At 66.0% G+C, this 49,494-nt stretch carries 40 protein-coding genes and 1 pseudogene; 16 read left to right on the top strand and 25 right to left on the bottom strand.

Translation table 11 applies throughout. The features are described 5' to 3' along the window. Both G3N98_RS16905 and G3N98_RS16900 read left to right on the top strand, forming a co-directional pair. A partial coding sequence (locus G3N98_RS16905) for an efflux RND transporter periplasmic adaptor subunit (protein WP_206148729.1) occupies positions 1-1,267 on the top strand: 1,267 nt, incomplete at its 5' end. A 31-nt stretch (positions 1,268-1,298) separates the two neighbouring features. Next, positions 1,299-2,867: an efflux transporter outer membrane subunit gene (locus tag G3N98_RS16900; protein WP_206148728.1), complete on the top strand. Its 1,569-nt coding sequence runs from the start codon at positions 1,299-1,301 to the stop codon at positions 2,865-2,867. Here G3N98_RS16900 and G3N98_RS16895 read toward each other — a convergent pair. Both G3N98_RS16895 and G3N98_RS16890 read right to left on the bottom strand, forming a co-directional pair. After that, positions 2,845-4,305 carry a heavy metal sensor histidine kinase gene (locus tag G3N98_RS16895; RefSeq protein WP_206148727.1) on the bottom strand — a complete coding sequence of 487 codons (1,461 nt, stop codon included), beginning with the start codon at positions 4,303-4,305 and terminating at the stop codon, positions 2,845-2,847. The genes G3N98_RS16900 and G3N98_RS16895 overlap by 23 nt on opposite strands. Further along, positions 4,302-4,979, bottom strand: coding sequence for a heavy metal response regulator transcription factor (locus G3N98_RS16890; protein WP_027786146.1), 678 nt, complete (start codon positions 4,977-4,979; stop codon positions 4,302-4,304). Before G3N98_RS16890 ends, G3N98_RS16895 begins: the two co-directional genes overlap by 4 nt. A 315-nt stretch (positions 4,980-5,294) precedes the next feature. Between G3N98_RS16890 and G3N98_RS16885 the strand changes: the two are divergent. Next, positions 5,295-5,987: pseudogene (locus G3N98_RS16885) on the top strand (OB-fold nucleic acid binding domain-containing protein); the annotation flags it as partial. Positions 5,988-6,003: 16 nt separating this feature from the next. Here G3N98_RS16885 and G3N98_RS16880 read toward each other — a convergent pair. The 4 genes from G3N98_RS16880 to G3N98_RS16865 all read right to left on the bottom strand — a co-directional run bounded on the left by G3N98_RS16880 (position 6,004) and on the right by G3N98_RS16865 (position 10,869). Continuing rightward, complete coding sequence (locus G3N98_RS16880; protein WP_206148726.1) at positions 6,004-6,591, bottom strand: hypothetical protein; 588 nt, start codon at positions 6,589-6,591, stop codon at positions 6,004-6,006. After that, entirely contained in the window at positions 6,566-7,564 is a 999-nt protein-coding gene (locus tag G3N98_RS16875; protein WP_046546685.1) for a hypothetical protein, read from the bottom strand. Before G3N98_RS16875 ends, G3N98_RS16880 begins: the two co-directional genes overlap by 26 nt. Further along, complete coding sequence (locus G3N98_RS16870) at positions 7,542-10,250, bottom strand: type VI secretion system Vgr family protein (protein ID WP_206148733.1); 2,709 nt, start codon at positions 10,248-10,250, stop codon at positions 7,542-7,544. The genes G3N98_RS16875 and G3N98_RS16870 overlap by 23 nt, the downstream gene beginning before the upstream one ends. Positions 10,251-10,452: 202 nt before the next feature. Beyond that, positions 10,453-10,869 (bottom strand): RES domain-containing protein, encoded by a 417-nt coding sequence (locus G3N98_RS16865; RefSeq protein ID WP_206148725.1) that lies wholly within the window; start codon positions 10,867-10,869, stop codon positions 10,453-10,455. A gap of 475 nt (positions 10,870-11,344) precedes the next feature. Here G3N98_RS16865 and rbsK point away from each other — a divergent pair, with 475 nt between their 5' ends. The 3 genes from rbsK to G3N98_RS16850 are packed head-to-tail and all read left to right on the top strand — an operon-like array spanning position 11,345 to position 14,741. After that, positions 11,345-12,271: a ribokinase gene (rbsK, locus tag G3N98_RS16860; protein WP_089429506.1), complete on the top strand. Its 927-nt coding sequence runs from the start codon at positions 11,345-11,347 to the stop codon at positions 12,269-12,271. Between the two features lie 41 nt (positions 12,272-12,312). Next, complete coding sequence (gene fucP / locus G3N98_RS16855) at positions 12,313-13,686, top strand: L-fucose:H+ symporter permease (RefSeq protein WP_089429505.1); 1,374 nt, start codon at positions 12,313-12,315, stop codon at positions 13,684-13,686. Between the two features lie 2 nt (positions 13,687-13,688). Further along, positions 13,689-14,741, top strand: a complete 1,053-nt coding sequence (locus G3N98_RS16850; RefSeq protein WP_206148724.1) for an aldose 1-epimerase family protein — start codon at positions 13,689-13,691, stop codon at positions 14,739-14,741. Positions 14,742-14,763: 22 nt separating this feature from the next. Here G3N98_RS16850 and deoR read toward each other — a convergent pair whose 3' ends face one another. Next, entirely contained in the window at positions 14,764-15,534 is a 771-nt protein-coding gene (gene deoR, locus G3N98_RS16845) for a DNA-binding transcriptional repressor DeoR (protein WP_206148723.1), read from the bottom strand. 146 nt (positions 15,535-15,680) lie between these two features. On the opposite strand from deoR, the gene deoC reads away from it, so the two are divergent. Further along, positions 15,681-16,361, top strand: a complete 681-nt coding sequence (deoC, locus tag G3N98_RS16840; RefSeq protein ID WP_206148722.1) for a deoxyribose-phosphate aldolase — start codon at positions 15,681-15,683, stop codon at positions 16,359-16,361. Positions 16,362-16,554: 193 nt separating this feature from the next. Then, positions 16,555-17,421: a DUF2071 domain-containing protein gene (locus tag G3N98_RS16835; protein ID WP_206148721.1), complete on the top strand. Its 867-nt coding sequence runs from the start codon at positions 16,555-16,557 to the stop codon at positions 17,419-17,421. An 8-nt stretch (positions 17,422-17,429) separates the two neighbouring features. Here G3N98_RS16835 and G3N98_RS16830 read toward each other — a convergent pair whose 3' ends face one another. Together G3N98_RS16830 and G3N98_RS16825 are read right to left on the bottom strand one after the other, a co-directional pair. Continuing rightward, positions 17,430-18,407 carry an ATP-binding protein gene (locus G3N98_RS16830; protein ID WP_206148720.1) on the bottom strand — a complete coding sequence of 326 codons (978 nt, stop codon included), beginning with the start codon at positions 18,405-18,407 and terminating at the stop codon, positions 17,430-17,432. After that, positions 18,404-19,312 (bottom strand): DMT family transporter, encoded by a 909-nt coding sequence (locus tag G3N98_RS16825; RefSeq protein ID WP_206148719.1) that lies wholly within the window; start codon positions 19,310-19,312, stop codon positions 18,404-18,406. Before G3N98_RS16825 ends, G3N98_RS16830 begins: the two co-directional genes overlap by 4 nt. A gap of 89 nt (positions 19,313-19,401) precedes the next feature. Here G3N98_RS16825 and G3N98_RS16820 point away from each other — a divergent pair, with 89 nt between their 5' ends. Beyond that, positions 19,402-20,202: a helix-turn-helix transcriptional regulator gene (locus G3N98_RS16820; protein WP_206148718.1), complete on the top strand. Its 801-nt coding sequence runs from the start codon at positions 19,402-19,404 to the stop codon at positions 20,200-20,202. Between the two features lie 75 nt (positions 20,203-20,277). Here the strand turns inward: G3N98_RS16820 and G3N98_RS16815 are convergent, their stop codons facing one another. Next, positions 20,278-20,763: an anthrone oxygenase family protein gene (locus G3N98_RS16815; protein ID WP_206148717.1), complete on the bottom strand. Its 486-nt coding sequence runs from the start codon at positions 20,761-20,763 to the stop codon at positions 20,278-20,280. Next, positions 20,760-21,590, bottom strand: coding sequence for an NmrA family transcriptional regulator (locus tag G3N98_RS16810; protein WP_206148716.1), 831 nt, complete (start codon positions 21,588-21,590; stop codon positions 20,760-20,762). Before G3N98_RS16810 ends, G3N98_RS16815 begins: the two co-directional genes overlap by 4 nt. Before the next feature lie 94 nt (positions 21,591-21,684). On the opposite strand from G3N98_RS16810, the gene G3N98_RS16805 reads away from it, so the two are divergent. Next, positions 21,685-22,356, top strand: a complete 672-nt coding sequence (locus tag G3N98_RS16805) for a TetR family transcriptional regulator (protein WP_206148715.1) — start codon at positions 21,685-21,687, stop codon at positions 22,354-22,356. 90 nt (positions 22,357-22,446) lie between these two features. Here G3N98_RS16805 and G3N98_RS16800 read toward each other — a convergent pair whose 3' ends face one another. From G3N98_RS16800 to G3N98_RS16790, 3 genes are read right to left on the bottom strand one after another with little or no spacing between them, the layout of a single operon-like run. Next, positions 22,447-23,898: a TIGR00366 family protein gene (locus tag G3N98_RS16800; protein WP_175237775.1), complete on the bottom strand. Its 1,452-nt coding sequence runs from the start codon at positions 23,896-23,898 to the stop codon at positions 22,447-22,449. A gap of 25 nt (positions 23,899-23,923) precedes the next feature. Further along, on the bottom strand, positions 23,924-24,859 hold the full coding sequence (locus tag G3N98_RS16795; protein ID WP_206148732.1) for an ornithine cyclodeaminase family protein: 936 nt from the start codon (positions 24,857-24,859) through the stop codon (positions 23,924-23,926). Between the two features lie 23 nt (positions 24,860-24,882). Further along, complete coding sequence (locus G3N98_RS16790; protein ID WP_206148714.1) at positions 24,883-28,329, bottom strand: molybdopterin-dependent oxidoreductase; 3,447 nt, start codon at positions 28,327-28,329, stop codon at positions 24,883-24,885. Between the two features lie 183 nt (positions 28,330-28,512). Here G3N98_RS16790 and G3N98_RS16785 point away from each other — a divergent pair, with 183 nt between their 5' ends. Beyond that, on the top strand, positions 28,513-29,424 hold the full coding sequence (locus G3N98_RS16785; protein ID WP_175237773.1) for a LysR family transcriptional regulator: 912 nt from the start codon (positions 28,513-28,515) through the stop codon (positions 29,422-29,424). Positions 29,425-29,561: 137 nt separating this feature from the next. Here G3N98_RS16785 and G3N98_RS16780 read toward each other — a convergent pair whose 3' ends face one another. The 5 genes from G3N98_RS16780 to G3N98_RS16760 form a co-directional block, all read right to left on the bottom strand. Beyond that, positions 29,562-31,505, bottom strand: a complete 1,944-nt coding sequence (locus G3N98_RS16780) for a collagenase (protein WP_206148713.1) — start codon at positions 31,503-31,505, stop codon at positions 29,562-29,564. Positions 31,506-31,822: 317 nt separating this feature from the next. Beyond that, positions 31,823-32,677 carry a 3-hydroxybutyryl-CoA dehydrogenase gene (locus tag G3N98_RS16775; protein WP_089429495.1) on the bottom strand — a complete coding sequence of 285 codons (855 nt, stop codon included), beginning with the start codon at positions 32,675-32,677 and terminating at the stop codon, positions 31,823-31,825. A gap of 38 nt (positions 32,678-32,715) precedes the next feature. Then, complete coding sequence (bktB, locus tag G3N98_RS16770) at positions 32,716-33,909, bottom strand: beta-ketothiolase BktB (protein WP_089429494.1); 1,194 nt, start codon at positions 33,907-33,909, stop codon at positions 32,716-32,718. A 48-nt stretch (positions 33,910-33,957) separates the two neighbouring features. After that, positions 33,958-35,631 carry an electron transfer flavoprotein-ubiquinone oxidoreductase gene (locus tag G3N98_RS16765; protein WP_206148712.1) on the bottom strand — a complete coding sequence of 558 codons (1,674 nt, stop codon included), beginning with the start codon at positions 35,629-35,631 and terminating at the stop codon, positions 33,958-33,960. 35 nt (positions 35,632-35,666) lie between these two features. Further along, entirely contained in the window at positions 35,667-37,457 is a 1,791-nt protein-coding gene (locus G3N98_RS16760; protein ID WP_175237772.1) for an acyl-CoA dehydrogenase, read from the bottom strand. A gap of 589 nt (positions 37,458-38,046) precedes the next feature. On the opposite strand from G3N98_RS16760, the gene G3N98_RS16755 reads away from it, so the two are divergent. Then, on the top strand, positions 38,047-38,523 hold the full coding sequence (locus G3N98_RS16755) for a hypothetical protein (protein ID WP_206148711.1): 477 nt from the start codon (positions 38,047-38,049) through the stop codon (positions 38,521-38,523). Next, positions 38,520-39,089, top strand: a complete 570-nt coding sequence (locus G3N98_RS16750; protein WP_206148710.1) for a hypothetical protein — start codon at positions 38,520-38,522, stop codon at positions 39,087-39,089. The genes G3N98_RS16755 and G3N98_RS16750 overlap by 4 nt, the downstream gene beginning before the upstream one ends. A 359-nt stretch (positions 39,090-39,448) precedes the next feature. On the opposite strand, the gene G3N98_RS16745 is transcribed toward G3N98_RS16750, so the two are convergent. Together G3N98_RS16745 and G3N98_RS16740 are read right to left on the bottom strand one after the other, a co-directional pair. Next, positions 39,449-40,363, bottom strand: coding sequence for a prolyl oligopeptidase family serine peptidase (locus G3N98_RS16745; protein ID WP_206148709.1), 915 nt, complete (start codon positions 40,361-40,363; stop codon positions 39,449-39,451). A 150-nt stretch (positions 40,364-40,513) separates the two neighbouring features. After that, the gene (locus G3N98_RS16740; RefSeq protein WP_241025948.1) at positions 40,514-42,760 is read right to left on the bottom strand and encodes a TonB-dependent siderophore receptor; all 2,247 of its coding nucleotides are present in this window, start codon (positions 42,758-42,760) and stop codon (positions 40,514-40,516) included. 302 nt (positions 42,761-43,062) lie between these two features. On the opposite strand from G3N98_RS16740, the gene G3N98_RS16735 reads away from it, so the two are divergent. Next, a complete protein-coding gene (locus tag G3N98_RS16735) occupies positions 43,063-43,770 on the top strand; it encodes a FadR/GntR family transcriptional regulator (RefSeq protein ID WP_089429489.1) in 708 nt (235 codons plus the stop codon). A gap of 24 nt (positions 43,771-43,794) precedes the next feature. Here G3N98_RS16735 and G3N98_RS16730 read toward each other — a convergent pair whose 3' ends face one another. The 4 genes from G3N98_RS16730 to G3N98_RS16715 form a co-directional block, all read right to left on the bottom strand. After that, positions 43,795-44,817 carry a methyltransferase gene (locus tag G3N98_RS16730; RefSeq protein ID WP_175240458.1) on the bottom strand — a complete coding sequence of 341 codons (1,023 nt, stop codon included), beginning with the start codon at positions 44,815-44,817 and terminating at the stop codon, positions 43,795-43,797. Positions 44,818-44,894: 77 nt separating this feature from the next. Next, entirely contained in the window at positions 44,895-45,995 is a 1,101-nt protein-coding gene (locus tag G3N98_RS16725; protein ID WP_206148708.1) for a 3-dehydroquinate synthase II family protein, read from the bottom strand. 49 nt (positions 45,996-46,044) lie between these two features. Continuing rightward, entirely contained in the window at positions 46,045-47,109 is a 1,065-nt protein-coding gene (locus tag G3N98_RS16720; RefSeq protein ID WP_206148707.1) for a 3-dehydroquinate synthase II family protein, read from the bottom strand. 52 nt (positions 47,110-47,161) lie between these two features. Continuing rightward, a complete protein-coding gene (locus G3N98_RS16715; protein WP_206148706.1) occupies positions 47,162-47,962 on the bottom strand; it encodes a 2-amino-3,7-dideoxy-D-threo-hept-6-ulosonate synthase in 801 nt (266 codons plus the stop codon). A 285-nt stretch (positions 47,963-48,247) separates the two neighbouring features. On the opposite strand from G3N98_RS16715, the gene G3N98_RS16710 reads away from it, so the two are divergent. Together G3N98_RS16710 and G3N98_RS16705 are read left to right on the top strand one after the other, a co-directional pair. Continuing rightward, positions 48,248-49,294, top strand: coding sequence for an LLM class flavin-dependent oxidoreductase (locus tag G3N98_RS16710; protein WP_254600128.1), 1,047 nt, complete (start codon positions 48,248-48,250; stop codon positions 49,292-49,294). Positions 49,295-49,334: 40 nt separating this feature from the next. After that, on the top strand, positions 49,335-49,494 hold a 160-nt coding region (locus G3N98_RS16705), incomplete at its 3' end, for an FAD-dependent oxidoreductase (protein ID WP_206148730.1).

The following is a 49,494-nucleotide window of genomic DNA, read 5'->3' as shown; positions in this document are numbered from 1 at the left end:
GCCGCTCGCCGCCGTCGCGCTCGCCGCCGTGCTGCTCGCGACCGGTATCGTGCCGCGCATCGATGCACGCGCCGCGCAGCGCGCGCAGGTGGCCGCGCAGCAGGCGCTGCCGGTATCGGTGATCGCGCCCGGCACGGCGCCCGCCGACCAGACGCTGACGCTGCCCGGTTCGGTAATGCCGTTCGCGGAAGCGTCGATCTATGCGCGCACCAGCGGCTATATCGCGCACTGGAGCGCGGATCTCGGCGCGCACGTGAAGGCCGGCCAGCCGCTCGCGCAGATCGCCGCGCCCGATCTCGATGCGCAGTTGCGCCAGGCGCGCGCCGACGCGGCCACCGCGCAGGCGAACTACGACTATGCGAAATCGACCGCGCAGCGCTGGCAGGACATGCTGACGTCGCAATCGGTGTCGCAGCAGGACACCGATACGAAGGTGGCCGACATGAACGCGAAGCGTGCGATGCTCGCGTCCGCGCAGGCGAACGTCGCGCATCTGAACGAGCTGGTGTCGTACGAAACTGTCAGCGCGCCGTTCGACGGCGTGATCACCGCGCGCAACGTCGACGTCGGCACGCTCGTCACCGCGGGCGGCACGCCGGGCAGTCCGGGCTTGTCCGGCGAGCTGTTCCATCTGGAGCAGACCGGCACGCTGCGCGTGTTCGTCGACGTGCCGCAGGACAGCGCAGCCGACGTCTCGACCGGCACGCCGGTCTACCTGACCACGCAGCAGTATCCGGGGCGGCACTTTGCCGCGCGCGTCGCGCGCACGGCCGGCGCGATCGATCCGGTCACGCGCACGCTGCGCGTCGAAATCGACGTCGACAACGCCGACGGCGCGCTGCTGCCCGGTGCGTATGCGCAGGCGCACCTCGTCGTCGCGAGCGCCGCGCCCGCGTTCGAGCTGCCCGTCAGCGCGCTGCTGTTCCGGCCGGACGGCGTGACGGTGGCGACCGTCGCCGCGAACGGACGCACCGCGCTCAAGCGCGTGCAGATCGGGCGCGATTTCGGCACACGCGTCGAGATCGTCTCGGGGCTCGCGGCAGGCGATCGCGTGATCGACAACCCGGGCGATGCGATCACCGCCGGCGAAGTCGTGAAGATCGTGTCGATTGCGCATGCGGCGGCACCGGTTTCAGCTTCGTCCGCGCAACGCGCGCAACCCGCGCCCGCGAGCGGTGCGAGCGGCGTGCCGCCGATGCGCGCGAGCGGCGCAGCACCGGCCGCGCCGGCCGCATCGACACCCGCCTCGGCGCCCGCACGCGGCTGACCTATCGAAGACCCCTGCCGAGATATCTGCCATGCGCCTCGCTCATCCGCTCCCGTTCGCCCGCCGCGCCGTCGCGCTCGGCCCCGCCGCGGCATTCGCCTCGTTGACCGCCTGCACGACGCTGCCGACATCTTCACCGCCTGCGGTCGCCGTACCGGCGCATTACGCGGGCGCACCGACCGCACCGGCCGCACCGGCCGCACCGGCTGCGCAAGCCGGCTGGCACGTCGCGATGCCGGCCGACGCCGACGCGCGCGGCGCATGGTGGACCGTGTTCGGCGACGCCGAGCTGAACGCGCTCGAAGCACGCGTCGACGTATCGAACCAGACGGTGAAGAAAGCGCTCGCCGATTTGCAGCAGGCCCGCGCGATGGTCGACTACCAGCATGCGGGGTTCCTGCCGACGATCACCGCGGGCGCCGCGCAAAGCCGCGCACGCGTGTCGCAGAACCGGCTCGGCTCGTCGCTGGCCGGCAAGACCACGCCCGACTATCAGGCCGGCGTGGCCGCGAGCTGGGAGCCCGACGTATTCGGGCGCGTGCGCGATGCGGTGGCGGGCGCGCAGGCGAACGCCGCCGCGAGCGCGGCCGACCTGCAGGCCGTGAAGCTGTCGGTCACGGCCGAGCTCGCGACCGACTATTTCGCGCTGCGCTCGCTCGACACGCAGAAGCAGCTGCTCGACGACACCGTGCACGCGTACGCGGACGCACTGACGCTGCTGAAGCAGCAGCTCGCGGCCGGTGCGATCGACGCGTCGGCGGTCGCGCAGGCCGACACGCAGCTCGAGGCGACGCGCACGCAGGACACCGACATCGACGCGTCGCGCGCGCAGCTCCAGCATGCGATCGCAACGCTGGTCGGCGAAAGCGCGTCGACGTTCGCGCTGCCGCCGCGCGTGCAGTCGTACGACGTGCCGGCCGTCCCGCCCGGCGTGCCGTCGCAACTGCTCGAGCGGCGGCCCGACATCGCGGCGGCCGAGCGCCGCGTCGCGGCCGCGAACGCGCGGATCGGCGAGGCGCGCGCGGCGTTCTTCCCGGACCTCGTGCTGTCGGCGAGCGCCGGGCTCGAGAGTTCGTTCTTTGCGCCGTGGCTCACCGCGCCGAGCCTGTTCTGGTCGCTCGGCCCGCAGCTCGCCGGCACGCTGTTCGACGGCGGGCGCCGCAGTGCGTCGCTGCGCGGCGCGCATGCGCAATACGACGGCGCGGTCGCCGATTACCGGCAAACCGTGCTGGTGGCGTTCCAGCAGGTCGAGGATCAGTTGTCGTCGCTCGATGCGCTCGCGTCGGAGGCACGCAGCCAGCAGCGCGCGACCGATGCGGCCGACCTGTCGCTGCGGCTGACGACGAACCGGTTCAACGCAGGTGCCGTCAGCTACCTGGATGTCGTGACCGCACAGACGATCGCGCTGACGAACCGGCGCACGGCCGACCAGATCGCCGCGCGCCGGATCGAGGCCGAAGTCGGGTTGCTGAAGGCGTTGGGCGGTGGTTGGCAGGCGGAGCCGGCGCCCGGCGCGGCGGCGCAGACGCAGACGGGCATCGCAAGCGACGCGGCCGCCGCGCCGCACGATACCGCCGTTACGACGCCGACGGCCGGCTGAACGTGAGCATGAAACGCGTGCCGGCCGCATCGCTTTCGACGCGCGCGCTCCCGCCGTGCAGCTCCATCACCGATCGCACGATCGCGAGACCGAGCCCGGCCGTGCCGCCCGGCGCACCGCCGCTGCGCGCCGGGTCGCCGCGCACGAACCGGTCGAAGATCCGCGGCAGCAGCGCGGGATCGATCGGCTCGCCCGGATTCGCGACGACGACGCGCACCGCATCCGGCGTTTCGTCGACGGCGAGCGTGATGACACCGCCGGCCGGGGTATAACGCAGCGCGTTCGCGAGCAGGTTGCCGATCGCGCGGCGAAACAGTTCGACGTCGGCAGTCAGTCGGCCCTGCCCTTCGACGCGCAGCGTCGAGCCCGCTTCGTCGGCGAGCCCCTCGAAATACCCGGCGATGCGTTCGAGTTCGTCGCGCACGTCGAACGCCCGCTGCCGCGTGACGAAGCTCGGATGCTCGGCGCGCGCGAGGAACAGCACGTTGTCGATCATCCGCGCGAGCCGGTCGTATTCCTCGAGATGCGATTCGAGCAGCGCCTGGTATTCGTCGGCCGGCCGCGGCCGTGCGAGCGCGACTTCGGTCGCGCCGCGCATGTTGTTCAGCGGCGTCCGCAGGTCGTGCGCGAGATCGGCGCTGAATTGCGACAGATGCGAGAACGCCTGCTGCAGGCGGCCGAGCATCGCATTCTGCGCATCGACGAGCGCCCGCAGCTCACGCGGTGCGCGCGACGCGTCGAGGCGCGTGTCGAGCTTGTCGACCGTGATCCGGCCGGTGTTGTCGACGATCTCGCGCAGCGGCTCGAGTGCCGTGCGGATCAGCCCGTAGCCGAGCAGCAACGCGAACAACGCGCCGAGGCCGCCGGCGAGCTTGAGCCGGTCGCGATAACCGTCGAGCAGCGCGGCCCGGTCGCGCATGTTGCGCGCGATCGCGATGTGAATCGGCGTGCGGTCGCCGAGCAACGCTTCGATCACGACGCCGCGCATCGGCGTGCCGCCCGCCGCGATCCATGTGACGAGTCGATCGGCCGTGATCCGGTCGTTCGCGGGTATCGGCGTCGCATTCGGCGCAACCAGCTGCGCGTCGGCCAGCGGCGCCGACGCGGCCGGCCGCGCGTCGTCGAGCGCGGCGAGCGTGACGTTGTGGCGCACCAGCATGTCACCCTGCCCATCGGTGACGACCATCGACAGCGCCTCGTTGCCGAGCACCTGGCTCGTGAGCCGCTCCGTATGCGCGCGCACCGCGTCGAGTGATTCGAGCTCGCCCGCGAGCCGGCGCGTATGGCGCGCGGCGAGCACGATGTCGAGGTCGTCCTGCGTATTGACCTGCCGCTCGAGGCTCGCGTACACGTACACGCCGACGAGCCCGAACGCGGCCAGCGTGGTGGCGGCAATCGCGAGGGCGAGCGTCGCGGCCAGCGAACGCGGCCACCTCATGCGTCGTCCTTCGGTTCGAGCACGTAGCCGACGCCGCGCACCGTGTGGATCAGCTTCACCGGGAACGCGTCGTCGATCTTCGCGCGCAGGCGCCGGATCGCGACTTCGACGACGTTGGTATCGCTGTCGAAGTTCATGTCCCATACGTAGGAGGCGATCTGCGTGCGGCTCAGCACCTCGCCTTGCCGGCGTGCGAGCAGCTGCAGCAGCGAGAATTCGCGCGGCGTCAGGTCGATCCGCGTGGCGCCGCGCTTCACGCGGCGGCGCACGACGTCGATTTCGAGGTCGCCCACCGCGAGATGCTCGGTTTCGCGCGGCGGCCCGCGCCGCGCGAGCGTGCGGATGCGGGCGAGCAGCTCGACGAACGCGAACGGCTTCACCAGGTAATCGTCGGCGCCGAGCTCGAGGCCGTGCACGCGGTCCTGCACGTCGTCGCGCGCGGTCAGGAACAGCACCGGCGTCGTATGCGTGTCGCGCAGCCGCTTCAGCACGCCCCAGCCGTCGAGCACCGGCAGCATCACGTCGAGCACGATCACGTCGTAGCGCTCTTCCTGCGCGAGCGTCAGCCCTTCGCCGCCGTCCTTCGCGAGATCGACGCTGAACCCCGATTCCTCGAGGCCCTTCTTCAGGTAGGCGCCCGTCTTCGGCTCGTCTTCAACTATCAGGATGCGCATGGCGGTTCCGTCGCGGTCGTGGTGACATGCGGCGATGTTACCGGGAAACGGCGACGGCGCACTGCACGGTGCAAGCGGGAACGGGGTGGATGACAAAACGGTAATCGGGCCGTCAGCGTGGCGTGCGGTGGCGAACCCCCGAATCCCCATTGGCGGCGCCGATCGGTATTCCGGAGACGGGCAGCTCGGCACACGCGGGCGCGGTGCGGACGACGGTACCGAGGACGACCCGGATGGCGATGTCCGCACATCGCACGCGTCGTGAACGCGTATGCAAACGAAGGTGAAGGCATCTTCCCGAGCCGCTGCTGCCGCGGCTTCTCGCTGCTGCGCAGCATGCGCCAGGATGTCGCCGGCCGCATCGAGCTCGCACGCGCAGCACGGCCATTCTTCGACGTCGCGGACTTAGCGCGTCGCGCGCGGCTCGATCGGCACGACCTGCAGGTGCTCGCGCGCGCGAACGCGCTTCGTTCACTCGCCGGCGGCACCCGACGCGCCGCGCTTTGGCCGGCGGCCGCCGCCGGTCCTGATCGAGGTCTGCTGCGCGGCACCGAGCGCAACGACGCGGTGCCGGCGCTGCCTCAAGCATCGGAGGGCAAGGAGATCGTAACGGACTATCGCGCGATGGGCTTCGCGCTCGGCCGGCATCCGCTGGCGCTATTGCGCGATCGCCTCGCGCTGGATCGCCTGGAGTCGGCCGAGCAGCTAGCAACGCTGCGCAGTGGCCAGCTCGCGCGCGCGTGCGGACTGGTTATGGTGCGACAGCGACCGGGCACGGCGAACGGCGTGCTGTTCATGACGCTCGAAGACGAGACGGGCCAGGTGAACGTGATCCTCTGGCCCGTCCTGCTGGTGACGTTTCGGAAGGAAGCGCTCGGCGCCGCGTTGCTGGCCGTATACGGCGTGTGGCAGGCCGAGGGGAAAGTGCGACGCCTGATCGCGAGCAAGCTCGTCGACAGGACCGAGTTGCTCGGGGCTCTGCCGACGACGGCATGGGAGTTTTGCTGAATTGTTGAATTTCAGGTTACTTCTTGCTCTGAACGAATGTACTGCCGTTGTAGCGGTACTCGCGCGTCGCAGGCCCTGCGTCGTCAATGTTGGTCCAGGTGACCTTAAATCCAAGCGGATCGTCGAGCCATTCGATCGCAAGCCACGGTGATCGATTGTTCACATCCGTGTCAAGCGACACGCTATGCAAGCAACTCTGCACAGGCATTGAGTACTTGGAGGTAGCGACGTTACCCTTGATCTGCAGGGCATATAGGGTGCTCTCTTCTCCCGCTCCACAATAACCCATCGGATTGTTGCTCGACGACTGATTCACGACGACCAGAACGAGCTCTTTTCCGTCGACAACTTTCGTGCTCGCGGACGGAAAGCCGATGCTCGATGCTGACGCGACAGCACGACGAAGAACGGTTGGCAATTGCACGGTGGCCGACCGGTGATGCGCGATATCTACTTCGACCAGTCTCTTTCCATCCTGCTGCAACTCCAGTCCATTCGAGAGCCGCACCGAGGTGGGTGCGTCCGTTTCGGCGAAGGCGTTCACCGCGATGACAATTGCCGCCGTGCAGGCACACCACTTAATTACCGAAGATATGATCGACATAACAAATTCCGGAATACTCCCAACGATGATCTTTGTCCTGACCAGCCTTCATTTTCTTGTACTGGTCGCTGTCACGCTCGTGCAGTTCAGCCTCGGTTTTCCCAACGTTCTTGGGATCCTTCATGTCCCAGCCTATGTTACCCGTCTGCGTGTCACACAACACGTCTCGTCGTTCTAATTCTCCCGTCGTTTTGTTCGCCTCGTAGTAGCTACCGCCATTCCACCGAGTGAACGTCTCGCGTTTCAACTGCTCGTCGGTGTACGGTAGCCCTTTGAAGCTCTTGATCGCATCCCTTTGCTTCGACTGAAACAGCGCAACGCCTGCCTTGATGTTCTCTTTCCAGCTCCAGACCTGCTCATAGGTCGGTGCGGGATTCGTCATTTGGGTCATCCCGTAGCCTTTGTCGCCAGCGACCACTGGCTCATTGTCCGCGTTGATGAAGTTCTTGAAGCGACTCTCTTGCTCGAGGATCAGGTCGAAACCAACCGTATTCGGAATCGGCTTGAGGTAGTTCAGCACATCGTCCTTCGAGGGGTTTTTCCCAAGAATGAACACGGTTCTCCGAAAGTCTGTACTGCCCGCCTTCACTTCGACCGACAACTTCCCCCCGATGACCTTGTCGTTCAGCTTCGCGTCCCAGGTCTTGTCGTTGCTCGTGAATGACCCCGTCTCAGAGAACGATCTGACCTTTTTCCCCCGCTTCGCCGACTCGCGCAGCGAGCTCACCTGCGCATCCCATACGATGGTCCATTTCCATTCGTAAGGTCCGGCAGCATCCGTCTGGATCTCGAACGTGATCGACGGGAACTGCGTCGTTTCGTCGATATAGAACTTGTCGCCGGTTGCCGGGCGCACCCATTCGCCTGTGTCGTTCTGAATAACGGCCTTCACCAACGATTTTTGATCGGTCCCGGTCGTCGACGCATGCTTCACGTGACGCTTGACGGTCTTACGCTTCTTCGCCGCTGTCATCTTCGACCTCCTTGTAAACCGTCAGCGAAAGCGACTCCGGCTGATCGGTATAGATGTGCTGAGTAAAACCGTCTGCATCGCTGAAACCGCTCCACTTCTTTCCCGATTCGCTTTCGATTTCGTAGCGCGTGTGTGGCATCACCGTTTCCCCGTCGTCGTCGACCAGGTGGAACTGTTCGTGATATCGCGGGGCGTCACCTGCATGGGGTAGGCCCGGCAGAACGTACCCTTGCGCGGTTGGCCCGTCGAGGCTGTGCGACGAGCCCTTGATGTCGATCTTGCCGGGCGCATGGATCTGGATGTCGCCATTGGCGATCCTGATGTATGCGCCGCCCGACGTGAGAAACAGCTCCTGATCGGCCGCGACTTCAACCTTGGCTGTCGTCGAAAGTACCTTGACCGACTTCTGGGCCGTCAGCTCGATATTGTCCGAGTGCGCCTGTACTTCGATCTTGCCGCGACCGGCGAAAAGCTTCATCCCAGCGCTCTGGACGAAGATGCTCAGCTTGTTGGCGACGCTCGCGATCAGTGACTTTCCGACCGCCAGGTGTGTGCTCTGACCACTGATGATGTTGACATGTTGCGCGGCGGACAGATGGGCGGTTTCGTTTGCCGAGAGCGCGATGCCCGAGGGGCTGCCGAACAGCATCACGGGTTCTTTGAATACGTTCGCGCTGCCGGTGCCGCCGCCAGCCGTGCGGCCACCTGACGCGGCGCCTGTCGCCGACTCCTGCGTCGCATCGGTCAATTGCTTGAGGGAATCGTAACCAGCCTGCAGGCTCTCGGCGTCGTGTGCGGTGCTCGCGTCAGATAACGATTCAAGCAGGCTCTCGGCCCGGACCAGTTGCTGTTGGGTTTCGCGCGCGTCGAGCGGTTGGCTGTCCACCGCCTTCGGGTACGTGCTTACGTATAGTCCGCGATTCGCACGAACGGCGCCGTAGCTGTCGGTCCGCAGGTCGAAACCGGCCCCCAGATAGTCGCCCCGCGCATTGCCGGTATGGTTGATAAGGTAGCCGAGATGCAGCGCGGAGTTTCCCTGGCTGCTGAACAACTGCATGCGATTTTGCCCGGTCGAGTCGTCCATCACCATCTGGTTGTACCCTGCGCCGCCGAACTCCTTGGAACGGTAGCCCGATAACAGCCCGTTCGTATGCCACTGTGGCTTCGCAGCGCCGTTGTAGACGCGGGCAATTGCGATCGGGCGGTCACAGTCCCCGCCGACGTAATCAATCAAGACTTCTTCGCCAACGCGCGGCGGGTGAACTGCACCGTATCCACTGCCAGTATCAGACTGCGCAACGCGCACCCAACACGATGCGCTCTCGTTCCCGTCATTGATTCGGTCCCAAATGAAGCGCACCTTAATTCGGTTCAACTCGTCGGTATAGACCTCTTCGTTCTGCGGCCCGACCACGATCGCTGTCTCGAGGTGCGTCGTCGGCTTCGTATGTTCGAATGGACTTCGGAACGGCACCGTCGTCCGTTGCGCTTCAATTTCGACCTGATAGGCACCTGTGGATCCAGCGGCGGCCGGCGATGCATGCGCGGCACCGTCCAGGTCGTCGATCCCCGACTCGGCAATCTGTTGGTCCAGGCTAAGGCGCATCCGCGCGGACGATTGGGTGATGGGGAGGTTGTTGCGAACGACCCAGCGCGCGGCGATTGCGACGAACTCACGCTGTTCAGTCGGGTCACTGTCGTGATCGGGGTGGGCGTCCAAGGTGAAACGTTTGCCTGCGTCAGCTGCGCGCCAACCTCCAATGCCGAAAAAACGCTTCGACCGAGATTCCCATTCCTCAATGCGCGCTTTCGAAAGGGCGTCCCCTCTCTCCTGCGCCAGAAACGTATAGGCGCCGGTGTACTGATAAACCTCCGCCTGATCAGGCAACTCACCCTGGTTCGGCATCGTCGGTAACGACGTACCCTTCGAGTTAAAAGCGCCCGACGGATTTTTGTAGTCGAACGTGCGCGTCGTCAACGACGTGCTCTGCAGCGTGCGTGTCCCGCTCCATTGCGTGAGTGCATCCGATGCGATGGTGGTTCCTGCACGGGAGAAAGTGAGCGGCCGCGCCTCGTCGAGCGCAGTCAGCCGGTCGGTGATGACGAGTCGATGCGCCTTACCATCGCTGTCGTGCTTCCAGTAGCCATAGAGCCCTTCCGACTCCAGCAGCCGGTGAACGAAGTTCCAGTCAGTCTCGTCTTGACGGCAGAACGACAGTGAAGGAAGCGACCGGGACAGGTGAAACTCGTAAAAGCCTCGCGACTGCGGATGTGCATTGAAAACATCTGTGACAATCGCGTCAACCGGCTTGTCTTGCCAGATTTTCTGATCGCGACGAAATCGCAGGAAATGCATCCACGACGCGATCGTGATCTGGTGGAACGTCAGCCCACCGTCTGCACCAAGGCGTCGCGCAGTGTGCACATAGCCATGATGTGGTGCATACGATGCGGTACCTTGCTGAATCCAGAGAGTGGCGGGCTGTGCGATGAGCTTCTTGAGCTCGACCTTCGAGTCTGCCGTGACGACGTCGACAACAAACTCGAAATCGCGGCCAAGTCGTGATTCCCCGACCATTTGGTGGGGAAGCAATACGTCGTTTCCCAACGACGTATCCAACTTCAAAAGACGGTCTTGCTGAATCAGTCCGCCTCGAATAAGTTGCATAAGATTACGCGAATCCATCTGCATACCCTTCTTATTTATTACGCATGCTTTCAATGTGTAATAACACTTTGCCATCGCGTCTGATTGTACAGAATGGAAAATCTCGCGAATCTCAAAAATGGTTAATGTTGGCAAATGGAGTTATATCGCATTCCTGCTTATATGTCGGCTCGATAGTAAATAAGATCCGCTCGATTGAAAGGCTGATATGTCGCGTGATCTATGATTGTCCGGCGTGGGGCATCACAAACAGCCGCTCGTCCCGCACGACCGGTTGCGGTTCGGCCACGACGATGTGCGAGGCGTCGGAATGCGCAGGATTCACGAGGACATTGAATTCCGCACGTGCGACCACCGACGGAACGATCAGAATCGCGGTACGGGATTCCGTGAGCCACGCATCGCCGAACTGTCGTGCGGGATGAGGTGCTGCCGAGCCCCATCCGTCGGGCAACGTCTCGGCGGCATGGCGTTCGACGTGGACGTCGTCGGGAACCGTCGCTTCGACCCATCCGTGGGTCTTCGGTACCTCGCCAATCCGCGCATGCACGAGTACTTCGAGCATCGCACCAGCGAAGGTCAAAGCCGCATAGATGCCTGGGCGACCCGGACTGTTGAAGCGGCCGCCGACCAACATCGCACCGGTGCCTCCTCCCGTCTATCGACCGAGTTTCCGGCCACTAGCGTCCGACCCGGCACAAAGAAAGCGAAGGCGAATCGCTGGCTGCGGCGCGCTCGACGACAGCGCAACTTCGCACCGACACGTACGACGCTGCGCTGATGCTCCTGCCGAGCTGAGCCGATCACCCACCAAGGCACACCCTGCATTGACGACCGTCGAGGCAGTCACGAGCGCGGCTCGCTGTGTGAGGCGAGCCCGGGGTGGGTTCCGCCAGACGCGGTCGTTTTTGCACATTCCCCTTCTCCCAAGTGCGACCTTTTCTGTCTGTCGACAGCCGGACTCGGGTTGCATCCGGCCGCGCCCCGACCAAAAGTGACCCCATTAACATCATAAGATTGCATTCTCACACTTAATGTGATTTTATTACCACTTGTCGCACGCCGCCGCCCACCACGCGCGCGGCGCATCCCATACCAAGGAAGAGACGCAGATGGAGACAATCGCCGTCATCGGCAGCAACATGGTCGATCTCGTGACCTACGTCGCACGCATGCCCGCCCGGGGCGAAACGCTCGAAGCACCGAACTTCGAGCTCGGCTGCGGCGGCAAGGGGGCGAACCAGGCCGTCGCGGCCGCCCGCCTCGGCGCGCGCGTCGTGATGGTCACGAAGGTCGGCGACGACGTCTTCGCCGACAACACGATCCGCAACTTCGAGCGCGAAGGCATCGACACCACGCACGTGCGCAAGGTCGCCGGCGTGCCGAGCGGCGTCGCGCCGATCTTCGTCGAACCCGATTCGAGCAACAGCATCCTGATCGTCAAGGGCGCGAACCGCCACCTGACGCCGGCCGACATCGACGCGGCCGCGCCGCAGCTCGCCGCATGCGCGCTGATCGTGCTGCAGCTCGAGATCGAGCTCGACACCGTCTATCACGCGATCGCATTCGGCGCGCGGCACGGCATTCCGGTACTGCTGAACCCCGCGCCCGCGGTGGCCGATCTCGATTTCGAGCGGATCCGCACCGTCGAATTCTTCGTGCCGAACGAAACCGAGCTCGCGATCGTGTCCGGCATGCCGGTCGATTCGCGCGACAGCGCGGCGCGCGCCGCCGAAGCGCTGGTCGCGCGCGGGCTCAAGCACGTGCTCGTCACGCTCGGCAGCAACGGTTCGCTGCTGGTATCGCGCGACGGCGTGCGGCATGTGCCGGGCGTGCCGGTCGACGCACGCGACACGACGGGCGCCGGCGATGCGTACATCGGCTGCTTCGCGCGCTGCTACGCCGCGTCACGCAACGCACTCGATGCGATGCGTTACGCGTCCGCGTATGCCGCGCATTCGGTCACGGGCCTCGGCACGCAGAAGTCGTACGCCGACACCGCGACGTTCGAACGCTTCCTCCGCGACGCCGGCATGTAAGCGGCGCCTTCATCGACGAGACAATTGGGAAGGAGACACCCATGAGCCGAGCCAGGATCGAACACACCCCCGACGGCTATTACCTGAACCGCACGCCGCTCTTCGCGTTCACGCTGCTGTGCTGCCTGTTCGCGCTGTGGGGCACCGCCGCGAACCTGAACGACGTGCTGATCGCGCAATTCAAGAAGTCGTTCTTCCTGTCCGATTTCGAATCGGCCTTCGTGCAGTCGGCGTTCTATCTCGGCTACTTCTTCCTCGCGATTCCGGCCGCGACCGTCGTGAAGAAATTCAGCTACAAGACGACGATCCTCGTCGGCCTGCTGCTCTACACGACCGGCTGCCTGCTGTTCTTCCCGGCCGCGTCGATGGCGAAGTACGGGATGTTCCTCGTCGCGCTGTTCGTGATCGCGGCCGGCCTGTCGTTCCTCGAAACCGCGTCGAACTCGTATTCGACGCTGATGGGCCCGCGCGCAACCAGCACGCGGCGGCTGAACATCTCGCAGACGTTCTATCCGTTCGGCGCGATGGCCGGCGTGTACATGGGCAGCTTCCTGATCTTCAAGGAAGGCGATGCGTCGCATGCGCAGCTCGCCGCGATGTCGGCCGCCGACGCGCACGTGCACCAGCTCGCGATGATCCAGGCCACGCTCGAGCCGTACAAGTGGCTGATCGTCGTGCTCGTGGCCGTGTTCATCGTGTTCGCGCTCACGCCCTACCCGGCCTGCAAGGGCAACGGCCCGAGCGTGGCCACGCACCGGATCGACGCGCGCGGCACGCTCGCGCGCCTGTTCGGCAACCGGCGCTTCGTCGCGGGCGTCGTCGCGCAGTTCCTGTATGTCGGCGCGCAGGTCGGCGTGTGGAGCTTCACGATCCGGCTCGCGATGCAGATCGGCGGCCTCACCGAGCGCGGCGCGTCGCACTACCTGCTCGCGACGTTCTTCGCCTTCTTCGTCGGCAAGCTGGTCGCCACGCTCGTGATGAAGCGTGTCGGCCCGGCCAAGGTGCTGATCGTCTACGGCATCCTGTGCATCGCGCTGCTCGCGTACACGATCAGCGTGCACGACATCACGGCCGTCTATGCGGCCGTGGGCGTAAGCGTGTTCCTTGGCCCGTGCTGGCCGACGATCTACGGCCTCACGATCGATGGGCTCGGCAAGGACACCGAATACGGCGGCTCGATCCTGGTGATGAGCATCGTCGGCGGCGCGGTCGTGCCGCTGATCCAGGGGCTGATCTCCGATCACACGGGCGGCAACATGCAGCTCGCGTTCGTCGTGCCGCTCGCGTGCTTCGTCGTGATCGTCTACTACGGCTTCTACTGCCTGCGCCACCTGCCGGCCGCGACGCCCGACGCAGCCGCCGACGGCAACGCGCCCGCGCGCTACGCCGCCACGCGCAACACGTCGGGAGCCTGAGCATGCGAGGCGAAATCGAACTGCGCCGCGACGACTTCCGCGACACGCCGCGCACGCTGTACCGCACCGACGGGCTCACCGTCACCGCGTTCGCGTATCCGTCCGGCGTCGAGGCGCTGAAGCTCGAGAACCGTCGCGGCCACCTCGTCGTGCTGCCGTATCTCGGCCAGATGATCTGGGCCGCCGCGTTCGACGGCCGCGACCTGACGATGAAGCACATGTTCCGGCAGCCGAAGCGCGCGGCGTCGATCATCGATACCTACGGTTGCTTCATGTTCCACAGCGGGCTGCTGCGCAACGGTTGCCCGGGGCCGGACGACACACATGCGCTGCACGGCGAGATGCCGTGCGCGCCGATGGATCGCGCGAGCGTCGTCGTCGGCGCGGATGCGCGCGGCGCGTTCGTCGAGGTGACCGGTGAATACGAATACGTGCAGGGATTCGGCAGCCACTACATGGCGCGCCCGTCGGTGCGGCTCGCCGAGCACGACGCGCAGATGACGATCGCGATGGACGTGACGAATCTCGGCGGCGCGCCGATGGACCTGATGTACATGGCGCACCTGAACTATGCGTACGTGCCGGGCGGTCGCTTCGTGCAGGCGCTGCCTCGAGGCGGGTTGCGATTGCGCGACAGCGTGCCCGCGCACGTCAGGCCGACCGCCGCATGGCGCGACTACACGGCCACGCTCGCGCACGAGCCGGAACGGCTTCACACGCTCGATGCGCCCGCGCTGTACGACCCGGAGATCGTGTTCTTCATGAACGGTGCGGAAACGGATGCAGACGGGCTCGCGCATTTCCTGCTCGAACATCCGGATGGCGGCGCATTCCACACCGCGTACCGCCCCGAGCAATTCCCGCTCGCGACACGCTGGATCCTGCACAACGCGGACCAGCAGGTCGCCGCGTTCGCGCTGCCGTCGACCTGCGAGCCCGAGGGGTATGAAGCCGAACGCCGCAAGGGCCATGTGGCGGCGCTCGCGCCGGGCGCGACGCGCCGCTTCGACGTCGTCACCGGCTACCTGAGCGCGGTGGAAGCCCGCCATGCGTGAAGCGATGCGCGGCCGCGCGGCGTCAGGTCACGAGCGCGATCCCGTGTTCGCGGATCGCCGTTTCGTAGCGGCGGCTCAGTTGCCCGTCCGAGATCACGTAGTTGAAGTCGGTCAGCTCGGCGAAGTACGCCGCGCGCACTTCGTCGAACTTCGTGTGGTCGACGAGCAGGAAGCGGTTCTGCGCACGCGCCATCACCTTCTTCTTCGCGTCGACTTCGTGGAAGTTGAAGCACGTGACGCCACATCGGTCGCTCACGCCGGCGGCGGAGATGAACGCCTTCGACACGCGCACCGTGTCGAGGATGCCCGTCTCGGCTACCGATTCGAACACCATGTTCTTGCGGTGGTACGCGCCGCCGCACAGGATCACGCTGCAGTGCGGCTTCTGCTGCAGCTTCGCGAACACGTTCAGCGAATTGCAGACGGCGGTGAATTCGAGGTCGTCCGGAATGAAGTCGACGATGAACGGCGTGGTCGAGCCGCAGTCGACGAAGATCGTGTCGCCGGTCGTCACGAACTGCGCGGCCAGCTTGCCGATGCGGCGCTTCTCCTCGGTCTGCCGGTCGTTCTCGGTGCTGACCACGTACTCGCCGATGTCGCTGCGCTGCGCGGCGAAGTGGCGCGTCACGTAGCCGCCGATCAGGCTCAGGCCGTGCGGGTTGTCCGCGAGATCGCGGCGGATCGTCATCTCGGACACACCGAACAGCTCGGCCACTTCCTTCAGATGAATCGCGTTCTGCCCTTGCAGCACGTTCATCAATGTCTTGATCCGTTCGCCTTTCTTCGTTTCCATGCCAGTATCCTGCGTGCCCGCTGCATCCGTCGCTCGTCGTGCCGGGCGCGCGGGCCCGGCCGGAATGTCGTATTTGTAACAAACCGATGTGAAAACATCAACTTTACGTGTGCCCTTCCGGCACACGCTCCGTGGAGTCCTGAAACATGCCGCTTTCCAACGCCCAACTCGCTCAAACCATCGATCACACGCTGCTCGCGCCCGACGCGAGCGACGCGCAGATCCGCGAACTCTGCCGCCAGGCGGCCGAGCATCGCTTTTACTCGGTCTGCGTGAATTCGGCGAACGTGCCGCTCGCCGCGCGCGAGCTGGCCGATACCGGCGTGCTCGTCTGTGCGGTGGTCGGCTTTCCGCTCGGCGCCGGGCTGTCGGCCGCCAAGGCATTCGAAGCCACCGCCGCGATCGCGGCGGGCGCCGGCGAGATCGACATGGTGATCAACATCGGCGCGCTGAAGAGCGGCCGCGCCGACGACGTGAAGGCCGACATCGAAACCGTGCACCAGGCATGCGGCGCGGTGCCGCTCAAGGTGATCCTGGAAACGGGGCTGCTGACCGACGACGAGAAGGTGCGCGTGTGCGAGATGTGCCGCGATCTCGGCGTCGCGTTCGTGAAGACGTCGACCGGGTTCGGCCACGGCGGCGCGACGCTCGCGGATGTCGCGCTGATGCGCCGCACGGTCGGCCCCGTGCTCGGCGTGAAGGCGTCGGGCGGCGTGCGCGACCGCACGGCCGCGCTCGCGATGATCGAGGCCGGCGCGACGCGGCTCGGCACGAGTTCGGGGGTGGCGATCGTGACGGATCAGGGGGGGAGTGGGTCGGGGTATTGACCGATGCTGCAGGCCGCCGACGGATTGGCGGACGCGGGCGCGATGCCAGGCTTCGCGCCTATGCGCCGGCTCGCGCGCGGCGCCTGCGTCCATCCGATGAGAACGCTTACCGTCCGCTCGCGATCGACATGCCCTGACAGTTTCGACAGGGGCACCGCAACGCCTCTTCCACCCGCCCCGCGACATCGGCACAATGCCGCTCATGCTCCAGGACAACGCCTTCGTTTCCCCGTCCGCCGGCCCCGTCGGCCGCCTCGTCAACCGGCTCGTCGCGAGTCGCCCGCTGCTGCGCACACGCCGTGCGCTGCTGTCGCGCCTGCCGTTCCTGCAGCTCGCGAGCGAGGTCGAGAACGTCGTGTACTGCTCGTGGCTCGTCGATGTCTCCGCCGTCGCGCATCTGGTGCCGCACGGTGTCACGCTCGCGAGCCGCGACGGCCGCACGCCGTTCACGATCCTCACCTATGCGCACCGCCATTTCGGCCCGCGTATCGCGGGCCCGCTGCGACGCGTATTCCCGTCGCCGTTGCAAAGCAACTGGCGGCTTTACGTCGATGCGCTGCCGGGCGGCGTGCCGGCCGATCGCACGGTGCTGTTCGTCAAGAACGTGTTCGATCATCCGCTCTATGCACTCGGCAGCCGACTCTTCAGCGATGCGCTGCCGTCGCATCTCGCCGAGCGCTTCACGCATGCAGTGCAGGATGGACGGTATCGGACGCGGCTGTCGGGCGGTAGCGGGAGCGCGCCCGATTTCCATTGCTCGGCGGCGATGTCGGATGACGCCACGCTACCCGACGCGTTCGCGCCGTTCTTCGAAAGCTGGCGCGACGCCGTCGCCTACCTGTCGCTGCAGGACGCGGCCGTCGCGCATGTCGCGGACTGCGACCGCCTCGCGCATGCGGCGATCGACCTGCCGATCGATGTCGACGCGGTTCGGCCGCTGAAACCGGTCGAACCGGTGGGCGGCGGCGAATTCCTCGCGCGCATCGGCGCGACCGGCGAACCGATGTGCTTCGTCGTGCCGGACGTCGCGTTCAGGGTGTTGTCGGAGCGGGTCTTGTAACGCCCCACTCAACCCGCTCGCAACACGCGTGCGCTTTCATCCACGTCACTCTCTTCCGCCATCCGCCCGATGTAATCCCGCACGAACTGCACGGCAATCCGCCCCGACCGCGCACCGCGTTCCAGCGCCCACTGCAGCGCCGGTTCGCGCGCCGCGCGAATCTGCTCCGTGTCGAACCCGGCTTCGCTCAGCCGGCTGTCGACCACCGTCAGATACGCGTCCTGCGTGAACCCGTAAAACGTCACCCAGATCCCGAATCGCTCGGACAACGAAATCTTCTCCTCCACCGCGTCGCCCGGATGCAGCTCGCCGTTCTCCGCGCGCGACACGTTCGCGTTGTCGCTCGCCTGCTCGGGCATCAGGTGGCGGCGATTGGACGTCGCGTACACCAGCACGTTCGACAGGTCGCTCGCGACCGAGCCGTCGAGCACCGTCTTCAGCTCCTTGTAGCCGGTCTCGCCCGCCTCGAACGACAAGTCGTCGCAGAACACGATGTATCGTTCCGGCCGCGCCCGCACCAGCTCGACGATCGCCGGCAGGTCGCTCAACTGCTCCTTGCCGACCTCGATCAGCCGCAGCCCCTGCGGCGCGAACGCATGCAGGCACGCCTTCACGATCGACGACTTCCCGGTGCCGCGCGCGCCGGTCAACAGCACGTGATTGGCCGCGAAGCCGCGCACGAACTGCCGCGTGTTCCGTTCGACGATCGCCACCTGCCGCTCGACGTTGCGCAGCGCATCGAACGCGATGAGCGCGGGTGACGCGACCGGTTCGAGCGGCGCCGCTCGCGGCCCGCCGTCGAAGCCGCGCCAGCGGAATGCAACGGCCGCGTCGAAGTCGACGGGCGCCGGCTGGCCGCTGCCTGCCAGCGCTTCGAGCGCGGCTGCGATCCGTTCGAGCTGGTGCGCGAGCGCCGGGCCCTCCACGAATGCACGCGGGTCCGGCAGCGCGTCCATCAGGTGCTGCATGTCGCGATCGCCGCTCATTGCCGCATCCCTTGCGAAGCGCTCGCCTGGAACGGAAACCGCTGCGCGATCGCCACGCCGACGAGCGCCACGCCGCCGCCGATCAAGTGATACAGCTTCAGCGATTCGCCGAGCAGCACGATCGCGCCGCCGGCCGTCATCACCGGCAGCAGGTTCATGAACATCGCGCAACGGCTCGGGCCGAGCAGACGCACGCCCTGCATCCACAGATACGGCAGCACCACCGACGCCAGCACGCCGGCATACAGGATCAGCGGCACGCTCGCACGCGTCGGCCACGCCGCCTGCGCGGGCAAGCGCAGCAGCATCGGCACCATGAAGACGAGCGCGGCAAGCGCCTGCACGTAGGTCGACTGCCACGCCGGCAGCGCACCGATGCGCCAGCGCTTGAGCAATACGCCATACAGCGCATAGGCGGCCGACGCGGCCAGCATCAGCAGGTCGCCCGTATGCACGCCGCGCGCGGCGATCGTCGTCGGGTGCCCTTCGGCAATCAGGTAGACGACGCCCGCGAGCGACAGCACCCCGCCGCCGATCATGCCGACGCTGGGCGGATCACCGAGCAGCAGCGAGCTGAGCGCCATCGTCATCAGCGGCACGAGCGCCGTGATGATCGCCATGTTGGTCGCGCCGGTCGTTTTCGCGGCCTCGTAGGACAGGCTCTGGAACAGCGCCATCGCGAGAAAGCCGAGCACCGCGAGCTGCGGCAGGTGCGCGACGAGCGCCGCGCGATTGCGCCACGCGGAGCGCAGCGTGAACACGCTCATCAGCGCGACGGCGAGCAGCAGCCGGTAGAAGGTGATCGCCGACGGGTCGATCGTCGACGCCGACAGCTTCGACACGACCACGTTGCCGGCCCACAGCGCGATCGCGCAGAAGGGAAACAGAAAAGGAGACTTGTTCATCGCATTCGACGGATTAATATCCTGGCAGGGGTTGGCGTGGATGGGAACGCCATCGTGCCCGCCCGTCCACCTGCCTGTCTCACGCCAAAATGTCACGACTTGTCGCCAATCGGACACTCGAGTCCACCCCGCCCGGTGCCCACCTGCGCTTCGAATCGACGCCGATGCCCGTCTCGGCGATGGCGGCGACGTACGCGCACGGCACGTCGATCGCGCCGCACCGGCATCGCCGCGCGCAGCTGCTCTATGCGATCGAGGGCGTGATGCACGTGCAGTCCGAAGGCGCGTCGTGGGTCGTGCCGCCGACGCGCGGCGTGTGGCTCGAAGCCGGTCTCGACCACACGGTGCAGATGAGCGGCGACGTGCAGATGCGCACCGTGTTCGTCGAGCCGGGCGCGGTCGAGCACCTGCCCGCGCGGAGCTGCGTCGTGGAAGTGCATCCGCTGCTGCGCGAGCTGATCCTCGCCGCGGTGGACGTGCCGCTCGACTATGCGCCGGGCTCGCGCCACGACCACCTGATGCACCTGCTGCTCGCCGAGGTGACGGTCGCGCCGCTGCTGCCGCTGTACCTGCCGTGGCCGCACGACCCGCGCCTGCGCACGATCTGCGACGCGCTCGTCGCCACGCCCGACGACCTGCGCACGATCGCCGAATGGGCCGACCGGCTCGGGCTGTCGGTCCGCACGCTCCATCGCGCATTCCGGCGCGAGACGGGGCTCAGCTTCCGCCGCTGGCGCGAACAGGCGCGGCTGCTGCTCGCGCTCAAGCGCCTCGCGCACGGCGAGAAGGTGCTGACCGTCGCGATGGATCACGGCTACAGCAGCCAGAGCGCGTTCTCCGCGATGTTCAAGCGGCATTTCGGCGTGTCGCCGTCGGCGTTTTATGCGTAGGGCGGGTTCTTGTGCGGCGCGCTCGACGAATGCCGGTTGCCCGCACAGGCCGCGCCCACCGCATGAAGCGCGCCGCTACCGCGCCGCAATCCCCGCGATGAAGCACACGCACGCGGCTGCCGACGCCACCATGCGCACGTGATTCCACATCGTCCAGTCGTGCACGTAGCGCGTCCACAGCGCCGCGCCCTGCGCGGTGGACGGATCGGCCGCGGCGAGCGCATCGTTGAGCGGCACGTTGACGGCCATCGTCACCGCGAACATCCCGAACACGTACAGCACACCGCCCGCGACCGTCAGCATCGCGCCCGGCTGTTCGCGATCGAACAGCGCGAGCACGACCAGTGCGAGGGCCATCAGCGTCGTGACGAGGAACAGCGGCATGAACGGCGAGCGCACGATATCGACGTTGATCGCGTTCATCGCGGCCACGCCGGCCTGCGGCGCGATCCGTCCGAGCGACGTCATCACGAACGTCGAGAACGCGAAATACACGCCGGCCATCAGCCCGCAGCCGATGGCCGAGCCCCACAGCAACGCGGCGGTCGCGAACGCGATCATGATCGTGCGCTCCACACGCCGGTGGCGGCCGTCGCGCGCGCATAGTCGGCGAAATCGCGCGCCGGCCGCCCGAGCGTCGCTTCGATACCGTGCATCACCGCGCTGTTGCGCCCGTCGAGCACCACGCCGAACAGGTCGTCGAGCAGCGCGACGACCGGCTCCGGCACGCCCGCCTCGCGCAATCCGGCGACGAACGCATCGGCCGGAATCTCGCGATAGACGACCGGCCGGCCGGCGGCTCGTGCGATTTCGCCGACCGCTTCGGCAAACGTCAGCGCGCGCGGCCCCGTGACCTCGATCACGCGGTTCGCGAAGCGCGCATCGGTGAGCGCGGCCACGGCGACGTCCGCGATGTCGTCCGCGTCGACGAACGGCTCGCGCACCGCGCCGGCCGGCAGCGCGACTTCACCGGCCAGCACGCCGTCGATCAGGTAGCCCTCGGAGAAGTTCTGGTTGAACCAGCTCGCGCGCACCACGCCCCAACCCACGCCCGACGCCTGCAGCGCGGCCTCGGCGGCCTGCGCGCGGGGCTCGCCGCGCCCGGACAGCAGCACGACCCGCTCGACACCGCGCTCCCGCGCAAGCCGCGCGAATGCGGCGATCGCATCCACCGCGCCTTCGACGGCCAGGTCGGGCTGATAGGTCACGTACGCGGCCGACACACCGTCGAGCGCGGCCGGCCACGTGTCGGGCGCCGTCCAGTCGAAGCGGACGGCCGACGTGCGCGACACGGGGCGGGTCGCGATGCCGCGCGCACGCAGCCGGGCATCGACGCGGGCGCCCGTCTTGCCCGAACCGCCGACGATGAGGATGGGAAGTGCCGACATGACCGTCTCCTTTGGCTAAAATACGAGAATTTCTCGTGTTTCGAAAACACGATAGACTCTCGCATTAGCAACGTCAAGTTTTTCTGGAGGCGGCATGGGCCGACAAAAATCGGGGCAGAACGACGGGCCCGCAACAACGGCGGACACGGCGGATGCGCCGGCGCGCGCGCGGCTGGTGCCGACGCAGCAGCGCAGCCGCGAGCGGTTCGAGCGCATCCTCGCGTGCGCGTCGGAAGTGATGATCGAGAAAGGCTGCGATGCGTTCCGGATGAGCGACATCGTCGAACGCACGGGCATCTCGTTCGGCTCGCTGTACCAGTACTTTCCGGACAAGGCGGCCGTGATCGGCACGCTTGCGGAGCGCTACAACGAAGCCGGCCACGTCTGCGTGCGACGCGACCTCGCGACGATGAAGACGCTCGACGACCTGCACGCCACGCTCGCCCGCATCACGGACAGCTACTACCGGATGTTCGTCGACGAGCCGCTGATGCGCGACATCTGGCGGGCCACGCAGGCCGACCGCGCGCTGCAGGCACTCGACCGGGCGGACGGTGAGTTTCTGGCGGGGTTGTTCGCGGATGCGCTGGGCGAAGTGGCGCCCGATATTCCGCATGCGCAGCGGAGCACATTCGCCGAGCTGATGATGATCCAGATCGCGGCGGCCGTGCGCCATGCGATCACACTGCCGCCGAAGGCGGCGCAGCAGATCCTCGCCATGTTCAAGCGTGCGCTGCCGCGCGATCTGTCGGTGCTGGGCGCGTAGTCGTGTCCAACGCAGTACGCGGCCGGCACCGACTTCACCCCGCGCCTGCCGGATGCGCGTTCCGCCGGCGGCAAGCAAGCCCGACCTTCGTCACGGCATGACGGGCGGATGGTAGCTGAGCGTGCTCGCAAGCGCCCAGAGCATGAAGATCACCAGCGGAAGATGCACCACCAGCTGCGTGAACGTGAACCCGACGATGTCGCGGGCACGCAGCCCGAGCACACCGAGGAGCGGCAGCATCCAGAACGGATTGACCAGGTTCGGCAACGCCTCGGCGGCGTTGTAGACCGTCACCGCCCAGCCCAGGTGGACGTGCAGCAGTTTTGCCGCCTCGATTACGTAGGGCGCCTCGATGATCCACTTGCCGCCGCCGGACGGCACGAAGAATCCGAGGACGGCCGAGTACACGCCCATCACCGCCGGAAACGACGCTTGCGAGGACAGCGCGACGAAGAAATGCGCGAGATGATCGGAGAGCGGCAGTCCGGCAGGCGCCGACGCCTTGGTCAGGATGTAGGCGATGCCGCCGTACAGCGGAAACTGGATCAGCACACCTGCCACCGACGGCACGGAACGCGCGACGGCATTGAGGAAGCGCCTCGGTCGCCAGTTCAGCAGCATGCCCAGCATCAGGAACAGGAAGTTGTACGTGTTCAGGTTCGAAATCGCGATCAGCGGATTTTTCGTCGTGAACGTGTGCGCCATCCAGATCGTCCCGATCGCAACGATCGCGAGGGTGATGAGCGGGCTGTACTCGAGCCAGTCTCCCGGGCGACTCGGGCGCGGGATCGCGGCGTGGGCCTCGTCGAGCGGAATCCCGAGCTCCGCCGCCGTCTTTGCACGCGTGCCGCCGGGCGCGGACAGCCACGCAATCAGCAGCGAAACGACCGTCAGCACGGCAGCCATCAGCATCGACTGCGGCAGGAAGATGGTTTCCGCGAACGGAATGACGCCGGTGATCGCGAGCAGGGTCTTCGGCAAGCTGTCCGGGTTCGCTTGCAGTTGCGATGCGGACGAGCTCAAGCCCAGCGCCCACGTCGCCCCCATGCCGAGATAAGCGGCCGCGCCCGCGGCCCGGTAGTCCATGCGCAGATCGGCGCGACGCGCCAGCGCCCGGACCAGCAGGCCGCTGAAGATCAGGCTGATCGCCCAGTTGAACAACGAGGCGACGATGCTGACGAGCGCGACGAACGCCACGGCCGCCCGTCCGGACGACGGCAGCCGCGCGAGCGCGTCGATCAGTTTCGACGCGGGCGGCGATACCGCGACGACATAACCCGAAATGGCCACGATCGCCATCTGCATCGTGAACGGGATGAGGCTCCAGAAGCCGTCGCCGAACGCCACGCCGACCTGCCTGACCGGCGCGCCGATCGCAAGCGCGCCCAACGCCACGATGACCACGGCGATCGCGGCGAAGATATAGGCGTCCGGGAACCACTTCTCCGACCAGCGCGCGACGCCGGCGGCCATTCGCTCGAACGCGCCTTCGCGGTCCGTCGCCGGCGCATCGACGCGCGGCACTTCCGTCAACTCTTTCATCCTTGTCTCCTTGTCCGTCAACACCCTAGTTTGATTTTTCATAGACCTGGATCGCAGCGGCCAGGTCTTCCATCGCGGTACCGACGGCCTTGAACACCGTTCTCTCGCTGTCGTTCTGCCGGCCGTTCGCTTCGCCCTTGCACAATGCCGACAATGTCCGGTTCAAGTCGCCGATCGCGATGACCCCGCGTGACAGCGGGCCAAGGAGATCACCGGACTTTTGTGGTGCTTCGTCCGTATCGACGTAAATCTCCGCATCCCGGAAGCAATCGTCGTCGGCCTCGCGCATGCGCGGCGTGAAACTGCCGATCAGGTCGAGATGCGATCCCGGCGCAAGCCACTTGCCGGAGACGATCGGCTCCGTCGCGAGCGTCGCACAACTCACGATGTCCGCGCGCCGAACGCTTTTCTCGAGATCGGTAACGGGCTCCGCGTTGAAGCCGAGCCCGGTCAGGCGATCGACCAGCTCGGCCACTGCCCGCGGATTCCTGTCCCACACTTCGATGTCCGAAATGGGCAACTGGCTGCGATACGCGAGCGGCACCAGGCTGCCGACGCGTCCGGCGCCCAGCAGGACGAGACGCGACGCATCCGGACGGGCCAGATAGGTCGCGGCCAGGGCCGATGCGGCCGCGGTGCGTCGCGACGTGATCTCGTCCCCGTCCAGCTGCGCAAGCGGTTGTCCCGTTCGCCCGTCATAGAGCACGTAAGTCGAGTGCAGCCCGGGCAAGCCGTGCCTCGCATTCCCCGGGAAGATGTTGACCGTCTTGATGCCCAGATAGCCGGTGTCTTCCCACGCCGGCATGATGAGCACCGTGCCCTCGTCTTCACCGCCGGCATTGATCGCATGCGCATGGCGAAGCGGCACGTGACAACCGTCGACGAACGCTTGCCTCAGACGCGATACCAGCGATTCAAAATCCAGTGCGTCACGTGTTGACACGGCGTCAAAATATTTCATGGTGAACTTATCCTTCGGCGGGTTCATGCATCGATGGCAACGTCGGTTGCCGGAATGGCCTGACAGGCGAGACACACATCCGCTTCATCGGGCCCGTGCCCGCTCAAATGCGCGACTTCACCCGATACGACCTTGACCGCGCAGCTCTCGCACTGCCCGACACGGCAGCCGCTCGGCAGGGCGACCCCGAGCGACTCCGCGAACGACAGCAGGCTGCCGTCACTAGGCGTCCAGGTGGCCACGCGACGCGATCGGGTGAACTGGACGACGAATCGCTTCGACGGGTCGGGCGCCGGCCTGGACGGTGACCTGAACGCCTCCTTGAAGATGTCGAAGGACGGAACACCGCGTTCGATCAGTCCCGCGGTAATCGCCTGCATCATCGGTTCCGGGCCGCACAAGTAAAACCGCGCGCGCCGTCGAATCAGGTCGTCACTGACGACGTCCGCCGTCAGATAGCCCTTCATCTGATAGTCACGCCCGAGCACCTCGTCGTGCGGCTGGTTGTAGCAGTTGACGACTTCCAGCTTCGGCAGCCGCTGCTTCAGTGTCTCGATGCGCGCGCGGAACGCGTGCGTCGCGCTGTTCAGGTTCGCATAGAAGAGTTTCGATTCCGGCGCCTGCGCGCCCCGATCCCGGATCGACTCCAGATAGGAGATGAACGGCGTGATGCCGATGCCGCCCGCGAACATCACGACGGGCTGCTTCGACGCCGGCGGTACGATGAAGGTGCCGGCGGGCGCGCCGAGCAACACGGGGTCCCCCACCTCGAGCGATCGATGGATATGGGAGGACATCGCACCTTCGAACGGAACACCCTCCCCGGTTCTGCCCTTCTGGTGACGCACCGAAATGGCGTAAGTCCGGCGATCGTCTTCGCAGGCGGCGCCCGTCAATGAATAGGCGCGTGTCGTCCCGCCGTCGCCCAGCGTCGGAACGTGCACGGTCACGTGCTGCCCGGGCAAGTAGTCCGGCAACGCCCCACTATCCGACGCCCGGAACGTGACGGTTCGCACGCCGCTCGCTTCCTCGTGGATGGCGGAGACGACACAATCCCGCAGCCCTTTCCACGCACGGCGCGACGGATCGATCGACGGGTCCGGGCGGATGCGGCAGCGGACGGAACGCAGCGGCGACGATCCGCTCACCGGGTCGAGCGTGGCCGCCGAAACCAGCCGGTTGAAGTTGCTGTGGTTGCGCCCGTCCACGGCGAGCGCATCCATGCCGATCTCGTCGCAGGCCTGCCACCAGCCGTATTCGGCCACGATCACATCATGCGCAAGCTCCGGCACGACGCGTGCCTTGAAGCGCGCCTGACCGTTCGCCGTTTCGATCAGGAACCAGTCGTCGTCGACGATGCCGTGTTCCGCCGCCAGCGCGTCATTGAGTTCCGCGACGGGGTACGGCGCGCGGCGGCGCAGGCTCGGGAGCCCGCGGTGCTGACTGTGGCAGTAGTAGCCGTTCTTCATCGAGGTCAGCGTGCAGGGGAAGCGGCGGCGATCGTTCGCCTCCCCCCCCTGTCCATGCTGCGGCGGCACATATCGAGGCACCGCCGGGTAGCCGTGACGATGCAACTGCTCGGAATACAGTTCGACCCGCGACGTCTCCGTGTTGAAACCGCGCGCGCCGTCAGGTGTCGCCGAAGCGTATCGACGCTCGTATTGCGTCAACGGCCGCGATATCCCCTCCGGATGTTCGCGCAGCATCGCGACGTCCATCCCGAGCGGCTCGAGCACATGATTCCATCCCGCCTCGATGCTGCCGCCGAAGAACCGGTCCTTCATGCCGAGCCGAACGGCCAGATCGAAGACGATGTCGTAGTCAGCGCGGCTTTCCCCTCGCGGCGACACCATGCGCTGTCTCAACTGGACGAGTTCGACCGCACGTTCGTTGATCTCGAAGCCGAGCCGCAGGCCCTCCCGCTCCCACGGCGTGTTCACGGGCAGCAGGATGTCCGCGTAGCGCGACGACGGCGTCTCGAAGAGATCGCAGTGAACGTGAAAATCGAGCGCGCACAGCGCATCGTGGGCGATGCCGCCGTCCGCCTGGGACAGCACCATGTTCGTGCCGAACGCGAACAGCGCGCGTACCCGATAGGGCTCGGCGTCGAGAATCGCGCGATAGACGTCGCGTGCCGTCACCCAACCCTGCGACGGCGGACCAAGCGGCCGTTCCGCCAGGCCGAGCGCCTTCGCGCGCTGCTGCGGATTCAGCATCGCGTAGCTGCTGACCGCATTGGCCGGCTGCTTCGCCCATTCCCGATTGGAGCCGCGCGTACCGAACGCGCCCGTCAACGCATACAACGTCGCAATGGCGCGCTCCGTCTGCGTGGCATTGGTGTGCATCCCCACGCCGGACCACGCGTGATACGCAATGCCCTGCCCGGGATGCAGCATGTGCGCGGCCTTCATGATGTCGGCGGCATCGACGCCGGTGATCGTGCTGGCATGGTCCGGCGTATAGGCTGCGAGCGCACGCGAATAGAGGTCGAACGCAGGCGTGCATTCCACTTGCGTGCAACGGCCGGACGAGTCCGTGATCCCGACGTGGCGTGTACCCGTCATCAACAGATCGGAAAGCGCCGTACCGGCCCTTTCTTCAACCAGTTCGAGCCGATCGAGCGTCCGGTTCCAGCATGCGTATCGGTTGCCCGACGCTCGTGGGTCGATATCCCGTTCGCGCAGAAACCGTCCGGTATCGGCACGCACCAGCAACGGGCCGTTCGTCCATCGCCGGACGAAGGGTTCGTCGACGTTGCCGATCGCGATCATCTGCCTCGCGATGGCCATCGCGAGCGCGCCATCGGTGCCGGGATTGACACGCAGCCACAGGTCCGCCTCGCGTGCGAGCGGCGTCGGCCGCGGATCGACGACGATCAGTTTCGCTCCGCGGCGCCGCCCCTTTGCGATCGCATCGGCCTGGGCCAGCCACGTATTGGCGGGATTGTTGCCCCACAGAACGATGAGATCGGCATGCTGATAATCCGCGGTCGGCATGCCGCAGCCGAACGTGAAGACATGCGCGCTGTCCTTGTGCCAGTTGCAGATCTCGGTCGCGTAGCAGATGTTCGGACTTCCGAACAACCAGGCGAACCGTTCGACCCAGTCGATACTGTCGCTCATGGGTGTGCCGCTCGGCGTCGTGACGCCGAACGCCACCGATTCGGCGCCGTTCTCGCGCTTGAAATGCGCAAGGCGCTCCGCGATCTCGGACAGCGCCTCGTCCCAGCCGATGCGCTGCCAGCCCGGATCGGCGGCACCCTTGGGCCGGGTCCGCCGCATCGGATACAGCACCCGGTTCGGGCTATGCACGAGTTCAGGTGCGGCTTTCCCCTTCATGCACATCGCCTGGCCGGTCGGGTGCGTGTCGTCGGGCCGCACCTTGATCATCATGTCGCCACGCACGACGTTGATCGTGCCGCACCGCGACCGGCACAACGTGCAATAGCCCTTTTTCTCCTGCGTATCCATCGATTCGCGTCGTCCGCTTCATGTTTGACTCCATGCTATGAAGCGGCAACGGCCATGACAAATTCATCCTTTTGATGGCGTGATATATATTGAATCAATATCGCGCGACCCGATCCGGTGTACCGTTCGGACCGTCGAGGCGGCGCCGTTCCGGCGCCGCCCGGATTGCCTGGAGCCTCGCCCGTGAGCACGCACATCACGCTTCGCCAGATCGAGTATTTCGTCTCCGTGGCCGACACGGGCCAGATTTCGCAGTCGGCCAACCTGTGCTCGGTGTCCCAGTCGTCGATGACCATCGCACTGAAGAATCTCGAGGAGATGGTGGGCGTCACGCTGCTTCAGCGTCATTCGAGAGGGGTGCGGCTGACACCGGCCGGCGAGCGATTCCTGCGTCACGTGCAACACGCGACCCTGTCGATCGATCGCGCCGTGGTGGCGGCGCAGGAAGAGCCCGAGCAGATCTCGGGGCATGTTCGTATCGGCGTGACCGAAACCATCTCGGCTTATCTGATGCCGTCGCTGATGTCGGTCTTTTCCCAACGGTTCGGCAACCTGAGCGTCAGCATCGTCGAAAGCGAGCGCGAAGCGATCGAGGACATGCTCGTCGACGACCGCCTCGATATCGCACTGCTCCTCGTGTCGAACACGGCGGAGATTCGCGACTTGAAATACGAGACGATGCTTCGCTCGCCGCGCAGGCTGTGGACCCATCCGGATCATCCGCTGCAGGACGCGCATCGGGTCACGCTGGAGGACGTCGCGCGCGAAAACTACCTGCTCCTGGACATGGACGAGCACCTGCGCACCGTCGGCAAGTACTGGGGAAGCTACGGCATCACGCCGAACGTCCGGATGCAGAGCAAATCGATCGAGGCCGTCAGAAGCCTCGTGGCGCTCGGACAAGGCGTCACGATCCTGTCGGATCTCGTCTATCGTCCGTGGTCCCTGGAAGGAAACCGGATCAGCCGGCGCAACCTGAGTGTGACCGTCCCGACGATGGATGTCGGTGCGGTATGGCGACGCGGGGGTGCAACGTCAACGCCGTGCCGCGCGCTGCTGGATTTGTTTCGGTCGTGGAAGAAAGGCGCGCGATAGACGCGCGCGATGCCGACGGCGCGTGACTGACATCCGGGAAGCGCAACCGTTCGCGCAGGCTGGCGCGGAGCACCCGGGCAGAGCGGAGGTGACGATCGAAGGCCGGCATCCGATCACGCGGCGCCGGCCCGTGCCGCTCAGCGCTTCGCCGGCACCGGCGGCTCGCCCGCCGTCGTCGCGCTGCGCGCCCAGTCGGCGAACTCGGTGTCGTAGCGATTGCCGATGTAAGCGACATGGTTTGCGTACCCGTCGTAATCGCCCACCCGGAAGCGTGACACGATCGTGTCGACGTCCGCGCGATGGCGCTCGAACATGAAGCGCGTCGCCATGTAGCCCCACCGGTACGCGCGCGTGACGTAGTCGCTCGACGTGTAACGCGTGCCGAGCACGTCCGAGAACCGGTACGCGCCCGTGCGCACCGCGTCGATCGACTCCGGGTTGTCGTTCTTTCTCGACAGATACTCGGCGACACCTTCGATCCACCACACGGTCGGCTTCGCGGTGCTCACCGAGAAGTCGCCCGCCATGTCGTAGCGACCGTCGAGATAGTGCGTGAACTCGTGCTCGAGATTCCACACCTTGAACTCGGGCCGCAGCCACGATGCCTCGTGCGCGATGAAGCGCGCCTGATTGCCCGGCGCGGACGGATCGCCCTCGAGGTACATGCCGCCGTTGTCGGTGCTGATGCCGTAGATCACCGACGCGTATTTTCGATAGTTCGCGTAGTCATCGAAAATGACGAGTTCGATCGTGTCGTTGCGATCGCCCGCGACCGGCTTGCGCCCGGTCTTCATCATCCGGTGGAAGTAGTCGTCCTGCCGCGCGACCGCCGTGCAGACCGACTGCAGCTGCGGCGGCGTCATGTCCTGCGCGAGAATGCGCACGCCCGCATTGCATGCGTAGCGATGCGAGAGCACCACGTCGGTCAACCGCTTCTTGTAGTCGCAGGTGCCGTAGTCCGCGCAGTTGCCCGGATCGCCGTAGTCGACCGCTTCCGCCGCCGCGAGCCAGAGGTCGCTGTCCGCGCCCGTCATGCTCGTCGACGCGAGCATGTCCTGGATCATTTTCTTCACGCGCGGCTTCTGCGCCGGATAGCGGAGGAAGCGAAACGTTTCGCGCGCCGCGTCGGCCAGCTGATAGGCGGCGCTCGTGTTCGACAGGCTCGCGCGGTTCGCGGTGACGAAGCGGTTGAGCGTCTCCGGGAGCGTCGCATCGCTGTCGAGCATCGGTTGCGCGCCGCTGCGCTGGTGCGCGTAGAAGAACACCGTGAGCAAGCCGGTGAAGCCGCCCGCCGCACTGCGCTGCAGCAGCGGCGCCGCTGCCTGCGGATTCGCCGCGCTCACGGTGTAGGACGCGATGCGGTTCTTCAGCGTCGGCAGGTAGTACGCTTCATCCCGCATGTTCGTGATGAGCTTCATCAGCTCGTTCGCGGTGCTCGGCGCACGCGAATTGTCGCGATAGAGCGCATCACCCTCCAGGCTTTGCTTGATATACGGGCGCAGCGACACCGCGAGATTCGGAATCGGGTTTGCAATTCCCGATACATCATATTGGTAATAAGCGGCACGCAGATAAATCAGCAAATTGACCAGGATCAAATTGCTCGCATCGTATTGATAGATTTCCTGCACGAAACGACCCGCGACAGCGTGCACGTTTTCGGCATTGAAGATCTGTGTGGCCTGCGCTTTATCGACCGAGAACAAGCCGTAATGGCATTCGTAATCGGGAAGATTCGCGATGTAATCGGCGAGTGCCGCGCCGCGATACTGGGTCATCACCGACATGTCGCGGCAATCGGCGCCCGACGTGCTGCGCTTGCTGCGCGTGGCCGGCTGCTTGAGCGGCGAGGGCCGGGTCAGCGCCGCGCGATCCTGTTCGCTGAGCGGCAGGTTGAACTGCGCCTGCTCGGGCGACACCGGCAGATTCTGCGGCACGCGAGGCATGCGCGCCTGCCTGGGTTGCGTCTGCTGCGCCGGCTCGGTATTGGCCGATGCGGTGCCGGCCAGTCCGGCGAATACCGACCACGCGACGATGGCCGACCAGCGGCGTTTTTTTTGAAACCCCTCGTTTATTGCCACTTTATATTCTCTCGGTTGTTTTTGGGCAATCACGATATAACATTACATCTTGAAACGTCAATTTAATCTACATGAAAGATATCATGGTTAATTAGTTAAACTATTTTAAAATTAAAATCGATTCGAGAAACAATTCAGCCGGCCGGCACGGTCCGCCTGTCTCCGGTCGCGCGGCAACGCGCATGCCTCACTGCCTTGCGGACAGGATTCGGCGAGCCACTTCCCCAAATGAAAAACGCGGGTGGCGAACCGCACCGGATGAACGACACCATCCGGCACGACTCACCACCCGCGTTGAAGCCTTTCCAGCCTTCCGCTTACTTGCTGTAGTCGTACACCCCACGCCCCGTCTTCCGCCCGAGCCTGCCGGCCGTCACCATCTCGCGCAGCAGCGGGCATGCACGATACTTCGGATCGCCGAAGTCCTTCACGAACACGTCCATCACCGCGAGGCACACGTCGAGGCCGACGAGGTCGGCCAGCGCGAGCGGCCCGATCGGGTGGTTCGCGCCGAGCTTCATCCCCGCGTCGATCTCCTCGGCCGACGCGATGCCTTCCGCCAGCACGAAGAACGCTTCGTTGATCATCGGCACGAGAATCCGGTTCACGACGAAGCCCGGCGAATTGCGCACGCCGATCGGCGACTTGTCGAAACGCTCGGTCAGCTCGCGCACCGCCGACGCGGTCGCGTCACTCGTCTGCAGCCCGCGGATGATCTCGACGAGCGGCATCAGCGGCACCGGGTTGAAGAAGTGCATGCCGACGAAGCGCGCCGGATCGGCGAGCGGCGCCGCGAGCGCGGTGATCGAGATCGACGACGTGTTGGTCGCGATGATCGCTTCAGGCCGCGCGACGGCCTCGATCTGCTTCAGGATGCGGCCCTTCAGCTCGACGTTCTCGGTCGCGGCTTCGATCACGATATCGGCCGCTGCGAGCTTCGCGTAGTCGGTCGACGTCGTGATGCGCGCGAGCGCCGCATCGCGCGTGGCGGCGTCGAGCTTGTCCTTCGACACGAGCCGCTCGAGGCTGCCCTTCAGCGTCGCGATGCCCTTCTCGAGCGCCGCGTCGCTGACGTCGATCATCACGACGTTGAGACCCGCAACGGCGGCGGTCTGCGCAATGCCGTTGCCCATGGTTCCGGCGCCCACGACGCCGACGATTTCGATGGCCATGAAATTTCCTGTGTGTTCGGGTGCTGAGCGTTCGATTATCAGATGTTCTCGAAGATCGCAGCAATCCCCTGGCCGCCGCCGATACACATCGTCACGAGCGCGTAACGCCCGCCGATGCGCTTCAGTTCGTACAGCGCCTTGACCGTGATCAGCGCGCCGGTCGCACCGATCGGGTGGCCGAGCGAGATGCCCGAGCCGTTCGGGTTGACCTTCGCCGGATCGAGGCCGAGTTCCTGCGTGACCGCGCATGCCTGGGCCGCGAACGCCTCGTTCGCCTCGATCACGTCGAGATCGCTGATCTTCAGGCCCGCGCGTTCGAGCGCCTTCTGCGTGGCCGGCACCGGGCCGATGCCCATGTACGCCGGATCGACACCCGCGTGCGCATATGCGACGAGGCGGGCAAGCGGCTTCACGCCCTGCGCGCGCGCGGCGTCCGCGCTCATCATCAGCACGGCCGCGGCCGCATCGTTGATGCCCGACGCGTTGCCGGCCGTCACGGTGCCGTTCTCCTTCTGGAACACCGGCTTCAGCTTCGTGAAATCATCCGCGCTGGCTTCGAGGCGCACGTGCTCGTCGGTGTCGAACGCAACCTCGCCCTTCTTCGTGCGAATCGAGATCGGCAGGATCTGATCCTTGAAGCGCCCTTCCGCGATCGCGCGCGCCGCGCGACGATGCGATTCGAGCGCCAGCGCATCCTGCGCGTCGCGCGAGATGCCGTACTTCGCCGCGACGTTCTCGGCCGTCACGCCCATGTGGATCGTCTGGAACGGGTCGTGCAGCGCGCCGAGCATCATGTCGACGAGCTTGCCGTCACCCATGCGCTGGCCGAAGCGCGCGGCCGGCACGGTGTACGGGGCGCGGCTCATGCTTTCCGAGCCGCCGCCGATCGCGATGTCGGCGTCGCCGAGCATGATCGTCTGCGCGGCCGACACGATCGCCTGCAGGCCCGAACCGCACAGGCGGTTCACGGTCAGTGCGGGCGTGTGCTGCGCCACGCCGCCATTGATCGCCGCGACGCGCGCGAGATACATGTCCTTCGGCTCGGTGTTCACGACGTGGCCGAACACGACATGCCCGACTGCGTCGCCCGACACGTTCGCACGCGACAGCACTTCGGCGACCACCTTCGCACCGAGGTCGGTCGGCGAGAAATCCTTCAGGCTGCCGCCGAAATCACCGATCGCGGTACGGACACCGCTCACCACCACGACTTCTTTCGCTGCATTGCTCATCGTCTCACTCCGGTTCGTTCGCGCCCGCGGGCGCGGGGATGCGTTGCGTTACATGTTCGGGTAATTCGGCCCGCCGCCGCCTTCGGGCGTGACCCACACGATGTTCTGCGTCGGGTCCTTGATGTCGCAGGTCTTGCAGTGCACGCAGTTCTGCGCGTTGATCACCAGGCGATCGCTGCCGTCGTCGTTCTTCACGAACTCATACACGGCCGCCGGGCAGAAGCGCCCCTCCGGCCCCGCGTACGTGCGCAGGTTCACGTTCACCGGCACGCTCGCATCCTTCAGCGTCAGGTGCGCCGGCTGGTTCTCCTCGTGGTTCGTGTTCGAGATGAACACCGACGAGAGACGGTCGAACGTCAGCTTGCCGTCCGGCTTCGGATACTCGATCGGCTGGCATTGCGACGCCGGCTTCAGCATTTCGTGATCCGCATGCTTGTGGTGCAGCGTCCACGGCACGTTGCCGCCCATCACCTTCTGCTCCAGCCCGACCATCAGTGTGCCGAGGTACAGGCCCTTCGCCATCCACTGCTTGAAGTTGCGCGCACGATACAGCTCCGTGTACAGCCACGACTGCTTGAAGGCGTCCGGGTACGCGTTGAGCTCGTCGCTCTGGCGGCCGGCCTGCACCGCGTCGAATGCGGCGTCGGCCGCGAGCATGCCGGTCTTGATCGCCGCATGGCTGCCCTTGATCCGCGACGCGTTCAGGAAGCCCGCGTCGTCGCCGATCAGCGCGCCGCCCGGGAACACCGTCTTCGGCAGCGACAGCAGCCCGCCGGCCGTGATCGCGCGCGCGCCGTACGACACGCGCTTGCCGCCTTCCAGGAACGCGCGGATCGACGGGTGCGTCTTGTAGCGCTGGAATTCCTCGAACGGCGACAGGTACGGGTTCGTGTAGCCGAGGCCCACCACGAAGCCGACCACGACCTGGTTGTTGTCCATGTGATACAGGAACGAGCCGCCGTAGGTGTCCGACTTCAGCGGCCAGCCGGCCGTGTGGATCACGAGGCCCGGCTTGTGCTTGGCCGGATCGATCTCCCACAGTTCCTTGATGCCGATCCCATAGGCCTGCGGATCCGCGTTCGCGTCGAGCTTGAACTTCGAGATCAGCTGGCGGCCGAGGTGGCCGCGGCAACCTTCGGCGAACAGCGTGTACTTCGCGTGCAGTTCCATGCCGAGCTGGAAGTTCTCGGTCGGCTCGCCGTCCTTGCCCACGCCCATGTTGCCGGTCGCGACGCCCTTCACGGAGCCGTCGTCGTTGTACAGGATCTCGGCGGCCGGGAAGCCGGGGAAAATCTCGACACCGAGCGCTTCGGCCTGTGCCCCAAGCCAGCGCGTGACGTTGCCCAGCGAAATCACGTAGTTGCCGTGGTTCTGGAAGTTGGCGGGCAGCGCCCAGTTCGGCGTGGTGACCGAGCTCTTCTCGGACAGGAACAGGAAGCGGTCTTCCGTCACCTCGACGTCGAGCGGTGCACCGCGTTCCTTCCAGTCGGGGAACAGTTCGTTGATCGCGCGCGGGTCCATCACCGCGCCCGACAGGATGTGCGCGCCGATCTCGGAACCCTTCTCGAGCACGCACACGCCGATCTCGGTGCCTTTCTCGGCGGCCAGCTGCTTGAGCCGGATCGCCGCCGACAGCCCGGCGGGGCCGCCGCCGACGATCACGACGTCGTATTCCATCGATTCGCGCGGGCCGTACTGCGCGAGCAAGTCCTGTGTGGTCAAAATCCTGTCTCCTCCTGCGTCCCGACCGTCAGCGGTCAGAACTGGTCTTCCGTCAACGCGAGCACGCCCTCGTTGCCCTTCGTGCCGACGATCGACGCTTCGAATGCGCCTGCCTGCACCAGCACGTGTTCCGCATAGCATTGCGCGATCGCGATCTTCGCATCGAAGAACGCCGGGTCGCTCGCGCGGTTCGCGTGCGCCGCCACCAGCGCGCGGCCCATCTGCCACCCGCACAGCACCACGCCCGCCAGCTTCAGGTACGGCACGCTGCCCGCGAACACCGCATTCGGGTCCTGCTTCGCGTTCGCCACCACGTAATCGACCACCGACGACAGCGCCTTCGCGCCCTTCTCCAGCTTCGCCTTCACCGACGCAGCCGCCGCGCCGTCCAGCTTGCCCAGCGCCGCGACCGTGTCGCCGATCTCCGCGATCAGCGCCTTCGCCACCGCGCCGCCGTCGCGCATCGTCTTGCGGCCCACCAGGTCGTTCGCCTGGATTGCCGTCGTGCCTTCATAGATCGCCAGGATACGGGCATCGCGGTAATACTGCGCCGCGCCCGTCTCCTCGATGAAGCCCATCCCGCCGTGCACCTGCACGCCCAGGCTCGCCACGTCGTTCACCATCTCCGTGCTCCAGCCCTTCACGACCGGCACCAGATACTCGTAGATTGCCTGATGACGGGCCCGCGTCGCCTCGTCCGAATGGCGGTGGGCAATGTCGCTGTGCGCGGCAGCCACGTAGGCCAGCGCCCGCGCGCCTTCGGTCAGCGCGCGCATCGTGCCGAGCATGCGACGCACGTCCGGGTGATGGATGATCGTCACCGACTGCTTGGCCGAACCGTCGACCGGGCGGCTCTGCACGCGCTCCTTCGCGAATTCCGCGGCCTTCTGGTAGGCGCGGTCGGCCACGCCGATCCCCTGCATCCCGACGCCGAAGCGCGCCGCGTTCATCATGATGAACATGTATTCGAGGCCGCGGTTTTCCTCGCCGACCAGGTAGCCGATCGCGCCGCCGTGGTCGCCGTACTGCAGCACCGCCGTCGGGCTCGCCTTGATCCCGAGCTTGTGCTCGATCGACACGCAGTGCACGTCGTTGCGTGCGCCGAGCGAGCCGTCGTCGTTGACCATGAACTTCGGCACGATGAACAGCGAGATGCCCTTCACGCCTTCCGGCGCGTTCGGCGTGCGCGCCAGCACCAGGTGGACGATGTTGTCCGCCATGTCGTGCTCGCCCCACGTGATGAAGATCTTCGTGCCGAACACCTTGTACGTGCCGTCGCCCTGCGGCTCGGCGCGCGAGCGCACCAGTGCGAGGTCGGAGCCGGCCTGCGGCTCGGTCAGGTTCATCGTGCCGGTCCATTCGCCCGAGATCAGCTTCGGCACGTAGCGTTGCTTCTGCTCGTCGGTGCCCGCCGTCAGCAGCGCTTCGATCGCGCCGTCGGTGAGGAGCGGACAGAGCGCGAACGACAGGTTCGATGCGTTCAGCATCTCGATGCACGGCGTCGCGATCAGCTTCGGCAGCCCCTGGCCGTCGTATTCGGACGGGTGCTGCAGCCCCTGCCAGCCGCCTTCGACGAACTGGCGGAATGCTTCGCCGAAACCCGGCGTCGCGGTCACCACGCCGTCCTTCCAGCTGCTCGGGTTGCGGTCGCCTTCGACGTTCAGCGGGGCCAGCACCTCGCCGCAGAACTTCGCGGACTCGTCGAGCACGGCCTGCGCCGTGTCGTAACCGGCATCCTCGAAGCCCGGCAACTGCGCAACGGCGTCGATGCCGGCCAGTTCCTTCAGCACGAACAGCATGTCCTTGACGGGGGCGTGATAGCTCATGGTCGATGTTCCAATCAGACGATATAGGAGGGGCGCTATCGGGCGAGAGGCGGGAAAACCGGCTCAGGCCCGGGCGACGACGTGAGGCATCGTAATCCTAGGGCAGGCGATTCTTATTGTCATATCCGGCCCATGTGGTGACAAAATCGGCCACGGGATTTGGGGGTTGGGCGGGGGAAGGCTGGCTGGGTGGGGGTTTGGGCGGGGGTGGGTTTTATTCTTCCGATGTATCGGCGAGCAATCGACATACCCGGCCGGGGCGATCCGAGTGGCCGCCGCGGCTCGATTGCCGCAATGGCGGTCGCTTGCCGGCCAAGGCGACACGTACGCCGAGACAGGTGAGACGTCCGTTTTGCGTCGGCCATCGGACACCGAGTTCCGGCCTGTTTTCGGTGGACATTGCTCATCCACGCGTTTGAACTAAAGAATCGCCTCCGATTGCCGTAATCAGGGATCTATTGGGAAATCGAATTTCGGGAACGACGTGAAACGGCAATTCTGGATTGGAATCGGGCTAATTTGTGCGGCGCTTAGTGGATGTGCAACCCGGCAACTTGTGGCTACGCCTTTGGCTGAATCACGGATCGGCGTGAAGAGCTACGCAGAAATGTCTTATCAGCCACTTGCACTGAACGATGCAAAGACGATTGACTTCGACGCGAGCACTTCTCCGGTGGCTCGATTTCCAGACGGCCTTGGCGTCTATGCTCCCTTCTCCCTGGATCAACAGTCCACGGCAACCACTTTGCGCGTCCGCACATGGTTTTCGAGTTCGTGGTTGCCGCTGGCAACGGTGCTGAAGCCGTATGTCATGTTCCTCGATGCCGACAAGCGCGTTGTCAGCAACGTCGAGTCATTCGAGAGCACCGACGGATCGACCTTCGTGAAGGGCCACTACAGACAAACCTACTTCATCGTCCCTTCTGGCGCACGATTCTTTATCCTCTACTCGGCTTCGTCAGAATCCGATCGGATGATTCTCACGGCACAAACCGGCAAACGGTGGGCGATCCCCAATGCTTATAGCGGCACGATAGAAGTAAAACACGAGGTTGCGCACCAATGAAAGTTAAAGCATCGGCGGCGAAACTCGTGACTCGATTGGCGATGTTTGCATTCTCCTTGTCGGTGACAGGGTGTGTAACAACAAACTACATGCCACCGCCAGGCGTGCCGACTGCAAACGTCCGCTTCCGTGAAATCGGCGAAGGTAGGTTCTACCTCTATCAACCCCCTCCGTTGCCGGGTTGCTACGTGCCGAGCGATCCGCTGGGTGGCGAACCCATTGGCGTGGCGGGTATTCGTTTCAAAGACGATCACACGATCATTCTCTTTTCGACGCATCGACAACAGCCGAGGCTGGGAATGCCGATCGCCGATAAATATATCGACCAAAGTTACTTCGAACTCAGGATGCAAGCCGATCACTTGCTGACGCTGCGCGTTGCCCTTCCGGGACGAGACCAATACGACAGCGCCTTTCGCTTCACCCCCAAATCCGGGGAAAATTATGAGGTAACAGTCCGTTTTGGAACGCCGCTGAAGGTCGATGTGTATCACATCGACAGCCACGACGGACACTACTCCGTCGAGCGTGTTGAGGACCTCGAAATCATTCGGCGATGTTCTTGAACGTGGCGACGCGATCGACCGTTGACGAGTGAGCTCGGGTCATTCGGTCTGGCACGGGAAATGCCTGCTTCAGGCCGGCAGCGGCCGCTGCAACACCCTGTAGCACGGGCCTCGGCTTATCTTTCTGAACGGGGCTCTTTCAAGCGAAGGACAGGCACTACCGATCATTGAAGTACCGCTCGCAGACGCACGGGTACGTTAGCGTCCTCATCGCGCGGGATAGGTCCACTTGACCATGCGAATCTGCCAGCAACCACGACTCGCAAGCGCGCTCCACCGTCCGACCTGCGGCCGACGATCACAACAGGCAAGTGCCCACTCCCTGCGACCCGATTCCACCGCCCCCCCGAATCAGCCCCCTACTTCACCACCACCAACGGCCCAACAAACGCCTCAAAGTGCGGCAACCAAATCGGTATCGCCTCCTTGACCGCAAACATCCCGTGCCCGTTCTTGCCAAACGGCGGTTCAACAATCATCTGTCCACGCCCACCCGCCCCCTGAAACGCGGCAAACCAGGTCGCCACGACCTCCGGCGCGAAATACTTGTCGTTCTGCACGTAATGCCACAGCACCGGCACCTGTGTCGTACTCGCGAAATGCCCGATCGTGTCGGCCATCTGCTTCGGATCGCACGGCATGCCGGGATGAGTCGTCGGGTTCCCCCCACGCCCACCCGAGAAATTCACCACCGCAACCACCCCTTGCGGCGCGTAGCTCGCCGCCGCCAGCGACGCAAAACCACCCGCCGATTGCCCGACCAATACAACGCGGTTTCGATCCACCTGCGGCAACGCCTGCGCATACCGCACGGCCGCGAGCACATCGCGCGCGGCCTGCTGCCCCGCAGCAAGGTAATCCGGATGCCGGCACGAACCCGCATCCTCTTCATCGACCCCGCCCGTCGCTCCGTATCCGCGGCGGATCGGCACGATGACCGCGAAGCCGAGCTTCACGAACGTCCGGATCTGCGGCAACGCGCGATAGCGGCGCACCTTCGGCCGGTCGAGCGGATCGGGCGGGCTGCCGTGGCTCAGCACGATCAGCGGAAAGGGTCCGGGACCATCCGGCATGTAGGTGGTGGCGACGATGTCGCGCGTGCTCGCCCCCTCATCGACCGGGACCTTGACGACGGTTTCATGCAGATCCGGCGCGATGGACGTGTCGTCGACCGCTGTCGCCGCACAGCCGACGACGGAAGCGATCAACGCGCCCGAGGCCAGCACCCGGCACAGATGAACGGCGATCCGGTTTCGGCGAACGACGATGCTCATGGGTGATCTCTCCACGAATCCGCAGCCGACGGCCCACGCTGCCGCGATGCCTACGGCGAAGGCGTCAGTGTATCCGGGCGGCAGCGTGGCCGGGCTAGTCGCACGTGCACAGCCCGCACCTGTATCGCAACAACCCCACCCACCGTCCGATCACCACCGATAACTAACATCGCCCGTCACCATCAACCGCGTGCCATAGAAACACCCACCCGCTGAAAAACACGACGACACATAAGTCCGGTCAAACAGGTTGTTCACATGCGCCGCAACGCGCCATCCCTTCCACGCGGACCGTTCGACTCCAAGGTCATACGACAGCCCGAGATCAAAAAGCACGACAGCCGGCACATCGAACGTATTGACGTTGTCACCCGCGCTGCGCCCCACATAACGCACACCACCACCGACCCTCAACCCGCGCAACCCCGGCCGCTCAACCGCATAGTCCAGCCAAAGCGACGCGAGATGGCGCGGCACCGCCGCCACGCGCTTGCCGACCACGGTCGGATCCGTATCGGCCTGCACCGTCGTATCAAGATAGGTGTACGCAGCAATCACATCCAGTTGCTTCCACACACGCGCCCGCCCTTCCAGCTCGATCCCGCGCGATCGCACCTCGCCCGTCTGCACGCTGAAGAACGGATGCTCCGGATCAGCGGTCAGGACATTGCGCTGGCGAATATCGAACGCCGCGATCGACGCGTTCTGCAGCCGGTCCGGCGACTGATAACGCAACCCGACCTCGAACTGCTTCGCCTTCGTCGGCGTGAACGGCTGACCATCGAAACGCGTGCCGAGCGCCGGCTCGAATGAAGTCGAATAGCTCATGTACGGCGCAAAGCCGCTATCGAACAGATAGACCGCCCCAGCACGCCCCGTGAACGCCCGCGTACTCTGCCGCACGCTCGCGGACCGCAGCAGGTCATCGGTCGTCGTGCGTGACCACTCCTCGCGCCCGCCGAGCGTGAACACCCACCGATCCCAACGCACCTGATCCTGCAGATAGACGCCGATCCGGTCAGGCGTCTGCCGCGTCTGCTGCGCGACCGGCGGCACCGCATACGGCTGCCCGTAATCGGGCGCACGCGTATCGAGCGGCGGCGCCGCGCCGAAGCCCGAGCCGACGAGATTCGCCACCGCATGCTCATACGACAGCCCGGCCAGCACCGTATGCTCGACCGGCCCCGTCATCACGCGCATCTCGGCCTGGTTGTCGAGCGCGAGATGGTTCACGTGCTCGCGCGACCACGACAGCGAACGGTTCAGCACGCCCGGCGCCAGATACGGCGCGATGAAATTGACCGCCGCGCCCGCGAAGTCGACATCGAGATGCGTATAGCGCACGTTCTGCCGAACCTTCCAGGTCGAATTGAAACGATGCTCGAACGCATAGCCGATCATCGCCTGCGTTCGGTCGTACGTATCGAACCCCGGCAGCCCCGGAAAGAAGTGCGTCGGAATCCGCCGTCCCGAATCCGGCCAAAGCGTACCGACGGCCGGCAGCCAGCCCGCGAAGTTGTTGTGCGGATCGCGCTGGAACGACCCCAGCAGCGTGAAACGCGTATCGGCGTTCGGCTGCCACGTCAGCGACGGCGCGACGACGATCCGCTGCTGCCGCGAATAATCGATCTGCTCGTCGGCACGGCGCGCGAGGCCGTCGATCCGGTAGCGCCATGTTCCGTCTTTCGTCACGGGCCCGCTGAAGTCGAATCCAAGCTGCCCGCGATCGCGGTTGCCGGTCTGCACGCCGAGCAGGTGCTGCGCATCGCGCGTGGGCCGCTTGCTGACCATGTCGACGATGCCGCCCGGGCTCGCCTGCCCGTACAGCACCGACGCCGGGCCGCGCAGCACGTCGATGCGTTCGAGCGTCCACGGATCGACGACGCTCGCGGCCCAGTTCACGCCTTTCGGCAGCGGCAGGCCGTCGAGCATCTGCGGATTGATCGCCGCCGCCGCGAAGCCGCCGAAACCGCGCAGGAACACGCTTTCGAGCACGCCTCCGGGGCGCGAATCCGCGTAGGCGCCCGGCGTATAGCGCAGGCTGTCGCCGACGCTGTGCACGTCCTGCCGGTCCATCTGCTCGCGCGTGACGACCGACAGGCCCTGCGGCACCTCGACGATCGCCGTGTCGGTCTTGGTGCCCGCGCGCGACACGTCGGCCGCGATGCCTTGTACGGGGCCGACACCTGTCTCGCGTCGCCCGTCAACGACGATCGGCGCGAGCAACGAGGCATCCGCCGCGGGTTCGCCCGCCTCCCGCGCATCCTGCGCCGAAGCAACAACCGGCATCGCGGTCGCACAGGCCAGTGCGGCCGCCCAGCCCGGTACGCGCCGCCACGCCGCGCGCGGCAACGGAAATCCTGGCCGCGCACGGCGGCCGGTGTGTGATCGATTCATCTCGGGTTATCCGGAAAGCGGAGACGGACGTCGGCGGCTATGCCGCGCCCTCGAGTCGGAAGACGGGCCGCTCTTGCAACGGCGACCTCGACTGAACAGCGAATGGGAATCATTTACGTCGACGCAGCGCAGGTAAATGCCGGCGGAAGCAATCAACGAATGCGCGGCACGCAACTGACGGCCGCAGGTTTATTCGTCTGACGTTAACAAAATGTCACGTTTGAATGTCGTTATCCTGAACGACTAAACGATTGATCGGATGATAGGATAGCGACACCCTCAAGCTTCAAGCGAAACACGCAATGTCAAGCCTGCCCCCGGCCACCCGACACTCGCTCGTCGATTCGGCGATCGATATCCTCAAATCCAATATCACTTCCGGCATCTGGCGCGTCGGTCAGCGCATTCCGACCGAGCTCGATCTCGCGAAACAGCTCGAGGTCGGGCGCAACACGGTGCGCGAAGCGGTTCGCACGCTCGCGTATTCCGGCGTGCTCGAAGTGCGCCAGGGTGACGGCACCTACGTGCGCCGCAATGTCGATCCGGCCGAGACGATGCGCGACGTCGATCGCGCCGCGCGCAGCGACCATCTCGAGCTGCAGTGCATGCTCGAAACGGAATGCGCGCGCTACGCGGCGCGCCGGCGCACGGACGAGGATCTCGCGACGCTGCGCAAGCTGCTGAAAGCGCGTGGCGAGCGCGAAGCGTCGCGCGACGTGAAGAAGTTCGTCGAGCGTGACCGCGCGTTTCATATCGCCGTGGCCGCCGCATCGCACAATCACGCGCTCGAAGCGCTGTATCGCTACTTCTCGGGCTCGATCCTCGCGAACGTCGAGGACATCCTCGTCGAACTCGACGAGGCCGAGATCCCCGAACCGGACATGCGGGCGCACCAGGCGGTGCTCGACGCGATCGAACAGCGCGACGAGAACAAGGCGGTTCGCGCGACGCTCGCGATCCTCAAGCCGCAAATGACCTGGCTCGAAACCCGCGAGACGCCCGCCGCCTGACGCGCCCGTCGCACCCAGCGTGCGCTACGCCGCGACGGCCTCGATCACGTCGATCTGCCCGTCCGGCGCGGAGCGGACTCCGGCGGGCCGCCAGCCGGCGGCGCCGAGCAACGCGTCGTATTCGTCCCGCGTGCGCTCGCGGCCGCTGCCCCAGCACATCATGTGGATGTCGTAGAGCTTCGAGAAATGCGCGACGCCCGGCGCCGGCACGACCCGTTCGATCACGAACACGCGTGCGCCGTCCCGGGCGCTTTCGCGTGCCCGCTTGAGGATCGCCACGCACTCGTCGTCGTTCCAGTCGTGCAGGATCAGCTTCAGCAGGTAGACATCGGCCGCCGGCACCGCGTCGAACATGTTGCCGCCCGCCTTGCTGCAGCGTGCGCTCACACCCATGCGCTGCGCCCAGTCGTCCGCATCGCCGTCGATCACTTCCGGCAGGTCGAACACGACGCCGGTCAGCGACGGGAACCGCCGCAGCAGGCTGCACAGCATGTGCCCCTGGCCGCCGCCGATGTCGCACGCATGCGTGCCCGGCGCGAACGTGACGTCGCGCAGCGCATCGACCACCTGTTCCGACTGCACGGTCGAGAAGCTCGACATCGCGCGCTTGAAATCGGTCCGGTAGCGTTCGTGGTCCTTCGCATAGTCGAACGCCATCGCGCCGAACTCGCGGACGAAACCGTTCTGCTGCCCCTCGCGCACCATGTCGGGCAGATGCGCCCAGATCGCGTAATGCTCCGGCCCTTCCTGCAGCAGCACGAAATCACGCAGCGTGCTCGGGGCGTCCGCATGCAGCAGCGCCCCCGACGCGGTGGCCCGGAAGCCGCGGCGCGTGTCCTCGTCGAGCAGGCCGAGCGACGCGAGCGCGCGCAGCAGCCGGTACAGCAGCGGCTCGTCGACATCGAGCTTCGCCGCGAGCGCGGCCGACGACACCGGCGCATCCGTGGTGACCGCATCGAACACGCCGAGCCGCGTGCCCGCATACAGGATCCGGCTGCGCCACCGTCCGAACAGCGTATCCAGCACCTGTTTTGCCGCATTTTCCATAAAGTACTCCTGAACATGAGCCGACCGCGCCGGCACGTGACGCACCGGGCGATCGCATCGTCAATGAAGCATGCGGATCACTGCTCGTGCAGGAATTCCCGGATCGGGTAGCCGACGTGGCGCTGCGCATCGAGCGTGTAGCCGAGGATGCGGTCGCCGCGCTTGAGCTCCGTGATGTTGTGCACGCTGCCTTTCGGCCCGAGCACGCGCACGTGCCAGTCGTCCTGCGCGATGATGTTGATCGCGCGATTGGCGGCATTCTTCGCCTCGATCAGCAGCAGCGGCCGCGTCTCGACCTTCGCGCGCCCGACCACGACGCGGCGCGCCTTGCCCTGCACGTTGACGGCGAGGATCTCCGCGCCCGATTCGAGCTCGGCGAGATAGCGCGTGCGGTTGTCCGGCGCGACGACGTACGAATGGAGCGCGGCCGCGTTCACGCGGAACGGGCGCGTCGGCATGTACGGCAGCGGGTGCGTCTCGCTGCTGATGAGGATCATGCCGGTCGAATACGAGCCGACGAGGATGCCCTCGTCCTGTTCGAAGCGCGAGCAGGTATCGACGCACACGCGTTCGCCCGGCCCGAGGTGCGTGAGCCCGACGATCTCGATTTCCTCGAGCTGCAGATCCTCGACCGTATCGCTGCAGATCGACACGAGCTGCGTGGCCTGCCCGACCTGCGTCGGCGTGAGCAGCACGCCTTCGGGGCCGCGCTGCAGCACGTTCAGCGTGACCTCCGCATCCTCCAGGTCGGCGACGACCGTGATCAGCTCGCCCGACGCCTGATCGGCAGCGGCCAGCAGGATCTCGAGCGGGATCTTGCTCGGGTCCTGCAGGAATTCGACGAGCAGCCACGGCGTCGTGGTCGACAGCTCGCAGGCGCGCGTGAGCGTCGCCTCGCCCGTCACCTCGATGAACACGCCGAGTTCGACACCATCCGGCACCGCGAAATCGACCGGCAGGCCATCCTTCACGAGGATGATCTGCACCTGCTCGAGCAGCGCGGCATCGGCCGGCTGCCGATCGACGACCGCGACCTTGCACGCGCTGGGCGGCAGCCGCCCGGCCTGCGCCGCATCCTTCACGACGAATGCGGACACGCCGACATGCAGCGCTTCCTCGGTGATCTCGTCCGCGAGCTCGCCGATGTTGCGCAGGTCAATCCAGGAAAGCTTCTTCAAGGCCAATCTCCTTCGAAGGGGATAACGCAGGTTGAGTGACAGGATGAAACTAGCGGCTGACGGAAACGACCGAACGCGACGCGGCGGCCCTCATCCGGCAATCCACCCAGCCGGCGCCCGGTTCGTAGCCGGCAAGCCGGACGCCGGGCGCGACATCGGCGAGACCGACGCGCGCGCCGTCGTCGGTCCGGAACCGTACGGCGCGGTCGCCGCGCATCACGACGCGCGTGTTCGCGCCGGACGCGCTGCGCGTGTGCAGTGCGACGAGCGGCGCGGATTCGATCCGCACGCGGCCGACCACGATCGCGCGCGTGTCGCCGGCCGCGCCGACCGTCAGGATCCGCTCGCCGGAACGCAGGAGCGAAAGCTGGCGCGCGCGGTCACCGCCGCAGAACACGAACGATTCGGCCGAACCCGCGTCGATGCCGAACGTGAGCGGCCGGCCCGGCGGGTGCGCGGCGCCGGCCGCGACGACGAGCAGCATGCTGGTCGCGCTCGCGCCGGCCAGCACGCACTCTTCGCCGTCCAGCTGCGAACAGCCGTCGATCACCGCATGCAGCCCGGTGCCGAGCGGCTCGACGCGCTGCACCTCGAATGTCTTCAGCTTCAGCGGCTCGCGGGCGCGCAGCTCGCCGCATGCGGCCAGCACGCCACGCAACGCGGCCGCATCGCGCGGGGCGAACGCGATGTCGACCGGCGACTGCGCATGCTTGCGCGCGAGGTAGGCCGCGCCGTGCGGATCGGCCAGCGACACGACGATGCGGCACGCGGCCTCGCGGACACCCGCGAGCAGGCGCTCGAGCGGCACCGTGGTCGCGAGCGCGTAGTCGATCAGGACGAGCGCGTGCCGCGCGATCGCGGTGCGCACGGCATCGAAATCGGCCGCGCCGTCGATCCTCACGCGAACGCCTGCGAGCGGCGCATGCACGTCGTCGACCAGCGTTGCGACGCCCGGCGTCGATACGGACAGTTGCGCCGCCGTGCCGGGCGCGCACGTGTCGCGCTCGGCCTCGGCCACCACGAAACGGCACGCGCCGGCCCTCGCTGCGTCGGCCGCGACGGTGCCTGCCTGCGCGCCGAGCGCGCGCAGGTCGATCCACGGATAGCGATGCATGGAAATCCTCTACGGTCGGAATAAACCGGGCGCGACGGCCCGGCGCACCGGCTCAGGCGGCCAGGTGCGCGGCACGCCGCTCGACACCGTGCACGGCATCGGACAGGCGGCGGATCAGCGGTGCGGCCTTCGGCGCGGCGAACACGTTGCGACCGGCCGCGATGCCGAGCGCACCCGCGTTCATCACGCGCGACGTGAATGCGACGAACTCGTCTTCCGGCAGCTTCGCGCCGCCCGCGACCAGCACCGGCAGCGACGAGCCGGCGATGATGTCGGCCATGCTCGCGGCGTCGCCGCTGTACGGCAGCTTGACGATGTCGGCGCCGAGATCCGCCGCGACGTTCGCCGCGTGGGCAATCAGTTCGGTCTGCGGACGTTCGCCGAGGCCCGGGCCGCGCGGATAGATCATCGCGAGCAGCGGCAACGACCAGCGCGCGCACTCGGTCGCGATGCGGCTCAGGTCGAGCAGCTGCTGGTTTTCCGTCTTCGAGCCGAGATTCACGTGCACGCTGACCGCATCCGCGCCGCATGCGAGTGCATCCTCGACGCTCGCGAACAGCGTCTTCGCGTTCACGTCCTCCGCGTAGCGCGTGCAGCCGTTCAGGTGCACGACGAGCGCGAGATCGCTCAGCACGTCGGGAGACAGGAAGCGTGCGCGGCCGCGGTGCACGACGATCGCGTCGCCGCCGTGCGCGGCGATGTCGCCCACCAGTTGCCGCAACTGCTGCGGAGGGGCGATGGGCCCGTCCGCGAGCGAATGGTCGAGCGGCACCATCAGACACTTGCCCGACGCGGCACGCACCACCCGCCGCATCCTGAGCGCCTTGCCAGAAACCGATAGAAGAGCGTCCATCCTTGATTCCTCGCCAGAAATGGAGAGGCCGGCCCGTGCGACTTCAGCCTGCCCCCGGAGTGCCCGCTTGCGGGCGGAACTGGAGCAACAACCGAGCAACGCTTGCAGCAAATCTTGCGTCGTGTAAGACTTGCATAGACCCAATCATCCTATGATTGGATCATCCTTGCAAGCACATTGCGAGCGATCCTGTTTCCCGACCGGGGGACGCATTCGACGTGGCATCGGTTCCCCTTTGCAGACAACGGCAGCACATCAACCTGTGAGGTGTCTATGAAGTTCGGCGTGTCCTTTTTGCCCGATACCGGCCCGGCCGACCGCCCGGCGGCCGATTACTACGCGAACGCGCTGAAGCTCAGCGCGCTGGGGGACCGGCTCGGCTACACGTACGTGAAGATGACCGAGCACTACCTGAAGCCGTATGGCGGCTACAGCCCGTCGCCGCTGATGTTCCTCGCGGCCGCGGCCGCGCAGACGAAGTCGATCCGCCTGATGACGGGCGGCATCCAGGCGTCGTTCCATCATCCGATCCAGCTCGCGGCCGAGGCCGCGCAGCTCGACGCGATCTCGAACGGGCGGCTCGAGCTGGGCTTCGCGCGCGCGTTCCTGCCGTACGAATTCGAGGCGTTCGGCATCGATCTCGATTCGAGCAAGGCGCGCTTCCAGCAGACGATCGACGCGACGGTGCGCCTGCTCGCCGAGGAATCGGTCAGCGAGGACACGCCGTTCTTCCGCTACCGCGACGCGCAATCGCTGCCGCGCCCGACGCAGCAACCGCGGCCGCCGGTCTGGGTCGCGGCGCTGCTCACGCCGTCCAGCTTCGAGTGGATCGGCGAACGCGGCTTCAACCTGCTGATGGCCGCGCCGCCGCGCAAGGACGCGCTCGCGAAGACGCAGGACATGGTGGCCCTCTATCGCGAGACGTTCGAGCGCCATCACGGCCACACCGGCCGCCGGCCGCAGGTCGCGATCAGCATCCCGCTGATGATCGGCACGTCGGACGCGCACGCGCTGGCGCTCGCGGAGCCGCGCCTGCGCCATCACTGGCGCTATTTCGCGGACGCCGCGAAGTCGTGGGAGCAGGTGCAGTCGTCGGCGTACCAGGGCTACAACGAGGCGATGAAGAACAAGATGGGCGGCATGGACACGGCCGACCTCGACGCGACCGCCGTGCTCGGCACGCCCGACACCGTGCGCCAGCGCATCCGCGCGCTGGAAGCCGATCTCGGGCTCGACGCGATCCTGTGGCACATCGACTACGGCGCGCAGCCGTACGAGCTGATGAGCAACAACCTGGAAGTGTTCGCCCGCGACGTGCTGCCGGGGCTATGACGCCATGCCGATCTCTTCCGGACCCACGGCGGACTCGCCCATGACACCGTCCCTGTCACTCGACACGATCGTCGTCGGCGCCGGCATCGGCGGCCTGGCCGCCGCGCTCGCGCTGCGCCGCGCCGGCCATCGCGTCACCGTCCTCGAGCAAAGCCGGGCGTTCCGGGAAGTCGGCGCGGGGCTGCAGGTCGTGCCGAACG

The sequence above is a fragment of the Burkholderia sp. Tr-20390 genome (assembly GCF_017104595.1).
Lineage (GTDB): Bacteria > Pseudomonadota > Gammaproteobacteria > Burkholderiales > Burkholderiaceae > Burkholderia.
This window is presented reverse-complemented; position numbering and strand designations above follow the sequence as displayed.

Coding starts and splice junctions, on each gene's coding strand:
- G3N98_RS16900 (WP_206148728.1), top strand. CDS start 1,299: ATGCGCCTCGCTCATCCGCTCCCGTTCGCCCGCCGCGCCGTCGCGCTC.
- G3N98_RS16895 (WP_206148727.1), bottom strand. CDS start 4,305: ATGAGGTGGCCGCGTTCGCTGGCCGCGACGCTCGCCCTCGCGATTGCC.
- G3N98_RS16890 (WP_027786146.1), bottom strand. CDS start 4,979: ATGCGCATCCTGATAGTTGAAGACGAGCCGAAGACGGGCGCCTACCTG.
- G3N98_RS16880 (WP_206148726.1), bottom strand. CDS start 6,591: ATGTCGATCATATCTTCGGTAATTAAGTGGTGTGCCTGCACGGCGGCA.
- G3N98_RS16875 (WP_046546685.1), bottom strand. CDS start 7,564: ATGACAGCGGCGAAGAAGCGTAAGACCGTCAAGCGTCACGTGAAGCAT.
- G3N98_RS16870 (WP_206148733.1), bottom strand. CDS start 10,250: ATGGATTCGCGTAATCTTATGCAACTTATTCGAGGCGGACTGATTCAG.
- G3N98_RS16865 (WP_206148725.1), bottom strand. CDS start 10,869: ATGTTGGTCGGCGGCCGCTTCAACAGTCCGGGTCGCCCAGGCATCTAT.
- rbsK (WP_089429506.1), top strand. CDS start 11,345: ATGGAGACAATCGCCGTCATCGGCAGCAACATGGTCGATCTCGTGACC.
- fucP (WP_089429505.1), top strand. CDS start 12,313: ATGAGCCGAGCCAGGATCGAACACACCCCCGACGGCTATTACCTGAAC.
- G3N98_RS16850 (WP_206148724.1), top strand. CDS start 13,689: ATGCGAGGCGAAATCGAACTGCGCCGCGACGACTTCCGCGACACGCCG.
- deoR (WP_206148723.1), bottom strand. CDS start 15,534: ATGGAAACGAAGAAAGGCGAACGGATCAAGACATTGATGAACGTGCTG.
- deoC (WP_206148722.1), top strand. CDS start 15,681: ATGCCGCTTTCCAACGCCCAACTCGCTCAAACCATCGATCACACGCTG.
- G3N98_RS16835 (WP_206148721.1), top strand. CDS start 16,555: ATGCCGCTCATGCTCCAGGACAACGCCTTCGTTTCCCCGTCCGCCGGC.
- G3N98_RS16830 (WP_206148720.1), bottom strand. CDS start 18,407: ATGAGCGGCGATCGCGACATGCAGCACCTGATGGACGCGCTGCCGGAC.
- G3N98_RS16825 (WP_206148719.1), bottom strand. CDS start 19,312: ATGAACAAGTCTCCTTTTCTGTTTCCCTTCTGCGCGATCGCGCTGTGG.
- G3N98_RS16820 (WP_206148718.1), top strand. CDS start 19,402: ATGTCACGACTTGTCGCCAATCGGACACTCGAGTCCACCCCGCCCGGT.
- G3N98_RS16815 (WP_206148717.1), bottom strand. CDS start 20,763: ATGATCGCGTTCGCGACCGCCGCGTTGCTGTGGGGCTCGGCCATCGGC.
- G3N98_RS16810 (WP_206148716.1), bottom strand. CDS start 21,590: ATGTCGGCACTTCCCATCCTCATCGTCGGCGGTTCGGGCAAGACGGGC.
- G3N98_RS16805 (WP_206148715.1), top strand. CDS start 21,685: ATGGGCCGACAAAAATCGGGGCAGAACGACGGGCCCGCAACAACGGCG.
- G3N98_RS16800 (WP_175237775.1), bottom strand. CDS start 23,898: ATGAAAGAGTTGACGGAAGTGCCGCGCGTCGATGCGCCGGCGACGGAC.
- G3N98_RS16795 (WP_206148732.1), bottom strand. CDS start 24,859: ATGAAATATTTTGACGCCGTGTCAACACGTGACGCACTGGATTTTGAA.
- G3N98_RS16790 (WP_206148714.1), bottom strand. CDS start 28,329: ATGGATACGCAGGAGAAAAAGGGCTATTGCACGTTGTGCCGGTCGCGG.
- G3N98_RS16775 (WP_089429495.1), bottom strand. CDS start 32,677: ATGGCCATCGAAATCGTCGGCGTCGTGGGCGCCGGAACCATGGGCAAC.
- bktB (WP_089429494.1), bottom strand. CDS start 33,909: ATGAGCAATGCAGCGAAAGAAGTCGTGGTGGTGAGCGGTGTCCGTACC.
- G3N98_RS16760 (WP_175237772.1), bottom strand. CDS start 37,457: ATGAGCTATCACGCCCCCGTCAAGGACATGCTGTTCGTGCTGAAGGAA.
- G3N98_RS16750 (WP_206148710.1), top strand. CDS start 38,520: ATGAAAGTTAAAGCATCGGCGGCGAAACTCGTGACTCGATTGGCGATG.
- G3N98_RS16745 (WP_206148709.1), bottom strand. CDS start 40,363: ATGAGCATCGTCGTTCGCCGAAACCGGATCGCCGTTCATCTGTGCCGG.
- G3N98_RS16740 (WP_241025948.1), bottom strand. CDS start 42,760: ATGAATCGATCACACACCGGCCGCCGTGCGCGGCCAGGATTTCCGTTG.
- G3N98_RS16735 (WP_089429489.1), top strand. CDS start 43,063: ATGTCAAGCCTGCCCCCGGCCACCCGACACTCGCTCGTCGATTCGGCG.
- G3N98_RS16730 (WP_175240458.1), bottom strand. CDS start 44,817: ATGGAAAATGCGGCAAAACAGGTGCTGGATACGCTGTTCGGACGGTGG.
- G3N98_RS16720 (WP_206148707.1), bottom strand. CDS start 47,109: ATGCATCGCTATCCGTGGATCGACCTGCGCGCGCTCGGCGCGCAGGCA.
- G3N98_RS16715 (WP_206148706.1), bottom strand. CDS start 47,962: ATGGACGCTCTTCTATCGGTTTCTGGCAAGGCGCTCAGGATGCGGCGG.